We start from the raw sequence: 46,254 nt of genomic DNA, 5'->3' as shown, positions 1-46,254 counted from the left end.
TTTTTTTTTTTTGCAAGCAGAAGACGGCATACGAGATTTCTGCCTGTCTCGTGGGCTCGGAGATGTGTATAAGAGACAGATTTATATCTTTTCAAAATCTCACACATTAATATAAGAAAATGAAAATTAGGAGGATAAGAAATGAATAGAGACAAGATTATAGCAAACTCGGTTCACCAAGGTTCAAACTCTGATGGTACCATACTTGTAAACTCAATTACAGAGTCTGACCCGCAACATCGGTCATTGAGTTCAGATTCCGATGAAATCGGAGTTGCAGAAAAAATTGCAAAGGAAGTCTCAATGCATGGTGGAACCGTATATTATGTTGGTGGTTATGTAAGAGACCAATGGTTGGGAGTTGATAATAAAGACATTGATATTGAGGTGTTTGGAATTAAGCCTGAAGCATTGATTATTATTTGTAAAAAGTATGGAATAGTTGATGAAGTCGGAGCGTCATTTGGAGTTTTAAAAATCCATGGATATGATTTGGACATCTCAATGCCCAGAAGCGAGCAAAAAACTGGTAAAGGCCATAAAGAATTTGTAGTTTCTGTCAATCCATTTTTATCAATCAAAGACGCAGCCAGACGGAGAGATTTCACGATAAATTCAATCATGAAAAATGTTCTTACCGGAGAGTATTCAGATCCGTATCATGGCCTACATGATTTAAATCATTATCTTTTGCACCATATAGATGACAATACATTTATCGAAGATCCATTAAGAGTTTATCGTGCAGCGCAGTTTGCGGCAAGATTTCATCTTAAAATTAATGAAAAGACCTTACTTTTATGTAAGTCCATTAATACTTCTAGCTTGTCCGCAGAACGTGTATTTGAAGAAACAAATAAAGCCTTATTGAAATCTAATCATCCAAGCATATACTTTAATACCTTAAGAGAAATGGAACAGTTGGATAGTTTCTTTCCTATTCTAAAAAATATGATTAGTGTGAAACAAAACCCGACTTGGCATCCTGAGGGTGATGTTTGGAACCATACGATGGAGGTTATTGATAAAGCTACAAATTATCGGAAGGGCTCTTCATATCCGCTCGGTTTTATGTATGCTGCTCTTTTTCATGATATTGGAAAATTCTTTACTACGACCAGTGATCTTGAAGGGAATATACATGCTTACAATCATGAAATAGTTGGCGCTGATCATTTAACCGTAGCTCTAAGTAAACTTACTAACCATAAAAGATTAGAGACATATGTAAAGAACATGGTGCAACAGCATATGAAACCGCATACTCTGTATAAACATACCTCAATAAAATCTACAAACCGATTTTTTGATAATTGTATTTCTCCAAAAGATTCCATTATGTTATCTGTAGCTGACACAATAAATGAGAAGGAGCTATTCCGTTTTGAATCAGGTTGGTGGGATGAACGGCTGAGAATTTATGAGGAAATAAAAGCAAGACCAGAGGTAACCGGACAGGATTTAATTGATTTAGGGTATAAACCAGGGCCGGTTTTCAAAGATATCCTAGCTACATGCCATAATATACACTTAGCTGGCATTTGTAAAGATGATGTCTTGCGGCAGATTCCAAGTATCTTAAAAGGAGTACAGTCAAGAAAAAAGAGGGTGTAAGTCCCTCTTTTTTATATTTTTAATGTCATTTCGAATCACTTCAAAATATCATATACTTCTATTCCTCAGATTCATATTTTACAGGAACACTTCCCGCTCCGCCAGAATATACCCATTCAATATTTAACTCTTCATAACTATATTCACCATCAATTACATAATCCCATTTTAGCTCTGGGAATAACTTCTTCGCTGCTCTCATTACCAATGTATATTTATCTTCCCAGTAGCATTCCTCCATAAAACTAATACATTTATGTATCGTATCTCTATCACCTGTAATAGTATTAAAATTAGTTGAATATAGTTCTTCTTTTATAGCCCAACGAACTTTTTCTCCGTTTAAATCATTTATCTCCATCTTATCATTACTTGGATTAATTACATTTAATAGCTCATCGCAAAGATTATATGCTCCTAATTTATATGCGGATGCTACAGGATCAGTTGTATTTATACCTGATAACAGCTCTTTTTTCTTAATTTCTAATAGTCTTTTAATATCCATTAAATTACCTCCGTGTCTTCTCAATATATAATACAACAGCGAGGTAAATTAATCAATGCCGCTCTTGAACTATCATATTTTTCTCCAAAATCTTGATAATCTGCTACTATATCGTTTATTTCAAATTCCTCTAACTGGCAAAACCAGTAAAGAATTTAAACTAATTTAAATTAGATAAAAAAACGGAATTTCTGCTGTTTCAGACAGTAGACAAATGGGTATTAGGATACAAAAAAGATGAATTTGCTTTTGGCAGGTCAAGCATTTGCCGTCCCAAAGAACTGCTCTATTGTTTCTTTCCGGTGCCCATACAGCTCCTTCATGCCATGTGTATCCGTATGTATTCACATAGTTCCATGTATGTCCCAGATATCCAGAAACTGTGGTTATTCATAAATAACGTTTATTTTTCCTTGTGTCTTTTCATTAACTCCTTAAATTTTTCTTTTGTATCGAATTCTTTTCCAAGGTCTTCTTCTAGCATTACAGTATTCACTTGTATTTCACTCACAATATTTTTTTGTAATTCCCACAATTCAGAGTGTAGCTCAGAAATATTATTATTACATTCGTTTATTCCATCTATTGTATCAGATACTTTGGATCCTATTATACGTTCTATTCTCTGAATTCTCTCTGATAATGATTCTAATTCTATTAGAATGTCTTCTTTTGTATTGATTATGAATTCCAATCGATTTCCATATGTGTCGTTCATTCTTTTTAAATTGCTTTGTATTCTCTTATTACATTTTTCATAATATTTTACTAGCTGTTTTTTCTTATTTTCTAAATTGTTAAAATCAGCCTGCTTATCATCAATGATTTTATATATGTTTTGTATCAAAGCTTCTTTTTTATTCATACTATTCTCAGAAACTTACGCATTACACCACTCCTCATAATTGGTACCTAATAAATTAGTTTCAAAAAATCCGCCATGGATATTCAATTCAATTTCATTTTCAGTAATATATATGTTAATTTTTTCTTGAATAGAAGCTTTTAATTTAGAATATTCCAGGTTATATGAATTCTCAACTTTTTGAAGCTTAGTTTCAAATTCAAATCCTATTTCTTCAATATAATGTTTTTCTTTGGTTGTATCATTATTATTTATTTGCGCCTGTGATTCCATCATAAAATCAAGAGGTACAGTATGTACGACCGCTTTTTTCTTTTCATTTCTACTGACATGCTCGTTTGTTCTTCCAGAACATACTTGAAATGAAAGTATCGCTAAATTAATATTGCCATATGAATTTAAAGACGTCATACACGATTTAGTAAATATTTTATCTAATCTTTTCAGCATGATATATTCATTTTTTCTTTCATATAATTTATTAGATATGTTGTTTGACATATATGAAAGATATAATCCAACTATAAATAAAAAGGCTGCATATATAGTAGCTATAACAAAGGTATCAGCTTTATCTTCTAGTTTATGGTAATACAGAAAACACCCTATGGTTATGCCAATGGTTATTATTGACGTTACTATTCTATACTATTTTTCTGATAAGCTAAATATTCTAAATTTCATTTTCACCTCAATAAATATTAATTTTTTTCAGAATACCATAAGCAAGGATAAAAATATAGTATTAATTATTTATACACATATTTATATTCTTTTTTTAATAATTGGCTTTGTCTACAGTCCGAAACAGCATTTCTGCTGTTTATATATACTGTATTTAAATTCTTGTTATATTGTAATTATGCCTATAAATAATCTTAAGAGTTTGCCTGCAACCATATTTCCAAAGCTAACTTCTCCGAAATTTCAGTTTCTTTAAAAAAATCAATTATAGCATTTGGCTTCTCTTCAATGACTTGCTTTATCAAAATTCTTGCATTTTCATTTTCAAATAACATTTGATTCAGATTTTCAACTGACAATATCATATGAAATCTCCTCTTTGAACATTTATTTTTACTATTTTATCAAACATACGTTCTGACGTCAATAAAAAAAGCAGCTTCGCTGCTTTTAATAACTATTGAGGATGTTCTTTCTAAATTTTTGTTTTTTAAACCATAAAATGAAGATCCTTCTCCTTGCATCGCTCGATAGACAGATAGTCCGGAATAAGCTTTTTTGCCTTTTCAACAATTTCATTATCATAGTCTTCATCATATGTTAACTTAAGATTATGAGGATAAACGATTGTTGCTCCCTTACTTGTATCAAACACGCAATTAGAGGAATTGAAAGAAACTGATACAATTTCTCTATCACTGGAATCAGACAACTCAATATATTCGTCTTCATCCTTGTTGAATAGGTCTATATATTGATTGAGAGCTTTCATCGTTACAATACTATCTTTAAAGTGAAGAGCAACATTATATCGAATAGCATTCGTGTTGACGATATTCAAATCCAATATTGCTGTTTCAAATTTTTCTCCATTGTTTAACTCAAAAGAAATCGCTCTTAAGCAATCATAATTCAGGTTGATTTTCTTCGAGAATAAAACTACTTTACTAATTTCAGAATAGTATTTCTCTTCAAGTTTGTCTTTGAGATATTCTTCAACCTCGCTGGGTGACGGATAGTTAAATCTGAAATGATAGTGAAATCGACCTGGTCTGTTGATTAAATAATCATTTAAACTACGGATTTCGTTACAGGTAATAACAAATAACTTCTTACCTGTTGAAATTCCATCGAACAGACTTAACAAACCAGCCTGTGGATCCGCTTCATTATCTGACGTCCTAATGTTCCCAAAGGTTTTATCAAATTCATCAAAGAGAACTATTACTTCCTGATCAATCTGTTCGATAAAAGAGGCAATTCCAGGGATAAACCGGTCTACCAATATTAGTGGCAGACCCTTCTTCATTGCTTCAACCGACAGAAGCTTAGCAAATAAAGATTTTCCTATTCCTTTATTCCCGCTTAATATAACTCCCAAATTTCTGTTGACTTGTTTGAATGCCTTTAATACCTTTTCCACCTTTTTAAGATGAACTCCGTAGATCTTTCCTTCCTTTATTTCTATATTAGAATTCTTTTCCAAATAAAATCCCGTCATTTTGTCAAATCTCACAAAATAAGTACCTACCGGTAATTGATTATATGTTTCTAGAGTATCATCGTAGATTTTAAATATATTTCCTGTACTAATAGTTTTCATTCATAATTCTCCTTTTTTTCTTATTCGTAATTATTATGTACTGAAACTTATATGAATAAAAAAACAGGAATCGAATTTCCTGTTTTTATCATACACATGTGCTCTCCAGGTGATAATCTGTCAATCATTTGGATAGCCATCTTTATAGCTGATTTATTTTTACACTTCTATATACTACATATCAGTTTGTAAAGCATATAATTTATTGAACAACTCCATCTCACAAGGAAATTTTTCTCCATTGTCAAATGTTATAATATATGCATTATCTGGGATCCACCACTTTCTGTTATCTCTTATTATATAGGGTTTTTTTACAGCTCTGGGATGATCTTCTGATTTTAACTGTTCAGCAGTCATATTACATATGAAACGTCCACCAATATCAAAGAAATCAATTCCATCTTCCATCCCAAATTCATACTTTTTCGCCTCTACAATTTTCTCTATTATTTCAAATTTCATAATTTACTCCTTTTTAACTTTTAAGAGATTGCACTCAACTTATGTGTTATATAATGTTTGCTTTATTAAGCTAATCGAATTTCATATTCAGAATCCTCTGTCCGAAAACTTATAAGCTCTCCTAATCTGTTAATTTTATTAACCGCCGATGTCCGCAAAACTCCCATTTCATCATTTTGAAGATAAAGCCTATTATCCATATAGTACGCATTGACTTCTTCGCCAATAAACTTACTAATTTTCTGCGGACCATTCACAAGTACAGCCCTGCAGCGATCTCCTGTCATGATATTTTTTTCAAACTTCTTCTTATTGCTAATTCCCTCTACAAAACTTTTGAACATGTCCAACATAATTAATTCCTCCACTTATTTTAAGATAAAAATAGTATGATATTAAAAATGTTATATTAAAACAAAATTTATATTTTTTATTATTACTCATTTAAACAAAAAATGAGGCTTAGCCTCTTTATAACGAATTTATGTACCCTGCAAGATCTTTTAAATTGATAAAACATTTAGTACCATTAGATGATATTAAGTTTTCCACGGCCCTTAAACTCTTTAACATTTGTGCATCTTTTTCAGAACCATTATCAACATATAAATTACAAAATAAGGTTTTTTCTGGTCTTTTATTACTATCATCAGTTACTTCAGCAATTGAGTAAACTCCTTTTATATCATTTGTAATTGTATATAGTACAATATCCGCAATTTCCCTTTCGTGTACTTCTCTTAAACGATCTGATTCAGATCTCTAACAATTGGATTATAAAAATCACAAACCAACTTCGGAATTAAATCATTCCGCCAATCATACCCTGAACACGTTCCACCTAAAAAAACTTTCATAAAATTTTCTCCTTTTCTATCTTTATCATAAATAATATGCAATTTTTCATTTTGTATAGAACAAAAAAACATAAACTCTATAGATCATTTCAATATTTTCCAATTGTTTTAATGTCATATCTTAAGCAAATCTCTTTTAATTTCTCTTGATCATATTCTGCTTTCATATTTTCTAAAGAAAAAGGAATCGGAATATCAGTTTTTATTGTAGCTAGTACTTTTGATAGCATAGCTGCTTTTTTCCCAACTAACTCAATTTCAGATTCGTTTAGTAAAGCTTTCATCGGTGATCTTTTAATCCCTAACGACTCCTTCCAATACTTTTGGATTTCATTTAATTCAGCTTTACTGTGTCCTTCGATTGCCTCATACAACTTTTCCACTGTTTTGTATTCATTTAATAAAGGAATTGCTGCTTTTGAAACTCCTTTTACTCCAGGGATGTTATCCGACATATCGCCAACGATGGCTTTTAAGTCTGGAATCTGTTTCGGCAAGACACCTTCCAGTTCCTTTACGTACTCTTCAGTGTATTCAAATACTCGATATGGAATGTTCATCGCCTTTATATCAACACCATCTCTTTCATAAATATTATGTTTGAGTTCTTTATATTTGTCTTCTGATAATGGCATCCAAACATTGATATTCTTTTCTACTAGCTGAAGATAGTCATGGTCTTTGGTCATCAATTTAACAGATACCTTATCGCAGTATTTTTTCGCAATGCTTCCTGCCCAGACATCTGCTTCATATGTATTATCATATACTACAGTAAAGTCAAGCTCAGATAAAATGTTCTCAATTGTATGGAACTGTTCAATTAGTGGAGATGGTGCTGCTGCCCTCTGTCCTTTGTAATCTTTATACATTTCTCTACGGAAAGTATCTCTTGTTTGGTCAAAACACACGCAAAGATAATTCGGTTTTTGATTTTTTAATAGCCGGATTATTATACCAAGCATGCCGTATACAGCATTCGTATATTCTCCATTTTTCGAGTGAAGTATTTTGTAATAGTATTTTTCTCTTTCCTCATCTGTTTTAGCAGTTTTGATTTCAATGGGAAGGTTCGCGTAATAACAGGTAACAAGCATTGATGAACCGTCTATAATTAATAACTCTTTCATGTATATCTCCTTTCATTCAATTGATTGTTCCTTCCTAGTATGGGCTTAAGTTTATAGAAACAAAAAAGAGCCCTACTTAGCTCTTTCATTGTAAAAATCTATAACCCAAGTTTTGTTTGACTTTTCATAATCTTCCAATATCATATTATATAAGGGAATCCAAGAAATAGATTCATCAATGACAACAGAATCTCCTGAAATTACATTATGCTTTCCATACAAGGCTTTATCGACCGCATTCAGTAGTTCTACATTGATATCTACATTGTATTCTTCTGCGACGTTTAAAATCAATGCCTTAAGCCTTCCAGAATTAGAAACTGGTTTATCAAGGTAAATATTTGCTCTCCGAATTTCCAAATTGTCTAATTTACAGAGAATCAAACGGATTGCTTTTTCCGTTTTATCAATGATTCTATAGTTACCTTTTAAACCGGCTAAATCTCTTAATGTTCCGTCCATACACCGAATAAGTAAAGAAGCAGACAGCATAGTCTCCATTGGTATAATTGCATTAAATCCATCAATGTATACTTCCGAACCAGCTAAGTGGTCTTTGTTACTTATTTTTCTCTTACGATTCTCAATATCCTCGTCTTTGGCTATAGCACGTGCAAGTACCAGACGCTGGCGTTCCTGCAGCATATAGTGATTTGATACAAATAGAGACGCTTGCTTAATCTTATAACCACGATTTAACAAATATGGCACATCCTCCTTAGTCTGATAGAGTTTTTCAAGCTTTTCTCCCAAGAAAAAAATAGTATCTTCATTATTGTATCCGCGTCTTACAGTTTTGTATACTTGTGAATCCAAATCATTCATATTTATTTTCCTCCATTTTTTATTGTATCATAATTATGATCTTGCAAACGAAGCTTATTGCTTTTTATGTCGTCTTTATCATTCCTGTTATCCCAATATTTATTATAATGGAGGGAATTAAATTCAAGGGATATATTTTGCTAATGGCCATGAGCCTATGATAAATCCGTCTACTATAAAGCAAGCTGCACTGAAGCTTCGGATGAACGGCTTCTCAAAGACAAATCGGAGTCCATTGATATGAGAACTCCAGTTTTTCATCTTTATTCTAAAAATCGTTGACTATTCTTGTTATAAAAAAGACACAATCCGTGTAAAAGATTGTGTCTTCTTTTATCAAACCTTTAGTTAGAATCAGTAGTAGCGGCAACCTCTACCTGTTTGTCATTTACATTACTGTAACGTTCCAGGGCATATTTTACCTCGTCCGCATTAAGCCCGCTCTGCTCTATAAGATTAAGTATAGATTCATTTTCACAAAACCGCAGCTCTTTCTCTAATATTTCTTTTCTCTCTTCTAATTCTTCTTTTGCTTTTTCTATTTTCTGGAGATTTTCTAAAACCTCATTCAGTTCCTCTCTCAGTCTAACTGATTTCGCTTTTCTTACTCCTCTTGGCATTTTACTCACTCCTTTGATTTATGTTTTCTATTTACATTTTAATTATATTCCATAATTTTTACTTTTATACAAAATGAAATTTTTTTTAATCAAATTCCTTTCTATTAATTGTATCAATCAAGTTTACAGCATATGTTATATCCAATGTTTCTTTCATCAAGAAAAAGGCCGGCCCTTAAAACTCTATATATAGCATTCCATATTTTCCTCGTCATAACATGAGGAAGGAGTTTCACTTTTTGTTACGTCCAATTCATTTTCGCATCTTAAATTTTATTACAGTGTGCATATATTACCATAAAACAAATAAAATCAATCATATTATTCTAAAATACTTTAATAAAGAAGGAGTTATTATGAACTATCTAAAAAAGAAACAAATTGATGGAGGAGCTACTATTCTCTTATCTGCTGATTACAAAAAAATGAAAAATCAAGTCCTTGATGAGATTAAATCGTTTGAAGAGAGCACTATCCCATGTTGTGTGATTAATTACAATGAGCTATGCGATAATGATAATGGGCAGATCGAACGGACTTCCGACTTAAATCCATTTATTAATATCAATATAAAAGACTCTTTCACGGAAGATTATATTGCATATATTCCTGATCTTATTTCATGTTTAATAACGATTGAATATGATAGATCATTAAGTGCCCATGAAAAAGAAGTCATTCAAGCTATTTGTTCTCAATTGGATTTAAGTAAAGAAGATCTACCTTTATTTGATATATTCAAGCGGATACAGGAACAGCTTGAGTTTCCTGACCAATTACAAAGAGTATATAATAAAATTGATTCAACCGTAGAGACCATCAAAAATAAGAAGGATTTTTATTGTGAGGTTTCGGATCCAGCCATCCTATTTTATAATTTTGTATATCTAATCCTATCAATAAAAAATGTTTATGCTGGGAATCGTGTATGGATATATACAGACTTATTAGACCATGTTTCAAAACATAGAGACGTTATGGCCTTAATTCACAAACTGTTATCTATTGTAGATACAGATATGTTTACTATTAATTATATGATTTCGAGAGAAGATCCTGTAATTGGGCTTGTTAATCTTAATATCCGATTTGTTAGGCGCCTTGATGCTCCAGAAGCTTTCAACCAATATATGAAGCAATTAAAAGTGCATCACCTTCGCTGGAAATATGTCAAAACCATTGCTATTTAAAAAGGAGGCAGACATCTGCCTCCTTTTTATTCATGGAAAAAACGTTCATAGATTTCAATCACCTTTTTATATTTCTTATAGATCTCAGGATCCGACTTTATGATTTCTGCATTGCTGACGCTAATCTCATTTTTATAAGGGTCGAAGTAAATTATTAGTTTTCCTATTTCAAATAGTTTAAAAATACTATCATCATCACAAATTATTTTACCTTCTTTTAATCCGATTTTATTTATTTCGTGTATAAACAAATAGAGTTTATACTCAGGTTTATCTAACATTTTTATTATTTCTTCCTTTAATGCATCTATAAATAATCCTGTAAGTTTCAACTTTTTCAAGTTGTTTACTTCTATTTTTTTTCTACCTGATGTCATGACATATGGCTTTGATACACTTAAATCAATCATATTTATTTCTATCTTTGTTATAGTACCATTTTCATTGATATCAATTTTCTTTATTTCTTCAACTACATATGGTTTTCTTATTAATGCAGTAAAGCCAATTATATGATTATGTAACTTAATTGCTCGATTAATTTTACTAATGATTTCCGCTAATGGGTTTTCTAAACGAGCAATTCTTATTTCACGAATTGCTTCATTTGGTTCTTTTAATATAACCGGCCCAGGAATTTTCCCAGTATATATATTCATTATTTCAATTGCCCTTGGTGTTATAACTCCAGTGTTTTTACAGACGTTCATAATTCCTTCTTTATATTTCTTTAAAATCATGTCACGCCTTTCCTTATATTCAGTGTATGGAATCACTTCGAGAGGAGTATCACGATAGGCATATTGCGAACCATCAATTAATACCAAACGCCTCATCGGACCATTAACGAATTCACCTACTAGACGACTTTCCGTTACATCTGCCAAAACATCAAATGGACTAATACCGAACGCTTCATAAGTTTCTTTTTTCCAAGGTTTGATATAAGCATCCTCTACAGATTTCCAATTAGTTTTATCATCACGTAAGCCACTTATAAATTCTGTAGCACTGGTTCTAAGACCTGGGTGGGTAGTCTTTAAAATCTTATAAATTATTTTGGGATTTAACTTACTTAGTTTATACTCTTGTTCTCCATTAAGAATTATTTCTGGGTTAAGCTTCTCCATATGCACAGACTCAGAGCCTAAATTGAGATGATAGGCCCTTTCCACATCATTTAAAACAAACTTTATATCATACTCTTTTCCATTTTTATTCCCAAAATTTATAATAGCATCCTCAAAAAATCTCATACAACCATCAAGCGCAGTTCTAATTTTATTAACAGATTCCCTCTGTTTGTCTACATCATACTGTAATTCGGTATTTTCAATCAGTGCATCAAGCGCATCATACTTAAACGGATCAATTGCTCCATTCGATAGTATCAAATGTTCATTCAAAAACAAATACGTTCGAAAGCCTTCTGAAAGCTTATACCTTTTTCTATTTTCTGGGTCAAATTTAATTGATACACTTTTTTGATTATCATCTTCATTAAATGACACCTTACATTCAGGAAATGCTTTCTTTACATAATGAATTGTGTTTTGCAGCGAAAAACTGCCAAAATATTTTTTACTCATAAATCCTCCTTATATATTATTGCATAAATTTTAAAATCCGAATTCTTCAGATTTTCCACTTAAAGCTAGCGTACTTTTATTTGAAACAAACTTTATTCTACTCATAAATTCTTTTATTTCTTCCAGAGTTAAGTAAAACTTAATAGAAACCACAGTATCTGAATTATTAACTAAAATAAATGCTTTATATTGTCCTTCTTCCTTAATCAAACAGTATTTATTTTTATTTATATCCTCATCTTCAATAATGTTTTCTTTCGATAAGGATTGAATAAACTTACTATAATTTTCTTTAGAAGTAAAATTTCCTTCACATATAAGAACACTTTCCTTCTTTATCAAAAATGGAATTTCTTCTATTTGTTCATACTCTGATGGAATAGATATTGTTATAATATCTCTAGACTCTATTTCATATGAACTAGAGACATAATCTCTATCTTCTGTTAAGTCAGCACAAGCAACCAATAATAAAGATAAGAACAAGATGTAAAAACTTATTATTATTTTTTCCATAGTCATTCCTTTCTAATTTATTATGTTAGTTTACACTACGTATTCTTTAAATAAGGCCAATGTATATTATTTATAAGATATTAAAAAAGAGCCAATGGCTCTAATTTATTTTTTAATTCCTTCTGTAATTGATTTTGTCATGGAATTCATAATCTTAATGAAAGACTCCGCGATAATTTTTTTGACTTGTTTTTCAGAAGTTGATTTTTTCTTCTGATTATATATGTTATAATATTTTATCATCATCTTCTCCTTTATTATTTCCACTTAAATAATACTCAACCGAATATTTCTCTCTCAACACAATCCTTTCTGTTGACTCAGGTGGTAATCCGAATAATTTACATATTGTTGCAAATTCTTCTTTATTCCAATCTTCTGGTTCTATTATTAATGGTTCTTTTTCTTCTTTTGATTTCCACATATAATATTCCTCGCTTTTCTTATAACAATTATGATTAATTTAAACAAATAAAAAAGAAGCACTAGGTGACTTCTCTTTGAACACCGCTAGTTGGATTTGAACCAACGAATTTCGGAATCAAAGTCCGATACCTTATAACACGACAAATTCTGTTTTACAGAAGTTTGAACTAACTGAAGTTAGTTACGGTAGCGGTATATGGAGGTACCGTGCAAATACAACTACGTTGAGATCTAAATCCAGTACAACTTTTTGAATCTAATGTAATCAGATTACAAAGCAGCGCTCTGCACGGCTAATTATGGCAATTTAGTGAAGGTACATGTGGCTGATAAGGCTTAAACTCATGACAACCGTATTAAATGTCAGGTGTAAACTCGATTTTTCGAAGCTTAAACTTAAGTAAAACTAATTTACTTTGCCAACTGACTTTTATAATTATTTGTTATACTCAGCTGGAACATTTATAACTCCATCCTTCTTTTAGCAATAATAGTATGATGGTTTTATAATAAAAATAACTGATGATTTTTTCTATTAAATTCTTTCACGCTTACTCCAACCTTATATTGAACTACCACTACTTATAGAAGTCAGAGTATTCTTGTATTCTTAGATAAAAAAAGAGACTTTCGTCTCTTTTCTATATGTATAAAATTTTCAGTTTTACTTATCCTTCCGATAGAATCTCCATTCCTCTGCACCAGCACCCGTTAATACAATAGCTAACATAGATTTTAGAGACGTGATCAATTCACTTACCTCTTCCGGTTCTAGCCCAGTGTCCTCATATCTGGATAACTTTTCGACGCAAGCTGTTGCTTCAAATTTTCCACGGCACCAGTCACCAGTTAATTTATCGGCAGACGTACCCTCTGCTCCATGTGGATATTCCTCACTCGTCGTCAACCTGTTCATTGATTTATTCCTCCTGGTCAAATCTTAATATGACGATATCATTATTTTTTAATCTCTTTATTTCTCATACCTTTACTATTCTCCATATCTCACAAAAATTCCTAATTGGGAATATCTGTTGCGAGTAAAAGTTTCCTCAAATTCTTATCATAGTGATATACATTATTGGATAATCTCTCACTTAAAGCTACCTGTTCCATATTAATGTCTGTAACCATCTGTGCGAGCTCATTTGGATTTCCCATAGAAGTCGATACGGCTATCGCCTCATGAATGCTTGATGGCAGAATATATAGATCCGACTCTAACTGCTCTGCAAGCATATGAAGCTTATCTTCATATAATATGGATATGGCACCATTGATACCGCAATCATTAGAAATAACCCACATAGTTTGTTCTGGTGGCATCTCACTAATCATCATATCTGCAATTTCAGCAGGCATAATATCTTTCATAAACATAGTACGTAGAATATCATTCATTGATTTTACCGTTGGCGGGAAAATCCTTCTTGTATTCGCTTCAGCAAGTTTGAACATTTGCTTTTCTGACAAACTAAGTCTTTCAGCAAGTGAATTATGAATAACTATACTATGAATACCCTCCGCATCAGTCTTTACTACCCAGCGATAGATAATTGATAAATCCAAAAAGGATCTGTTTGGTGTATCCTGTAACATATCTTTATTCTGTTCTGTATTCACAAGTTGAAATACGATGCTATCCTTTGCGGTATTGAAATCAATAACAGGAACAACTTCTAGAGATTCTTTCATAGCGTGTTCCATTTTGGAAGCTGCTGTCCGTAACACCTCAAGAAGATCATTTGTCTTCTGATAATGGACAAACATGTCATCAATATAAATTGTCGGTGTTACTGTGAAATCATCTTCTCCAACAAGGCTCATTCCATCTAAAGTCACATTGACCTTTTTTATCGGACATATCATCAACTTCATCTCTTTATACTGATTAGGCATATAATCCATAAATTTCTCTGTTACTACTTCTTTAAAAACATCATAATTCATCATTGCACTAATCCTCCTAATTTTTAAAAATACACTTACGGCTACAATAGCATACTAAATCTTCCTTGCTCATACTTAACAATTCTCATTTATTAAGCATTTACTTTTTCATCGCTTAATCTCTTCATTATTTCTGCAAATGAAGTTTTGGTTTCCTTTGTCTTGGTATGACATTTTCTACATTCGGTATACCTTGACTGACGGTCCTTTTCGAAATGTGTTACTGGTACAGCAAAATTACTACCACACGAACTACAATACATATGTATTTTCCTCCTTTTTTTAACTTACAGATTGAACCGGTCTAATAATGGCTCAATTTTATCCTTTAAAGTCGGATAATGCTTATTTAGTGTCTCTCTGGCATTTAATGGCTTATCGGGTTTTGTAAACCTGGCACATTCCCAATCAATAATCATCTGGATATAATCTGCCTCCGTCTTTGCCTTCAATTCATGATGCCGGCTGTATCTTCTGTGAATCGTGTGCACTGTCTTAGGATCCAGAAAAAGCTTAAGAAAGATTTTATCTAAATCGTGCAAATAGCCTCTTAATGTATTATGACCAAGCAGTTGTTTCTCCGTCCTTAAAAAAGCAATACGATGTTCCCATGTATACTTAATTGATTCATAATTTTTCATATTCTCTCCTTTTCTTTTTAATAATTTTAGTATGGTATGAAACATTTATTATTAACGAGAGATATCCGGAGAAATATCCTTCTTTCTCTTTTTGCTGCAGCCTAATTTAATCTCTTGGTTTGTAGATCCGTGTTCACCGGTTTCAAACCTCACCAAAGGTGAACTTGTAAACTCAGTTTCACTGAGTTCGGACTCAAAAGAAGTCGAGTTTACCTCTAATATTTGTTTATCAATGTTAACTTTGTTAATATCATCATTTTCTTCCAATCGGTATTTTCCATTTAAGCATAATTCCATAATTTCTTTTATATCTCTACTTGGCATTGAATTTTTATCGTAAATAATGCATTGATTTCTATTCATAATAGTAACTTCATCGAATACTTCATTGTCTGATAAGTTTTTTATAGTTTCAGGCAATGAACATACTATATTATCATGATGATTTTTATCAACATATCTTGGGATCAAATTCATTTCTTCTTGTGATTTTCCTCTTTTTAGAGTATTTTTCCATGAAGTCTCTTTATCTGTGGCAATAATGAGTAAATCCACCTCATAGCCTTTATTTTTCAATAAAGTGGAGGTTTTCAAAGGAATATTTATATCCCTCAATGTTCCTTCTATAATGAGATTATATTTCTCTTTTGATAAATCATTAATTAATCTTTCCACCACTTGACTAACAAATGATTGTGTGTATTTAGGATAATTTACTCCATATATTTTTTTGATCTCTTTCAAATTCGGATGATAGTTTCTTATGATATCTCCATCAATCACAATCATATTTGGATAATCTTTCATTGCAGCTTCTGTTAATGTAGTTTTCCCTGCACCAGGTTGACCACCGATTAATATTGCTAATGGCTGAATATTCTTATTTACTGGCTTCATATTTCCTTTTAAAATTTTATTTACTTTATTGTATGTCTTTATATATTCTAATTTTGAGTAAAGTTTTTCCATAAGTGTTATCCCTCCTGCGCTATTATTGGAAATTTGAAGATATAACCATATAATGTTTTTTGGATAACACAAATAAAAAAAGAGGCTTCAGCCTCTTTTTTCTAATTCTTCTACACTCTTATGAAATTCACTATATTTTTTTTGAGCTTTTTCAAACGCTTCATCACTATTATAATCTTCTGTTAGCAATGATGTGGCAAAATCCCAAATTTCTTTTGCTAATTTCATTCCATTTTTATTAGACGAATTTGACGCCCTTGCACTCAATAGGGAGAGATTTTCACGCATCAGCTCAATTCGGAAGATATAACGTTCATATTTGTCCATTCGTTCCTCCTTTTTTCATTAGTGTATCATACTTATTTATAATTCTCAATCTTCCGAATTATCATAACTGGTCTGTTTTACAGAAATATTAGATTATTATCTAAATATTGTTATAATTTTAAGCAAAAATATTCTGCATTCATATAAACTTCTCCATATCTTTATTTTTTTCTTTTATTTTAATTACTAATGAAAATTCATCCAACCTAGTCACCATTAGCATACCTGTTACAAATGACGTATCCATGATTTTTACAGTTTTTTGTAATCCTCTATTTTTTAAGTACTCATTAATACTCTTTTCAATTTTTATTACTCTTTCTTTTTTCGATTTTCTTGCAGTACAGAAATCAAAAAAAATAAAAAGTAAGAAAATTATAGAAGTTAAAATAGATGGTGCTGCTTCAAAGAATCCAAACGAGATCCACTCACTGTAACAAAGAGTAAACATAAATAACTCTAACCATATAGAAATAGAAACAAAAGCAAAGATAAAGTTTCGTTTTCTCACAGCATTTTGCTTATCAATAATTTCGTTTACTTTAAATGCAAGAATTCCACCAAGCTCAACATTTTCTTTTGTAATATTATTCTTATTTTCATCTAGTAATATCATCTTTACTCTCACGTTTTACCTCCAACCTTATTTTTGACCATTTTGTTTTATCATTTTTTACACGGTAGTTATTCTTCTCTCAGTTAATCTTTAACTATTTTAATTATGAGTTTTTTTCATGGAAGGCAATAATAAAAAAAGAGAGGAAATCCTCTCTTTTAATTTGCATCAATGAACTTTCCATCTTTGAACTTATATTCCGATTTATTTCCTTCTTCGTCAATACCATCAAAAGATTCACCATTGTATCTCATTGTAATTGTGCGTTTGTTTTCCATATCCACGAATTCTGTAGGAATAATAAATTCTGAAATAACAGATGTCATGTAAGGATACTCATTTTCTGGCTTTTTAATCCATAAATCCCATACAATCTGGAACATATTTCCATATACTGCACTGTTTCTAAGTGCTCTTTCTGTAACACGTGATTCTCTCACATATCCTGAAACTGTACCCACTCCAGAAACCTGTGACCCAGAAGTATATCCCTCAATTAATGTATCTGAGTACCCGCCAACAGCGAACACTCCTCTATACTGCATATCATCAGAAATCGGAAATCCAGGATACATGGATGTATGAGTTCTATCGTCCATTGTGTCAATTGGGACACCGTCAAAGGCCGCATAAAGAGATTTAATGACTGAATCAATATGTACGTTGTCTATATAGACTTCTGTACCTGCAGGCAAACCAATTGTATACGCATCAAGATTTAAATACTTCACGTCTGTAGTCTTCCAGTTTTCAACTGGATAATCTCCGGTTCCAAAAACAGTCTTTAGCTTAAAATTCTCTCCTGGTACATCTAATTGCATTGTTAGTGTATTTCTATCAAATTTTCCAAATTTTCCTTCTACACCACCGGCTTCATTTTTGCTGTTGTTTCCTTCTGCCATTACACTTTTATCGGAAATGTCTGACGTCTCTACTTCAACACAGCCCGTCAAAGAAACGCTTAGCATTCCTATCATTAACAATATTCCAAAAATTTTCTTCATAAATATTATTCTCCTTTTTCTTTCCCTTATTTTTTCAAGCCAATTTCTATTCCATTCATTAAATGAAACATGATCATATCCAAATTCAATTCTCTGGTGAGCGAAAAGCTCCGGACAACCACATCTTTTACATCGTTTCATACCCTTTAAGTATCATAATGATCCTATTCCGGAATATAATTTTTCCAATATTTAATTCCTGATCTTTTAATATCTCTTTTTGATATTAATCTTGAATTTGCAACAAACCAATTTTTATGAAAGTTTTTCAAATCTGATATTTTTACATCTCGATAATCATATTTTGTACAATAATACCAAGTTTTTTCTGTCGTATCTCCTATCCTTTTTTTACATCGATAATATCTATGTCTATTAACCATATGATATTTATCAAAAGGATACCAAAGAGCTTTTAATATCCATAATGGAAGTCCACAAGAAATTATTTGAAAAGTCTCATTATAACCATCAATTAAAAGTAATATTGTAACAACTGCCTGCCAACATAATATTCCTATTAAAATTCCATAAATTAAATTCATTTTTCATTCTCCTCTCATTCTTAACTTTAAATAATATGTCCATGAAATATTCAAAACAAAAAAGGTGAGACACAAGGCCTCACTTTTCATATTTCTGTAATTGTCGTAAAAACAATTGTCTCTAATCTTGTCCTTGTATGAATAAAGGCACCAATATAAGCGTTCAATTTATTCCTCAGAATTTTATGTTCTGATTCCAACTTTATCGGGTTCTTCCTCATAAATTTATCTACCTCTGTTCTCAATTCTGCAAATAACTTATTCGAGACATCAGATCTGGATAATCCAAAAGATGCAATTGACGGGTTTGGTAACCATGATTTTGTACTGGAATCAACGGTAATACTGATGATAACAATTCCGCCATTTGATAATTTTTTTCTGTCTTTTAATGCTCTTCCACCAATATCTCTGGCACCTAATAAATCAATCATAATTTCACCATGTGGAGCCGGACCTGATATCTTAGACAGTTTCGGAGTCAAAGTCAATATATCGCCGTCACTAAGCATAATCGTCTTATTATCCTTAAGCCTAAGACTATCAATTGTTTCTTTCGCAGCATATCGCTGCCTATAATCACCATGTACTGGAATTGCATATTTGGGTTGTAATAAGGAATAGATTAATTTAATTTCCTCCTGGCAAGCATGACCTGATACATGTGTATCCTGAAAAATCACTCTTGCATGTCTTTCTGAGAGCCGGCTAATCACATTTGCTACCGCCCTTTCATTTCCAGGAATTGGCGTTGCACTAAGAACAATTACGTCGTTCGAGGTGATATCAATATATTTATGGATTCCTGTACTCATTCTGGACAGAGAAGCCATTGATTCTCCCTGGGATCCAGTAGCCACAATAACTACCTTTTCATCAGGATACTTGTATGCCTCTTCAATATCAATTAAAGTCTCTTCAGGAATCTTTATGTATCCTATCTTAGAAGCAATCGAAATTGTATTTTTCATACTACGGCCATCAATTACAACCCTTCTTTTATAATTAGCTGCTGTATTAATGATCTGTTGCACCCGATCAACATTAGAAGAATAGGTTCCTATAATTAATCGATTTGAATCATGTTTCGCAAAGATTGTGTCAAATGTTTCGCCAACGGTTCTTTCTGACATTGTTGTTCCCGATTTAGTTGCATTTGTAGAATCAGACAAAACAGCTAGAACTCCTTCTCTACCGAGTTCGGCCATTCTGCTTAAATTGATTTGATCACCATAAACAGGAGTATAGTCAATTTTGAAATCACCCGTATGGAAAATCTTACCGGCCGGAGTTGTAATAGCAAGTGCCGCCGCATCCTGTATCGAATGGTTTGTTTTTATGAACTCAACCTTAAAGCCGCCAAGGATAATACTTTTTCCAAATTCTATAATCTTTGTCTTTGCAGATGGAAGTCCTTCTCTCATTAATCGGTCCTTAATTAGTTCAATTGTTAGCCTTGTTCCGTAGATTGTTGCTGGTATATCATTGATGATATATGGGATTGCTCCGATGTGATCCTCGTGACCATGCGTAATTACAAAGCCTTTGATTTTTGTTATATTATTTTTTAAATATGTCACATCAGGGATAATCCTATCAATTCCGGGCATATCATCTGTTGGGAATGCCATACCACAATCAATTACAATAATATCCTTCCCAGTTTCTATGGCAGTCATATTCATCCCAATTTGAGATAGTCCGCCAAGCGGGATAATTTTGACGGACGACTCTGTTTTCTTTCTTACAAATTTTCGTCTATCTGTTTTAATTTCTTTTTCCATTTTAATTTCTCCATTATGTATTATTTATCTATAGTATGTCTTATTTGGTCGAGAACAAATTATACTTATTTATTTTATAATTAAAATTTGTCAACATAATAACTATGAATGTTGGTAATATAAAATAGATAAGGAGAGAATATGTTAATATCTGTTACAGAAGGAAAAAAGGATTTTACTATAAGTTTTGATATTGAAAGTATTGTTATTTCATTAAATTCTCAAAAAAAAGATTATGAAAAAGAATGTTATCTTCCTTATGGTACTTTTTATGAAGATGAAAAGTGCTACACCAAAAAGGAATACGACGAAAATATTGATAAAATGATCGAATATGTAACACATATCACTTCCGAAGATCTAGAAAGCATTATTAAAGGGTGGACACGAAAGAAAAATGGCACTTTTAATAGGCGAAGAACTAAAGAATTGTTTGACTGTGAGAATTGCCGTTATATCTGTGAGTGGCACTATACATGGATCTATGACCAGATTAAAGTTATACCTATTAGTGACACACAATTAAATATTATATTATATGAAAAAGTTGATACACCGGCATAAGCATATAAAACCAAAAAGAAAAAACAGGCTACTACCAATAGTCTGTTTTTTATATTTACTTAATTAAGTTCTTGTTTATAAAAAAGGTTGGCATATGTAAACCCGATTTCTTTAAGTTCGAGTTCAACTTAGTTGGAGTAGTCAGCCTTTATATATTAATGAGAATCTCTCAAATTATTTTCGAATTTATTTAATCTCTATATATTCTTCTGTATATCTACATTTATTAATCTTAAATCCCACACATCCATAAAACTTCCCATATATTCCGCTTCTTACTTCTATCTTGTTTCCACACTTTGGACAAGTACGAATTTTTTTCCCTTCTTTAGGTACTTTATCTTTTTTAAAATTATTCGGATCTTTTATATATTTAAAATATTCCTCTTGTGTCATTGTTTTTAAAAGTGCATGTTCCTTTGCGCATTTATTAAACGCATAAATAGAGAATATGTTATGTTCTAAGCTATATTCTACAGCTAATACAGGTATCGGAGTTTTACATCCATCTCCAAGATCAGCAATTGCTTTATTATTTAAAACCTTGGATTTTTCATCAGACAGAGCTAAATTTTCTTGAGAAATGTTATTATAGATAAAATCGTTATGTCCATCATTCTTAGATTTACCAAAATTGTTATTTTCTTTGTATTCAACAAAGAGATACGGATTATTCTCTTCATCACATACAATACTATCTACATCCGCAGCAGGTACATCATATGCATAACTTCGATGTCGCTTGGATATTACTTGTTTATCTATATCAAAAGTTACATTTAATTCAAACCATTCCGAGTACTCTTGATGCGCTTTTTCTCTATACTTCGAAGATGTGTTTTCTCTAATTTCATATAAAAAATCAATAAACCTTAACTCATTGACTTTCATTGGATCTTTACCATATTTTTTAATTGCTACGTCATTTTTAGGATAAATAATAAATCTTGTAATATGACATTTATTTTCAACAAACTCATAGTCATAAAGGATTATAAAATAATATTCTTTATTTTTTCTAGCATTACAGTACTTTATTATTCGTTCATCAGGCTCAATACCAGCGCCTACTTTCTTATATTCAATCATTGCTATTGATTTTCCGTGGTTGTACTCGGTTACTAGAAAAGAGTTTGTTTGAGGTAGTCCGTTTTCTTCGAGTAGTATATCAAGCTTTTTGTCTCTCCAGCCAGTCCTCTCTTCTCGAACATTTTTGAACTTTGTTTCCAATTTTTATTCTCCTACATTCAATAAAATTGTTACAATCATAGAATGGGAGAAAATAAACAAGAATAAAGGTAATTAACAGGTAAAAGGTAATGCTTGTTTTCATATGAATTATTATATCATTGAAATCCTGGTACTTAGGGTCAGAGACAGATATTAGTAAACCAACAGATAATGTTTTCTTATGGGATTAATAAAAAAACTCCAGGTTTTCTGGAGTTTTTCTAATTAATGGTTCCCTTTTTTATATATATTTTCCATCTCATTCATTAGTTCACGATTGAGGCTTCTAAATATTTCCTGATCTTCTGCCTTAATTGCACAATTAGTTTCCTCTAAAAAATCATTGGCCTTTTCTATGATAATATTGATGTTTTTAAATGCTTGAGAAGGAAAACGTTCTTTTAAACCATCCAGGGTATATTTTACATTATTTATAGTATCCTGTAACTTTAACATCTCTTCTACTGCTTTTTCTTTTTCTCCATCTACTTTTTCATAATAAGTCGATGCAAAAATCTGACTATCAATTTCATCTTGAGACATGGTACTTGGCACTATTGTTGCACTGGTCATATTTCCGGTTATTAGTTCTTTTGCAGAAACACTTAAAATTCCATTCGCATCAATTGCAAATATAACTTCTACTTTCGCCTTACCGGCACGCATAGGAGGTATATTATCTAAAGTTACACAGCCGAGCTCTTTATTATCTCTTGCAAATTTTCTTTCTCCCTGGAAAACCCAGACATCGATACTAGTTTGTCCATCAGAGACTGTTGTTACCATATGACTTTTTCTGGTTGGGATAGATGTGTTCCTTTCAATAATTCTGGTTGCAATACCGCCATTGGTTCCAATAGATAAAGATAACGGTGTTACATCTAGTAGCAAAAGCTCAAATCCAGCTGAATTTCCGGAAAGCTTATCTCCCTGAATTGCAGCTCCAAGTGCTACGCATTCATCTGGGTTTAACTCTTTATTTGGATTTTTTTTTGTTAGCTCTTTAACTTTATCTTGTGCAGAAATCATTCTGGTGGATCCTCCAACCAATAATACCTTATTAAGACTGGATACATTTATACTTGCATCTGATAATGCATTCTTTACCGACGTGGATGTTTTATTAATCAGTTCTTCTGTCAGGCTAAAGAATTTTGCTCTGGTCAAATCCATATCTAGATTTTTAGGGCCAGAATTATCTGCTGCAATAAACGGCAAGTTAATATTTGTTACCTTAGCTGTAGATAACTCCTTTTTAGCAGTTTCAGCAGCTTCTTTGATTCTTTGCAATGCCACAATATCTTCTGATAAATCAATTCTGTCAGATTTCTTAAACTCAGAGACAATCCAGTTTACAATTTCCTGGTCAAAATCATTTCCTCCAAGATATGTATCACCACAGGTTGCTAATACCTCCATAATTTCATCTTCAATTTTAATAATAGAAACGTCAAAGGTACCACCTCCTAAGTCATATACCATGATTGTCTGTTCTTTACTATTTTCCAAGCCATATGCAACTGCCGCTGCCGTTGGTTCGTTAATAACACGTTTTACATTTAAGCCGGCAAGCTGCCCTGCCTCTTTCGTTGCCTGTCTCTGTGCATCATTAAAATAAGCAGGAACAGTAATGACTGCTTCTGAAACTTTTTCACCCAAGTAACTTTCAGCATCATTTTTTAATTTTTTCAATATGAACGCTGAAATGGTTTGAGGAGTATATGTCTTCCCATCTATATTAATCGTATAATTTGTTCCCATTTTTCTTTTTATGGAAGATACCGTTCTGTCTGAATTTGAAACAGCCTGCCTCTTTGCCGCTTCTCCAACCAGTATCTCTCCATTTTTTGAAAAAGAGACAATGGAAGGTGTTGTCCTTTGTCCCTCGGCATTTGTAATAACAACTGGTCTCCCGCCTTCAACCACCGCTACACAGCTATTTGTAGTTCCCAAATCTATTCCGATAACTTTTCCCATAATTATATTAACTTATCCTTTCAAATACGAATATTCATTTTTATGACACTATTTATATATATTATGGGTTTAAATATTTGTTCTGTCAACTTAATAATCAAAAAAAAGATGCAATACGCATCTTTATTGTATCAATTTGAAATCATTTTTTTTGTTTTTTGTTTCTTCTTCAATATGTAATTCAATACCGACAAATCGAAGCTGTCCTTCGCATTTGTAATTTTTAAGTATTTGTTCAGTATTGTTCTTTTCATAGTTTTGTTTTTTTATCATATTTTATCTCCTGAACCCATAAAATTACCAGTAAGTCAACCAGCTACAAAACAAAAGTCACTTAGGCAAAAGACTCCTAAATATTTATCATATTATACTCCACCCAATTTATTAAATTTATCCTTTATAATATGTAAGTTTTCTACGTAATTAAATTAAATAATAGCCAAAGTGCAAACTCGTTTTAAAGAGGCCTAAATCCGGTAAAACCGGATTTACTTCAAGCACTCTGACTATTATTTTCAATGACTTTCTTCTGGATCATTTCTTTCAAATCGCTCATATTCAACCCTTGTTCTTTCAACAATACTGCAATTTCTTTATATTCTTCCTGTGCTACCTGTTCTTTAAGCGTTTTCTCTTTTTTCTTTAACGTAATAATACAATTCTCATACTGTCTAATAGCATCTTGCACATCCTGTAATTCAAACTGTAATTTTTCTAATATGTTTTTTCTTTGTCCTCTTGGCATTTTCTACCTCCGGTGATATTTAATTACAATCAACAGTAGTATTAACTATTTTCTGAAAACTATACTATATGAAAGAGAAGAAACTTATGAGTTAAACCATATATTGCAATTCTGGAGGTGATAACGTATCATTACGCATACAAGAAGAAATGCTTAAGCTTTCTGAAGATGAGAATTTCATATTGAAAGGATCCATTTTAACAGTCAATTAGTATGATTCAAATAAAAAAACGAAGAACTTACACTCTTCGTTTGTTCCCATCATTTAGTCAAATGGCAATTCATTTTCCTTTTCAATTCTTTTTCTTGTTTTTATAGGAACTTTAATATTATGAGTTTTTAATAAATCAACCAAGATATCTATTTCTGCTTTTAACTCTTTATTTTCTTTTTCTATTTCATTATATAAGAATTCGTTGTAGGTCTCTAATATCTGTTTTTTCTTTTTATACATTAATGCCTCCTTGCAAAACTGGTTTCACCGGAGTTTGAATTTGATGAATTAAGTACTCCTGATAAATCAGTCGTTAGAACCGAATATACTTATATTTTTTAACATAAATACAAAAATAATTTACTGCAGTGATTTATACACCACCTTGACGATTTGCAACTTAATTATAATATATCTGTGTTTATTATACCACATTATCTTTGATTAAAGAAATATGGAGTTTATTTTTATCCTTCATGTCAGAGGACATACACCACTTAGTTAAACGTATATTATTTCACCATGCATGTGGTGGAGTCAGTTGGTACTAGGAGGTACTCATATGATAAATAAATCATTTTCCTTATCTATATCTATTATAATAGATTTCTTGGTTTTGTAAGTTGGTAAAGATGTGTTTTTGTATTGGACTACCGGCGCAGGTTAAGTTATAAAATTTGATCCACAAAAAAAGAGCTTTGTAGCTCTTTCATTAATCTTATGAAACAATCCTCATGGTTCGCATCATTTAAAATGTGTTTTAATTCTCATACTATACAAAATGCCAGAAAATTTCGTATCCCTAATCAAGATTATTTAAATCAGGCATGAAGATAACTGGATTGTCACTGGACTCACCATTAATAATTTTTATCAATTTTTTTAAATGAAGAATCTTCTAAATATTTTGAAATAATATCAAATTCTTCATTTGCTGGTCTCAAAACTTTTTTATATTGAGTATCTTTTCCGCCGTCATTTACATTCCATATATTTAAATAAATCATATCTGGATTATCATCAAGAAAGCGGCCATTATAAACCTTATTTGTTTCGATAAAAAAGTTTCTACGTGTTTTAACTTTTTCAGCAAGATATGTATATGGTACTAAATCTTTCATTTTATAACTGCAAGTAAGATTATAGTAAAACTGAGTTTTTGGAATACTGTTTATAATATCTGGAAATAGTTTACCTATACAATTAACATATAGTTTATATCCATAACCTTTTCGTTTCAATATTTCTTCGATGAAATCAACTACATCTACTATATCATCATCATTAGTAAATGTATTCGAAGTAAACGTCTCAAGAATTGTGTCTCTAAACTCTCTTATAACATTTTCCATCTCATCTATATTAAAAATACCTGCAACAGGTCCATATAATTCAATAATAATAGCTTCTTTTTGGGAAAACTGCTCTACTTCATTCTCCAACTCGCTATTATTTAAAAAAATTTCAAAACGCCCAAACTCATTAAACCTTTCGCTGAAAGGTGAAGGAGGTATCATTGATTCTTTAATAATTGGTTTTCCTCTTAATACTTTTACTTTTTTTTCATATGTATGTCTCTCAATTTTTGTTTTAGATTCTAACATTTTATTCCTCCTTACATAAATTTAAATTGTTCTTCAAAAATTGTTGCAATATTTTCTATTTTTTGTTCGTATAGTGTTTTGTCTGATTTCATTATATTAGCAATCAGCCAAGGATAGGATTCATCCGCTATCGTAACTCGTTTTAAAAATTCATCCTTACAAACTTCTTTTATAAACTCATCTGGATCTTTGTATGGATTCAGGTTAATGATACTTGTATTAATCATACATGATTCCAACATTGGAATTGCTCGTTTTGCCGCATTTAAGCCTGGTTCATCGGAATCATAGGTTAATATAATTTTCTTTTTATATTTACTTAATTTTATGATTTGATTTAAAGTTAGAGACGTCCCAAGACTCGCTATGGCGTTATCAAAGCCAGCCTGATGCATACTGATTACATCCATATATCCCTCACAAAGAAGAAAATAATCAAACTTTGAATATCTGGCAATATTAAGCCCAAATAGATTAGCCGACTTATCATAAGCAATTGTTTCTTTAGAATTAATATATTTAGGCTTTTTATTGTCCATGACTCTGCCACCAAAACCAATAACAATATTATTTTCATTCTTGATCGGAAAAATAATACGATTATAGAATTTATCATACCGGTCGTTTGCCAAAAAAACTTTATTGGTTTTCTTTTGATCAGCAACAAGCCCACTAGCCATAATATCCAACTCATCAAATCCTTGTTTCTTTAGTTCATCATAAATGTGTATTTTAGGATCAGAATAACCAATTGAGAACATTTGAAGAGTATTTTCTTCTAGTTTCCGTTCTTTAACATATCTTAAAGCGCTTTCATTTTGATATAACATCTTTTGGTAAAAATCTTTTGCCGCTTTATTAATAATAGTAATAATCTTTTGTTTTTTATAAAAATCTTTATTACAAACATCTTTGTCTAGTGCTATTCCAGTAACCAACGCCAACATACTGACAGCATCTGAAAAAGTTTTTTTATAGAAATTCACTACAAAGTCAAAAACATCTCCAGAACAGCCACATTCATAACAACCATATGTTTGACTTTTCTCGTCTATAATGAAAGTAGAAACCAAAGAGTTATGGAATGGACAAATACCTGTGTAGATATCTCCTTTTTTTGTAAGTTTAACTTTATTAGAAACATATTCTTTAATGTTTATTTTTCCTTTTATTTTATTAAGGTCTTCTTCTGAACAATACATTTTTTCTCCTTCTGTTATCTAGTCAATAATAGTATGCGTTTTTTATTATTAAACTACCCAGTATCTACAGCCTCATTTCTTACTGCTGATTCGGTTTCGCTGAATTTCGAGTCGTATAATATTTAGTTTTCTTCTTTTCATATATTATTCATAATTAGTTGGTACATAAAAAAAGGCCTCACGGCCTTTATTAAACTTTGATTCTTTTATCTATGACTTTTAGAGCAGCTCCGTTTTTACCAAATGCAGTAACAATACGATTTTCATGTTTTGTAATTACATAAATGTTATCTGTACAATCCGCAAGGTCCGAGTTACTTGTAAAAATAAGAGTCTGTAGATTTAAGTTCTTAAACATAGAAAGAGCTTTTATCTTATTGACAGGATCCATATTTTTGAAAGCTTCATCAAGAACGATCAATCTAAATCCACCATTCGTATAGGCTTTGCATGATAATGCTGCTGCCAGGCACATGTAGTAAGGTGTTTCTTTCTGACCTCCAGAGAAACTACCTTTTTCAGAAGAGAATGATTTCCATACTTTTGTTTCTATGTTTGTAATCAAGACATCACAATCAAGATAATTTCTATAGTCAGCCAGATCTGAAAATGTATTTGGATCTTTTGAATTAATCATCCTATCAAAACACTCTTCCAGACGACTGATTGTCTTTTCGCTTGGTTTTTTTTCTCTAGCGAACTCCATGATTGCATCATAAAGGTCTTTGCGTCTTATTGCTGCTCCCAGATAGATTTTAAATTTGTTTCCACTTATTTCGTAATTACATAAGATTGCATTGATCTTCTCTACTTCTGTTTCTGCAAAAGTAAAGCTATCTGCAATGCCTTTAAATACACCGGCTTTACTATCAGTCAAGGATTCCTTCAACTTGCCGATTTCTTCTTTAACCTCGCCAAAGGCTTTACCCTCTAAATGGATTAAACGCTTCACATAGTAATTATAGATGTCTGCTTCGACACCAACCTTCAGATCCTTGTGGAATTTCAAATTGTATTCTGTCTGTGAAAGCTTTAATTTACTTGCTGAACTTTTTCCTTTACTTAAAGCTATTGATTGTTTCATAGAGATTTCATCTACTGTTTTTGCCTCTAGAGAGTTGTAAAAATCAATAATCTTTCCTTCATCAAAATCATCCACATTTGAAATTAAAGAAATCTGTTTTTCAATCTCCTTTTTAACCTGTTCTAACGATTCAAGCTCACTTTTTAACCTTGATCCATCTGTAAGTTGAGATTCATAAGATCTGTCATATCCTTGTATTTTTGACTTAACCTCTTTTATCTGCAGGTTAATTCCCTCTAGAATCCCTATATTACCAGGATCTAGTGATAGTGAATCGATTTCTTCTTTTAGACAAGATATTGCTTTTATTTTTAGTTTGTACTCTTCTGCAACTTCCGTGTTTATCGGTAAGAAAGATTTTATTCCTGCAATCAGTGTATTAACACTGCGTTTTCTAATGTTGACTTTATTCAGATTATCTGCCATATCTCGTTCATTAGCTGAAAGGGTTTTGACTTTATCTTCAGCTACTTTGATATTTTCTTTTCCGGCTTTCTTCCCAATTAAAAGAATTTCAGTCAATACTGACTTTGCACCTTTGTGGCTTGAAACACGATTTTTATTCATTCCATTTTTCATAAGCGCATAATCATATGCATTATATTCTTCTATCGTTTCGCAGAGGATGTAGTGTCCATAATAGGCATTGATTATTTTATTTGCAGTGTCTGTATCTGCAATTATCTGCGATGCAACTGTATCTGGGTTTGGTAAGATGGGCTTAAGCCTTGAAGAAAGAATAATATCTGTGTCCGCCTTTAAGGACATTTTACTCTGTATACTGGTTGCAATAGCTTCGTTTTCTGGTTTTACGACAATATGTGCTCTACGATTCCCAATTAACATTTCAATTGCCGGCTGCCAGGACGGCTCCTTAATTGATTTTAAACCCTCATAAAGAAGGTATGCCCGATCATCAATACCATGTATTGAAAAATACTGGTTGATTGCTTTTACAAGTTCTTTGGAAGCTGTAATTTTTCCACTGATACCAGCTGATGAACTTACAGTGAATGTGCCCTTCTTTAAAGCTGTCAAATCCATATTCGCATCATTTAACTCTTTTTTCAAAGACCTTTGATTTTCTCTATATTCATCAATATTTTCATCCAGCTTATCGATGTACTTGTCCGCAAGTTCCATTAATTCAGTTATTTCCTCGTCTGTACTCTCAATTGAGTATGTATTCTTTGAACCAATCAATTTTGAAAGCGTATTCATAGACGATATCATATTATTAATCCGGTCAAAATCTGACTTTAGAGTAATCAATTCTCGATTCATGACAGCTAGTTCTTTTCTTTTTCCAGTCAAAATATCAGATGACTTATACTCACCTGCTTTCTCACTCAAATCAGCTAATTTTTCTTCCAATAACTGTTTTTCCCTTTTGGTATCTCCAATTGCTGCATCGAGAGCCTCAGTCTGGTTGATTATCTCCAATATTCTTGATTCTATAAATTTATTTTTTGAGATTGCCAGTAGCGCATAATCATTTTCATTTTGCTTTAGCTCGTACCAATTTTTTTTAATCTTGCGTAATGCCTCTGCTTCTACCGATAAATCCTCATACAATTTTTCTCGGTCATCAAGCAGCTTATAATTGTTTTTAATTGCTTCAATGCTTGACACCTTATCATCTTCTGGTAAAATGTTTCTTCTTACAAATTCAGATGGCGTGCAATCAAGCTTTGCTCTTAACACACTATTGATTAAACCCTTATATACATCAGTCTTGATATGTTGCATCTTTCTTAGCCGAAAGAATTCCTCAAATGCCGTCTTCTTATTTGGATAGTCAATCTGTCCTGGAATTTTACACTTATCAAAGTCAATCTTAAAATCAGGGCTGTCTACAGACATATTAATCACACTAAAATATTGCTGTGTGATAGAAGCATCCGAAGCATAAGATTTTGAGCGAAGATATACACCATTTATAAATCTCGCGTTGTAGCTCTGATCATAAAACTGTGCAAGAATTAATCCAGTCACTCTACCAGTTCGTTTTGCCACTCCTGAAACGACATAGTGCAGAGCTCCACTAATGGTCCTACGTTCTCCTTCATCCTTAACCGCCACATTAAAATCATTGGCATTCGCTCCATCCAAAATAACAGAAATTGCATCAAGCAGAGTCGTCTTTCCACTTGCATTCATTCCTGTGATCAATGTAGATAGTTCAGAAATATCAAATTGATTATCTGTAAATGCATGCCAATTTTTTAATAGTATTTTTTCAAGAATTACCTTACCCATTATACTTCCTCCTTTTCCGGAATTGTCTCATCTTCCAACTTATCCTCTTCTGTTCCAAAATAGGTCTTTTCATGCGTTCTAAAATATTGCATAAAAGCCTCTCTATTCATAGCCAACTTAATTGATGGGAGAATTTGGAATTCAGAATGTTCATCTTTGATTTCTTTATCAATGAGTTCAATAAGGTTGTAGCGTTCTAAACTATCTAATGCTTTTTGAAATGTTGTAATCTTATTATTTGGAATCAAATTTAAATCATAATTTGTTAATTCTATTTTCAATTCTCTTACATTCGTTTTTACAACATCCGTGCCAATAAGCTCCTCATATACTTTCCTGTCAAAAATCTTAATAAGGGCCATATATATCTTTGTTTCATTTGTTGTCATCTTATATTTGGGCGGGACAATCCCTTCATTTCCCTTATAGGCTAAGGCAATCACGCTTAAATCCCTATCGATAACAGCTTCATATCCCATAAAGTCTAAATATTCATTGATTTCCACCAGATTATCCTGTACTGTCAAATAGTATTCAATGTCTCTGTTTCTATCTCTCATAAGAAAGGATCGCTTAAGAAGTGCATTAATAGCATCCTTTATCTCAGCAAGATTTTTATTCTTCTCTATTTTCATATTCCTTTTCCTTTCTTCTCAACTCAAAATATGGGATCTTAAATAGTCCTTTATTCACAGACTTATCACTGATAGCTTCAATTTCATATTCAAATGCTGGATTGGCACAGTTTGCTAAAATCAAAAATACATTAGCATAATCCCTCTCATTTACTACAGGAAAATCATTTGAAGATATTCTTGTGCTATCTTTCATTAACGTATTTAAATATTCCGTGATTTCTTGTGTAGACGATTTCATCTTCATCTTCTCATTTGCAGCAACAAGGATATTTATTTTATCAACCATAGTTAATTCTTTGATTTCTACATTATCCTCTTTTTTGTATTCAGCGGCCTTTCTTTTATCTCTGAATGATTCCCTGTCAAATAAGTTGTTATCAAATATATCAAAACACCGAAAGAATTCATCCGGAAGTTCCACTTCTCCCTCCTGTGCATCATGTATGATTTTAATAATCAATTCACAGATACTCTTATTTGCGGTTCCATCGCTCGCATATAAAGTTAATGTATTTGCAATTTTCTGGTAACACTCATTTTCGGACTCTTTCATTCCATCGACCAGTTCTTTATATTCATCTACGAAAAATGCTTTGATAGCATAAAGTATATCGAGCACATGTTCTTTTGCTTCACGGACTGGATATAATTCATAGTCAGAACATGATTCCACTAGCTTTTTCATTACTTCTTCGTTCTCTTTTATTGATTCTATACTATTACAGATGCTATTGCTGTATCGATAATAATTGAATTCATCTTTTATAATTGCTTTATAATTTCTAAATTCCTTTCCTTCTCTGACCGCCTGCATAATCTTAATAACTTCCTCTGCACTTTTTACATTTGCACGCTGTCCCTTGACGAAATCTTCAAAAGCACTTTTAAACACTTGCATATATTCTTTTAATTTATTTACATCTTCGTAGGAAGCCAAAAGAATATCTTGATATGTAGATGTTGCTCCATCCTGAATCGTAGATAATCTACGGTAAATATCGGATATGTATTTTCCATATGAAAAATCTTTTTTTACTTCATGGATTTCAACAATAGCATTATATAAAATCCTGCCATCTTTTGTTAATCGTATAAAGTCGCTAATTAAATGAGGACGTTGAAATAACTCAATCCAACCAGCATCTACTAAAGCCTGTAATTCTAATCTGGCATTATATTCAATTCCATAAGTTGATTCTATTTCTGCAATGATTACATCTTTAATAATATACCCATTATTCTCCTTACATTGTTCGTTAATTAACGCTAAACAATTAAAATGGAAGTTTCCTCTCGATCGCCCAAATAATGAAAACATTTTTGATTGTTCTTCATTAAAAAAATTATAGTCTTTCATATTTTTATCCTTTCTCATTTTGTCATTAATATATTTTAATATGTTATTTAATTCACTCAAATAAAAAAGGCCGTTATGGCCTTAAATAAATACTTGTGTTTTATTCCGATTTTCCTTCAATGTGGACAGCAAAATTTAAGTCTTCTAGCATTGCATTCCAAGAACCTTTATGCTTTAACGTTTCTAAGTGTTCTGTAGAATATCCTTTTGATTTAAAGTAAAATTCAGACAATGTAGAATCATTCTCAGTAGAGATTTTTTCTTTACAAATTTTTTCGTATTCTCTAATATATTTGAATTTATCAATGCTTTCACTTTCTTTACCAAATACAGTTCGCAGATCCGCATTAAATGTATTACCATATGACGGAATATAAGGAACAATACATGCACCATTCCAAAACAAAGCAACAAACAAGGATTGATCATTTTCTCCTACTTCAATACCAAAAAAAGGAATTCCATTTGCTAAGACATTAAATCCCAGTAAGGAAACATCTGATATAGAAGTAATTTTTGATTCACACTCCTTAATTGTCGCAAAATCGACATCAATTATAACATCAGAAGTACTCATGATATTCTGAGCTAACTTTATCGGATTCATTGTATAATCAAAGATAGCTCTTTCTGTTGTATCATAGAATTCGTTTAATTTAATTCTAAACTTTTCCGGCTCCATTTTGGGCAAAGTTAATTTTCCAAATCGGATCATAGAGCGTTTTTTATTACAAAAATCGCTATCCGTTGTAATTTCTGGTTCATTAAGAATTTTAAATTCAAGAACATCATCTTCTTCCGAAGGTGGCAATGTTAAAGTAATAGATTCAAGAACTTCGTACCCGTCATCCTTATCATCTTCTTTAGTTTTGCTGGATCCCGGGCATGTTTCGTCAGTTTCATCGTCATCGTCGCACTCTTCATCATCAGCCTCATAGTCAGAATCATAGTCCTCCTCTTCATCAAAGTCGGAATCAGCCTCATCATCTAAATCGGCAACAGAAGATATTTCTTCTGGCTCATCCATTTCATCCGACTCTTCAATCATGGATTCAATATCTTCCTTAATAAAACTCCATGAAAGAGTATTTGTAACTTCAACAGCCTCATCTTCAGTAGATGCGTATCCATTTTTCAAACAATAAGCAACGCCTGGCTGAATAAATTCCAGTTCTTCTTCTGATATTTTTGAACATTTTATATCTTCCAACCTTTTCCCAATTAACCGTTCACACTCATCTACCATTTTCCCTGGGTTTTCTGCGGCGGTATAAGCCTCACTACCAAATGCTGTGTAAAAATCTGAATTTATGGTATTCCCTGACTCCGGAATTAGAACTCTTAGATCTCTTCCATTCCAATACATTATAGCAAAAAATGGTTTTTCTAATTCTCCTCCCAGGAAAAATCCATAAATAGGGACTTTATTTGATAATACATTTATTCCTAATAACGATGGCGTCCCATCAGCAGGTTTAATCACTTCTGAAATAGGGTCATCACTAATAAAATTCATCTCGCTGTAAAATCCTTTACAGTCTTCTGTAGCTCGCCTCTTAAAGATTTGCTTTATAAATTCCTCTTTTTCAAGTGCATCAGTTATATAATCTTCCGATTCTCCAATTCCTGCATTCATATTATAATAGTCCGTTAAATATTTTTTGAATTCATTAACAGAAATCGCAGGAGCTTTTCTTTTATCAGCAGGATCAATGCCTTTCACTTTGAAATTATTACAAAATCTCATATTTTTCTCCTTTTTATCTTATTTTAATCATTATTAGTATGTTTGAATTTTATATAAATAAAATGGTTGGATTTGCAATTTAGAACAAAGAAAAACCACCAGGAAACCTGGTGGTGTAATTTTCGAAAATTTAGCAATATAATATTATTTAGATTCAGAGTCGTTAAAAATCTTTTGTAATTCCTCTGAACTTAAATTTTTCTCAGCAATCAGATCAACAACTTCTTGTCTTTTTACATTTTCTAATTCTGTTTCCATTTCTTGAATTTTTCTTTTAATTTCCTTTTTCTTTGCTGTTTCTGCAGCAATAGACTCCTCCACTTTTGATAAATTCTTTCCCAACTTCTCTAATTCTTTGTTAATCTTTTCCTTTTTTATTTCATAGTTTACTTGTCTTGCCATAATTATACTCCTTTCTGTATTTTGTTTATAATTTATAATACTATCATATAAGAGAAATTTCAAGCAAAAAATAAAAAGCCGCAATTATGCAGCTTTTTCCCGGGTATATTATTTTACTATTAATTTAATTATACTATTTATAAATGTGTAAAGCAAAATGGCTGATTATCCGAAACAGAGCTGGGATAGCTTTCTTTACACTGGTTTAGTCTACTTTATCTAGACCAAACATCTGTTTCTTTTTTTTGGCTCCAAACTTTTGATGATTACATCCAAAACAGCATATGTCTCAGGTGTAGACATTCTTTATTATTTTTCTAGATATTTTTTGGAGCGATTAATATATAAATTCATTTTTTATATACTAATTCCCATAACCACTATGTGGGCTAACTTTCATTAGCCGCCAGGACCGTTAATCTACTATAATATTAATCTAATATTTTTGAGGATTTATCCTCATATCTATTATGATATATTTTTTAAAAAAGTTTACCTATTTTTATTTTTTTTAAACTTTCGCTCTTTCCTATTATTTTAGCATATAAATTCTATCATGGATACCAAACCAGCTTTTGAATTTAAGATTGGCTCTTTTAACAAATTCATTGTCTATAATTTCACATGTTTCAACAAACTTGTCGTTAGCACAGGAAGCTCCCATTTCTCCAATATATATCATTTTTAATTCAGGATTGACCTCTCTTATCTTTATCAAGGACTCCTTTCCAGCGTCTGATCCATATGGAATCCATGAACAGATAATAAAGTCAACTTCGTTTCCATATTTTTCTATGGCAGTGATCAAGAACTTAATTCTATCATCTGATCTCTCATTATCTCCTGATTTTTAATACTTAATAATATGTTATGAATATTTGAAATTGTCTCTGGATATTTTTCAGGTACAATGTGTTTTTTGAAATTATCTCTAATTAGCTTCATCTCTTTTGTATAATTTGATTGCTCCTCTTTTGTCAGTTCTCTAATCATATCAAAATTCATACCGTATACCTTTCTTTTTGCTATCGATTGACTTATAATATAACAGATTTGATTTCATCTGTAAAACGATATTTAGTGCTACAATTTAGGATTCGTAAGAGGTGTGTGCTTTTATTTTATTATGATGACCATGACAAATATGTTGTTACCACGGGTATAAATCCCATCTTTTGATAAAATTTATTTGCTTCTAATCCGTAATAGCAATCCAAGCTCAATTTTTTATATGACTCTTTTAATTTATCTATAACGAATTTACCATAACCATTGCTTCTCCATGCCTCTTTTACATAAAGCTGATCAATACAAACACCTTCAGTTTCCTCATTCACAATCATCTCCTGAGTTTTTGTATCATCACTCCGGTATCTTACATATCCAATTACCTCAGCTTTATCAACCAAAAGTTCAATTTTATACTTTGGATTATTTAACCTTCCTATTGCATCTTCTTTAGTCTTTTTGTCGCAGACCTCATCATAAATTCCCAGTAAGGCTGCCTGCTCATAATGAATATTGATAAGATCTAAATACATATTTATGTACTCCATTATAAGTGACTTATCACTTGCATTATCTATTCTAACTAATCTCATATTTATGCTCCTTTGCGTTATTTTCTTTTATTATGTTAGGAAATTAAAACGAATAAGACGCTTATCTAATTAGTCCAGAAAATCAGATAGGAAAAAGTTCAAAATCAAATATAATAATTATAGTTTTTTAAGTTTGTGCCCAATAAAAAAAGAGCATTAAATGCTCTCTCTTTTCAGTTTTTCTTTTTCTCTCTTTACATTGATATCTTTATACTTTTTCAGCAATTTCTCTGTAATAATTTTTCTCCTTCCGTCTTCCATAAAAAGAATTGTGCATAAATACTTTACATACGATTCAAATGGTCCTCTTTGCAATGAATGATATTCTCTACAATTATTTTCCATTGCTTTTTTTAATATGGAAATTGATATACTTTTCTTATACTCGGTTAAGAAAATAATTGCGTTCATAAACAGATCTTTCTTCACATCAGTTTTTCCATCACAAGCCTTATAGAAAATGTTGTAAATGTCCCTAGCTTCTTTTAAACGTGACCTGGCGGCCTCTACGTCAGAATTATAGCATATAAACTTATATTTCCCTTCTCTGACCATTCTTTTTGTGAGTCCATTGGAACTGTTATGATAAATTCCAGAAGTGGCAGCAATTTTTGTCCCTGCAGAGATTCCGGCAAGAGATGAATCTTCTAATAAAAATTCAAGTTTTCCGTAATCTTCATTTCCCATTGAAGACCATGAATGCACGTAATCGATGAACTTCCACCCGGACTGTGTGTTGTTTATCAACCTGGCAACCTCAACATCGGCGTCAGGATCAATAACATAGTAAATCGGGAGTCCCAGATTACGAGCCGCAACATAACGATGTTGTCCATCAATAATATGACCATGTTTATTTACAACAATTGGAATTCTCCGAAGTCCGCATTTCTTAATGCTTTTTTCTATTGTTTTCACTCGTTCATTTGTCAAATTGCGATTTCCAAGAGCAAATTTAATGATGTTATAATTTTTTGTCATATAAACAGGCTGAACAATATTGCTTGGATCTTTAAGCTCTTGATTATCAATCGTTTTTCCTGATACAGAGTCAAACATTTTTTTTGTCTCTACTTTCATCTCTGCCAAGAGACACTCGTCTGATTTGTTTAAAATTTCAGAAAGCATGTGTATCTTAATTTCAGAGAGACCATAATCTTTTTTTAGTAAACAAATAATTTCCTCAGTAACATTTATAAAGTTATCATCCAAACTAAATTCATTCGTATTTTTCTCACTTTTGTTTAGCTCCTGTAAAAATATTTCATGGAACAATTCTGGATCTCTTCTTATATTTTCATTCACATTATTTTTAGAAGTTTTTTCCACTCTTATCGTTTGAGTAATCATAATTGTTATCCTCCAATTGTCTTTATTACACATAATATGTGAACTAAACTCCCTGGATAATTGACTAAAGTACTCCTGATAACCCTATCGTTGAATAGCAAAAAAAAACAGGACCGAATCCTGTTTTTAATTCATATATATATTTAGGAATTAAGCCACTTTTCGGTTTTTTCTATCATACTCCCACGCAGCCAAATAGCCATCATAGTCATTGATTAGATTTTTATAAAGTAGCTCGCATCTCTTAATTTCGTCGTTAGATAAATAAAAATCTTTACTTTTAGATAATTTTATTATTTCATCATATTCATATTCAAATATGTCATTAATTTCAAAAGCTTTACAGAAAGTCTTTAATATTACTTTTTTTAGTTCAATGTTCAAATATCCTTTTATCTTTACATTTTCACAAAATGGTATAGTATCTAATGTTTCATCTCGAAATAGAATAAGTTTATAACCGGCTTCTATGTACTTTGGGAGGTTTTTTAAATCGTTTCTTATGTTTGTTTTATTCCCATGCGGGCTACCGTCCACATTAAATACTATTTGAAACTTCGGTACAAAAATATCACAATTGGTTCTGCTTTCTCTTAGTACATTGCAATTAAAATAAACTCGTCCAATAATATCCTTTTTTCTGGTGGTCATAATATACTCTTTTAACGAGAGGAGTAAAACTGAAGATATTGCCTGTTGTTCTGAGATATCGAAATTCGTCAGGTCATTTTTTTGAGCAATATCAATTTTATTTAAATTCGCTGCATAATGCATTCTTACCGTTTGTCTGCTTCTATTTATATAAGATAAACTTGGAATTGGATATTTTGTATCAATCTGAATTCTGTCACTATATTCCTCCAAAGAATGAAATTCTTTTTCCATGTTTCATATCTCTCCTTCTTTCTTTATACTACAGAAATATAATGTTTAAAATAACAAAGCGATAAAATCAATACGTAAAAAGAGCCTTTTAGGCTCTTTTCCAATTTCTTCTTCTACTTTTACATCTTATTATTAATCTTTTCTTCCAAAAACAGCTTTCTTAAGCCACAAATATTATTCGAAGATTTCTGAATTTTTTCATCATTACGGTTTTCTGATATAAAATCACAAAAATCTTTTTGCATTGGAGTCAACTTATCTTCTGGAATATCATATCCAGCTAAAATTCTGTCCTTGATTCCTCTTAAATATTTCCACTCCCGGTAATAAGATAATTTAACCTTTACCATAAATTCATTCTGATCTTCTAGAACAAAACCTTCAATATTATTTCCTTTGTATTTAAAATCAGATGCAGTTACCATTTCATACCAACTAACGAATTCATTCCAATCGTGGATTATGTAAGCTAACTTTTTGACTTTCAATTTAAATCTCTCAGCTATAACAGTAAGTGCAGAATAATTCATCTTCTCAAAGTCTAATTTGTTTTCCACGATATCCAATAAATAGATTTCGCTTTCTGAGTAATCAATAATATGCGGATCGTTCTCTACATCGACTACTTCAAACAGAAAAGTCACATCATGAGCCCTTATAAATTCAGCCATTTCTTCTCTGACCTCTTCAGTTGTTTTTCTCATAAATAATTCTTTAAACCCTTGAGCCGCGATCCCTGATGGATCTGACTTCGTGGTAATAAACAAATCTTCTTTTTCTTTATTAAACCCAATAATTCCCAAATATCCATTCTCTTTTACATAGCCCGTTACTGGGAATTTAAATGTCTTTTTGAGTTCAGATAAGGAAGTATATTCTGTCTCTTCAACAGCAAAAAACTTATCATATCCCTTAGCGACAATGCTGTTGTCTTTTGTATTTATGTATAAGCCACGAGCTGTTACAGTCCTCTCATTCCATCTCTTTTTATTAAATGCATCTCTTGTAAAGTTGAATGATGAGATATTTCCAAACTTCTTTTCCTTTATATCTTCGTCTTTCCGAAAAGCATTGACAACAGCCGCCACAGTATCAATAGTGTCCGGCTTCCGAAAGACATTATTTTTTGTTTCAACTGTATGGATGCCATCCCGATCCACTTGTACACATCTTAAATATCCACCAAGCTCTACCTGGCCCTCCAAGTTGTAATTTCTCTCTGTAGAGTGTACTGGAAGGTCCCTGTTTCTGTGTCCGTGAATTTGATAGAAATCCGATGGCATTTTCCTATCAAATGTATTTTCGATTGTTTCTACATCCTGATACCCACCGACACCTTCAATCAACTGTTTTGTGGAAATGAATAACAAATTCCCTGGGACTGTACTGATTCCGGCATGTGATACAACAAACGTTTTATCATTATATCTATAAAATGCACACTGCGTTAACTTTCTGCAAAAACTTCTACATTGTTTTCTCTTAACACCATCTTTTTCTAATTGTTTTTTCGTATGATCCTCAAATTCTTTTGAGAGTGAAATTTCTCCATTTGACCACATTCTCAGCCATCTTTCATGGTTTCCCTCTATAAGTAGAATGTTTCTCTTATCAGCAATAGACATAATAAAATTTAAAACTTCTGCATTTTCAATTCCTCTGTCGATGTAATCGCCTGTAAATATATAATATTCATCTTCCTTTAATCCATTTTTCAAGTACTCCATGAGTACCGTATAGCATCCATGAATATCTCCTATATGGTGAATCTTTTTATATGACGAAAAGTCCAATGGATGTATCAGCACCTTATCAAATTCATCCGGCTTTAACAGTTGCACTCCAGATGGAAGTTCCAGATTCAGCTGCAGCCGGTTATACATCTTATCAATGACCGACTCTGGAACTCTGGATAACGAATTTCTTTTTTCATTTCTTTCTTTTGCAATTTTAAGAGGAACATTGCTAAAATCCACACAATAAATCCGATATCGGTATTTATCTGCCAGTACTTTATACTTTAAAATTTCTTTACTCGTCGTATTCGTCGCATCAACAATGATAAATTCTCCTCGTCCCATTCTAGCTTCCAACATCTCTGTTAACGTTCTCCATACTTTTTCGTTTTCATAATCATAGAGGAACCTTTCTCCGTTACCGTTTAAGCTCGGAGCCTGAAACAGGGTTCTAATATGGTCGGAACTTAGTGTGTATTCCTCTAAGTTATTTTGCTTAATCCAAGTTGATTTTCCACTTCCAGGAACTCCTCTTAATACCAGTAATTTTCTCATTTTCTCTTCTCCTTATTTTCATAGTTTAAAATAATATGTAGGAAATTTTGATACATTAATAGTAAGAAGACAAAATAAAAAGAGCTAGATAAGCTCTTTTATGCATCTTCTGTGTCATTTTGATTCTGCCTTCTTGCTTGTATCGTTTTGATCCTATTTACCAAACTATTTGGTATTTGAATAATTGTGATTAGCGTTGTACTATTAAATAAATATGCTTTGTCTCCATATAAGCGGATATTATTCGCCACTTTTTCTTCCAAATACAACTTATCTACCCATTTTTTTATCTGTCCAGTACAATCTTTGTGTTTAATTCCCTCTTTTAATACCTTCTCCGCCATCCTCTCAATAGCTTTATCATTGATTCCACAACGTTCTTTTGCCCTTTTTTCTGCATGCTTCGTTATTCTTGCCATATGTATATTCACTTTTTTTGAAATTTCCTTTCTTCGATTTACAAATAGTATGTAAAGATAACTCACAGAACAAACAGAATCTGCTATTTATGAAGTGTATGAATGATTCCAGTAGACTGTCATTGATAAATCCGGTTTCCTTGGAGTTAAAACCTCATCTAATACGATGTTACAGCTCTTTAATCCGTTTCTGTCTATCACTTAATTTTACATATAGACAAATTTCATTTTTATCAATTTTAAACTTATCTAAAAGCTTACAAATTAATTTAACGCATCTCGGAGCATCTATTTTTTGATTTAAGTATATGCCTGATCTTTCTAGTTGCTTAACAAAATGTATCTGCTGTTCATCTCTTGACATATATGCTATACGAGTTCTCCTACGTTTTTCATCATTTAAAAACGTTTCAAATGTTTCGCTATTTCGTCTCATCAAGATTACGCATAAATGATCAATTAATTCAACCCAGGTGGAAACTTCATATTCTTTATTTCCCATAATAAACTGAGCTGGTTGTGTAAACACAAATGTATCTAATGAATCCTCATAAATATTACACTGGATGTTCTTGTTTTCTTTCATTTTTGACTTCATAAATTATTCTCCATTCTTTTGTTAGGTTTTATATCTAACAACTTTTTCTTTCTTATATTCAGTATGAGAGAAATCTTTAAAGTCGTTAAAATTAACTAAATATTTTTCGTATAAAATAAATACGATCTATCTATGTAAATACCAGTTATTTCAGGCAGAACACTAGAACATATATTTGCCGCAATAAAAAACTGTAGCTATCATGGCCACAGTTTATATTTTGGTACTACAATCATCTCTTACAGTTATTTTCTTTTATCCGCGAATACTAAATAGCATCCCATAGTTCCTCCTGATCTCTCCTTATAAAAGGTTCATTTCCTATGCATAATTCCCACTTTCTAAATCACTTATCACTTTTACAAGGTCAGTGACAGTATATACATCTTTAATTACTTCTCCGTAATCAGTGGACAGCTGTATTTCATCACTGGCAACCTGTTTCATGTGAAGATAACTATTTGAGCTCCCTCTGTAATAATAGCTACATGCGATTTTCATATTTCACCTTCTTTCTCTATTGAAACTCCGTTCTCATGCAAGATCGAGCGACATGTCGTAGATTCTATTCATAACTCCATTATACTAACTTAAAACCTATTAGCTCATTATGGATTATTCTTCTTTCCTTCCCATCTTCATCAATATAGATGTAACCTACATAAGGCGTTTCCCTTACAATTGTTGCCTCAAATTCATACCCATATGTTGTAATAAATGTAACCCTTTTTCCTTTATAATCCAAAATCAATTTATTATTAGTACTTTCTTTTATTCTATTCCTCTTCATTCCAAGTCCACATTCTTTCTGCTTTTTCAATAGGCTATATATGGGCATTAATCCTCGCCATAGAAATACTCTTTTGTAATTTTACAATCAAATCCACTCGCGACTAATTTATTCAATGTTCCTGTTAAATCATTGCTTTCATTATTCGACAAACAATAGTGTCCACCTATGCTAGTTGTTCTTTTTTTTTCATATCTGTGTGCAAATATACACCAATATGGATTTTTGCTATTCCAACGCATGAGTTCAAAGAAATATCTTTCTCTTTCATTTACTTCCACATCTGAAAGTATCTCTGAAATGAATTCTGTTAAATTACTTTTTATTTCTTGCATTTATTCCTCCTCTATTCATTATTTATTTTTAGTATGTAATGAATTATAAAAACATAGCAACCAGTTTACAATTTCTCACATATTAAGAATTAAGAACCAGAAAGAGAAACTTATATTAAGAAATGAGGTCTAAATGTACAAACAAATTATTATTGCAAGAAAAGATTTGCATATGAGTCCAGGTAAGATAGCTGCACAAGTTAGTCATGCGAGTATGGCATTTTTAACAAAGCAGATAAGAAAACAGTCTTTACCATACAGAGATAAACATTCCTTAGCTTTATTACCAGAAGAAAAAACAATAATGTACAAAGCCATTATAGAATTGGACAAAGATTTATATGAACAATGGATCTGTGGTGAATATGCAAAAACGGTTCTTCAAGCAAAGAATAAGTCAAAATTACTGAAAGCAGTTGAGCTCGCCAATAACATCGGATTAAAAGAGAACGAAGATTTCTTTTTAATTTACGACAATTGCCATACAGAGTTGACTCCAGAAGAAAATGGTAAGACATTAACCTGTATCGGATTCAAACCAATGGACAGTGAAATTATTAACCAGTTAGGTAATAAATACCACCTATATACGTCACATAGGTAGTGTAATAAATTTTGTGTCTCTGGAAATAAATGGCTTCTTTCTGGGAATGAATTAGATAAATAATTCATTTTCAGAAGGGAGCTTTTTCTACGGCAATCGCTAAAGAGCAGTTACAGCAAATCATCGCAGACAACGATATTAAAAGTGTCGGTGATATCTACTCCTTATTTAAGGACAGCTTCAAAGACATGTTGCAGGAATTAATGGAAGAAGAACTTAATGCATCACTTGGTTATGAGAAAAATAAAAAAAAGGTTACTGATACTGATAATAAGCGCAATGGATATTCTCCAAAAACGGTGAAAAGTAAATTTGGGCATCAAAAAAAGAGCCGCCAAGCTCTTTTTTATTAATATAAAAAATTAATCGATAGTATCTACTTCAACAGGTATCCACATTTTTGGATTATAATTAAGTGTATACTTGTACTTCGAAATATCATTAACATTTATATCTTCCACCACATAGGTAACATTATCACTTAATCCAATAAAGTGCTTTTTATAACTACCATCTTCATTTTCTACAATGACTTCAAGCTGGTTATCTGATGTATCTGCCGTAATGGACATTTTTCCAGTCATTTGAAACAGTACATCTCCTTCAATGCAGTTAATAACGGTGAGCTGCCGCACAACATTGAAGTTATCTGCTTCTTGTGATAAGTTATAAGAAACTTTTTCTGCTTGCGTGCATCCAGTTAACAAACTAATCATTAATACTACAAATAATAATCCTTTTTTCATTTGATCGTTCTCCTTTAAACTTCAGTTTAATGTTGCAACTTGCATTTTTCTGTATCCCAAAAATTACAACAGGTCACATTTTTTCTACAATGTTCGTCACATTCAAGTACTTCAAAACATTCAAATAATCTTTTACGCGATATTTCTATCCATTCAAGACCTGTTAGATTCTCAAGTTTTATTTCAGCTCCCGTCAGAGTATTTTGAGAGTAATATAATCTCCACATACTTCCTTTTCTAACGCGACAACCATTTTCCTGTGTTGGAAATCCGTTGTCATCTACTAAATCTACATGGAAATCTTTAATGCAATTAAATTCCATATTCTACCTCCATCAAATACTAATTTTGCTGTTCTATGCTTTTTCTTCATAAACCCGAACTATAGTTATACTCGTCACTGTGTTTTGCCGTATGTTGTTTTCTTTACAAAACTCTAAGAACAGTTTTGTTAATTCATCAACATTATAAGAATTAATTGTGAATTGTGTTTCGTCTAATCCACCATTATTAAAATTAACACTTACGTCCATAGATCGGTAAGGCTGACTGGTGTCAGTATTTATTTGCCAGCCGTTTTTACTAATACATTGCTTTATTGTCATGCGCTTCCTCCGCCAATCTCAGTTTAGTTGTATTCGATTAAAAAATTATCAAGTATAAAATCATTAAGAATGGAGTTGAACAATAACAGATATACAGTAATTTATAATCAAATAATTCAAATGTTTCAAATTCAGAAAATAGTATATTATATAATTCATATGCAATAGTTACATGAAAGTATAAAAACGTAATTAAAAGTAGGATTTAAAAGAGAAGGAGTTGTGTATGGAATTAATACTAAAAAAGATAGATGAAATAAATAAATTTATGCGTGTTGA

The 46,254-nt window shown here is 31.7% G+C and carries 51 protein-coding genes, 1 tRNA gene and 2 pseudogenes; 5 read left to right on the top strand and 49 right to left on the bottom strand.

Going from position 1 to position 46,254, the window contains the following annotated elements:
• Positions 1 to 141: 141 nt before the first annotated feature.
• Positions 142 to 1,614 (top strand): CCA tRNA nucleotidyltransferase, encoded by a 1,473-nt coding sequence (locus CRO04_RS22865; protein ID WP_097006564.1) that lies wholly within the window; start codon positions 142 to 144, stop codon positions 1,612 to 1,614.
• A gap of 58 nt (positions 1,615 to 1,672) precedes the next feature.
• Here CRO04_RS22865 and CRO04_RS22860 read toward each other — a convergent pair whose 3' ends face one another.
• The 10 genes from CRO04_RS22860 to CRO04_RS22815 form a co-directional block, all read right to left on the bottom strand.
• The gene (locus CRO04_RS22860; protein ID WP_097006563.1) at positions 1,673 to 2,122 is read right to left on the bottom strand and encodes a hypothetical protein; all 450 of its coding nucleotides are present in this window, start codon (positions 2,120 to 2,122) and stop codon (positions 1,673 to 1,675) included.
• 403 nt (positions 2,123 to 2,525) lie between these two features.
• Entirely contained in the window at positions 2,526 to 2,987 is a 462-nt protein-coding gene (locus tag CRO04_RS22855; protein ID WP_097006562.1) for a hypothetical protein, read from the bottom strand.
• Between the two features lie 15 nt (positions 2,988 to 3,002).
• A complete protein-coding gene (locus tag CRO04_RS22850) occupies positions 3,003 to 3,437 on the bottom strand; it encodes a hypothetical protein (protein WP_141401029.1) in 435 nt (144 codons plus the stop codon).
• 428 nt (positions 3,438 to 3,865) lie between these two features.
• Positions 3,866 to 4,036 carry a hypothetical protein gene (locus tag CRO04_RS26440; protein ID WP_166432661.1) on the bottom strand — a complete coding sequence of 57 codons (171 nt, stop codon included), beginning with the start codon at positions 4,034 to 4,036 and terminating at the stop codon, positions 3,866 to 3,868.
• Positions 4,037 to 4,161: 125 nt separating this feature from the next.
• Positions 4,162 to 5,274 (bottom strand): AAA family ATPase, encoded by a 1,113-nt coding sequence (locus CRO04_RS22845; protein WP_097006560.1) that lies wholly within the window; start codon positions 5,272 to 5,274, stop codon positions 4,162 to 4,164.
• A 174-nt stretch (positions 5,275 to 5,448) separates the two neighbouring features.
• A complete protein-coding gene (locus CRO04_RS22840; RefSeq protein WP_097006559.1) occupies positions 5,449 to 5,739 on the bottom strand; it encodes a hypothetical protein in 291 nt (96 codons plus the stop codon).
• 65 nt (positions 5,740 to 5,804) lie between these two features.
• Entirely contained in the window at positions 5,805 to 6,092 is a 288-nt protein-coding gene (locus CRO04_RS22835; protein WP_097006558.1) for a hypothetical protein, read from the bottom strand.
• Positions 6,093 to 6,685: 593 nt separating this feature from the next.
• Positions 6,686 to 7,732, bottom strand: coding sequence for a 5'-3' exonuclease H3TH domain-containing protein (locus tag CRO04_RS22825; RefSeq protein WP_097006557.1), 1,047 nt, complete (start codon positions 7,730 to 7,732; stop codon positions 6,686 to 6,688).
• Positions 7,733 to 7,798: 66 nt separating this feature from the next.
• Complete coding sequence (locus tag CRO04_RS22820; RefSeq protein WP_097006556.1) at positions 7,799 to 8,551, bottom strand: DUF434 domain-containing protein; 753 nt, start codon at positions 8,549 to 8,551, stop codon at positions 7,799 to 7,801.
• A 344-nt stretch (positions 8,552 to 8,895) separates the two neighbouring features.
• Complete coding sequence (locus tag CRO04_RS22815; RefSeq protein ID WP_097006555.1) at positions 8,896 to 9,171, bottom strand: hypothetical protein; 276 nt, start codon at positions 9,169 to 9,171, stop codon at positions 8,896 to 8,898.
• Positions 9,172 to 9,527: 356 nt separating this feature from the next.
• On the opposite strand from CRO04_RS22815, the gene CRO04_RS22810 reads away from it, so the two are divergent.
• Positions 9,528 to 10,361 carry a hypothetical protein gene (locus CRO04_RS22810; RefSeq protein ID WP_097006554.1) on the top strand — a complete coding sequence of 278 codons (834 nt, stop codon included), beginning with the start codon at positions 9,528 to 9,530 and terminating at the stop codon, positions 10,359 to 10,361.
• A 26-nt stretch (positions 10,362 to 10,387) separates the two neighbouring features.
• Here the strand turns inward: CRO04_RS22810 and CRO04_RS22805 are convergent, their stop codons facing one another.
• From CRO04_RS22805 to CRO04_RS22750, 13 genes are all read right to left on the bottom strand, one after another.
• On the bottom strand, positions 10,388 to 11,950 hold the full coding sequence (locus CRO04_RS22805) for a hypothetical protein (protein ID WP_097006553.1): 1,563 nt from the start codon (positions 11,948 to 11,950) through the stop codon (positions 10,388 to 10,390).
• A 30-nt stretch (positions 11,951 to 11,980) separates the two neighbouring features.
• Positions 11,981 to 12,466, bottom strand: a complete 486-nt coding sequence (locus CRO04_RS22800) for a hypothetical protein (RefSeq protein ID WP_097006552.1) — start codon at positions 12,464 to 12,466, stop codon at positions 11,981 to 11,983.
• A gap of 226 nt (positions 12,467 to 12,692) precedes the next feature.
• Positions 12,693 to 12,890, bottom strand: coding sequence for a hypothetical protein (locus tag CRO04_RS22795; RefSeq protein ID WP_097006551.1), 198 nt, complete (start codon positions 12,888 to 12,890; stop codon positions 12,693 to 12,695).
• A gap of 81 nt (positions 12,891 to 12,971) precedes the next feature.
• A tRNA-Gln gene (locus CRO04_RS26435) sits at positions 12,972 to 13,086 on the bottom strand.
• Positions 13,087 to 13,556: 470 nt separating this feature from the next.
• Complete coding sequence (locus CRO04_RS22790; RefSeq protein WP_097006550.1) at positions 13,557 to 13,808, bottom strand: hypothetical protein; 252 nt, start codon at positions 13,806 to 13,808, stop codon at positions 13,557 to 13,559.
• 101 nt (positions 13,809 to 13,909) lie between these two features.
• A complete protein-coding gene (locus CRO04_RS22785) occupies positions 13,910 to 14,845 on the bottom strand; it encodes a DUF5688 family protein (RefSeq protein ID WP_097006549.1) in 936 nt (311 codons plus the stop codon).
• A gap of 284 nt (positions 14,846 to 15,129) precedes the next feature.
• Positions 15,130 to 15,483 carry a hypothetical protein gene (locus CRO04_RS22780; RefSeq protein ID WP_097006548.1) on the bottom strand — a complete coding sequence of 118 codons (354 nt, stop codon included), beginning with the start codon at positions 15,481 to 15,483 and terminating at the stop codon, positions 15,130 to 15,132.
• Between the two features lie 51 nt (positions 15,484 to 15,534).
• Positions 15,535 to 16,452 carry a zeta toxin family protein gene (locus CRO04_RS22775; protein WP_097006547.1) on the bottom strand — a complete coding sequence of 306 codons (918 nt, stop codon included), beginning with the start codon at positions 16,450 to 16,452 and terminating at the stop codon, positions 15,535 to 15,537.
• 87 nt (positions 16,453 to 16,539) lie between these two features.
• Positions 16,540 to 16,779 (bottom strand): hypothetical protein, encoded by a 240-nt coding sequence (locus CRO04_RS22770; protein WP_097006546.1) that lies wholly within the window; start codon positions 16,777 to 16,779, stop codon positions 16,540 to 16,542.
• 139 nt (positions 16,780 to 16,918) lie between these two features.
• Positions 16,919 to 17,407, bottom strand: coding sequence for a hypothetical protein (locus tag CRO04_RS22765; RefSeq protein ID WP_097006545.1), 489 nt, complete (start codon positions 17,405 to 17,407; stop codon positions 16,919 to 16,921).
• A 146-nt stretch (positions 17,408 to 17,553) separates the two neighbouring features.
• Positions 17,554 to 18,540, bottom strand: a complete 987-nt coding sequence (locus CRO04_RS22760) for a hypothetical protein (RefSeq protein ID WP_141401028.1) — start codon at positions 18,538 to 18,540, stop codon at positions 17,554 to 17,556.
• A gap of 23 nt (positions 18,541 to 18,563) precedes the next feature.
• On the bottom strand, positions 18,564 to 18,944 hold the full coding sequence (locus CRO04_RS22755) for a hypothetical protein (RefSeq protein WP_097006543.1): 381 nt from the start codon (positions 18,942 to 18,944) through the stop codon (positions 18,564 to 18,566).
• Between the two features lie 86 nt (positions 18,945 to 19,030).
• Positions 19,031 to 20,728, bottom strand: a complete 1,698-nt coding sequence (locus CRO04_RS22750; RefSeq protein WP_097006542.1) for a ribonuclease J — start codon at positions 20,726 to 20,728, stop codon at positions 19,031 to 19,033.
• 141 nt (positions 20,729 to 20,869) lie between these two features.
• Here CRO04_RS22750 and CRO04_RS22745 point away from each other — a divergent pair, with 141 nt between their 5' ends.
• Positions 20,870 to 21,292, top strand: coding sequence for a hypothetical protein (locus CRO04_RS22745; RefSeq protein ID WP_097006541.1), 423 nt, complete (start codon positions 20,870 to 20,872; stop codon positions 21,290 to 21,292).
• Positions 21,293 to 21,478: 186 nt separating this feature from the next.
• On the opposite strand, the gene CRO04_RS22740 is transcribed toward CRO04_RS22745, so the two are convergent.
• From CRO04_RS22740 to CRO04_RS22635, 23 genes and pseudogenes are all read right to left on the bottom strand, one after another.
• On the bottom strand, positions 21,479 to 22,522 hold the full coding sequence (locus CRO04_RS22740) for a topoisomerase DNA-binding C4 zinc finger domain-containing protein (RefSeq protein WP_097006540.1): 1,044 nt from the start codon (positions 22,520 to 22,522) through the stop codon (positions 21,479 to 21,481).
• Between the two features lie 303 nt (positions 22,523 to 22,825).
• Positions 22,826 to 24,499: pseudogene (gene dnaK, locus CRO04_RS22735) on the bottom strand (molecular chaperone DnaK); the annotation flags it as partial.
• 123 nt (positions 24,500 to 24,622) lie between these two features.
• Entirely contained in the window at positions 24,623 to 24,772 is a 150-nt protein-coding gene (locus CRO04_RS26430) for a hypothetical protein (RefSeq protein WP_166432660.1), read from the bottom strand.
• A gap of 220 nt (positions 24,773 to 24,992) precedes the next feature.
• On the bottom strand, positions 24,993 to 25,244 hold the full coding sequence (locus CRO04_RS22730; protein ID WP_097006538.1) for a hypothetical protein: 252 nt from the start codon (positions 25,242 to 25,244) through the stop codon (positions 24,993 to 24,995).
• Between the two features lie 265 nt (positions 25,245 to 25,509).
• On the bottom strand, positions 25,510 to 25,698 hold the full coding sequence (locus CRO04_RS22725; RefSeq protein ID WP_097006537.1) for a hypothetical protein: 189 nt from the start codon (positions 25,696 to 25,698) through the stop codon (positions 25,510 to 25,512).
• A 620-nt stretch (positions 25,699 to 26,318) separates the two neighbouring features.
• Positions 26,319 to 27,062 (bottom strand): hypothetical protein, encoded by a 744-nt coding sequence (locus CRO04_RS22720; RefSeq protein WP_097006536.1) that lies wholly within the window; start codon positions 27,060 to 27,062, stop codon positions 26,319 to 26,321.
• Between the two features lie 11 nt (positions 27,063 to 27,073).
• Complete coding sequence (gene dnaG, locus CRO04_RS22715) at positions 27,074 to 28,264, bottom strand: DNA primase (protein ID WP_097006535.1); 1,191 nt, start codon at positions 28,262 to 28,264, stop codon at positions 27,074 to 27,076.
• A 190-nt stretch (positions 28,265 to 28,454) separates the two neighbouring features.
• Entirely contained in the window at positions 28,455 to 31,607 is a 3,153-nt protein-coding gene (locus tag CRO04_RS22710) for an SbcC/MukB-like Walker B domain-containing protein (RefSeq protein ID WP_097006534.1), read from the bottom strand.
• A complete protein-coding gene (locus tag CRO04_RS22705; protein WP_097006533.1) occupies positions 31,607 to 32,242 on the bottom strand; it encodes a DUF4194 domain-containing protein in 636 nt (211 codons plus the stop codon). The genes CRO04_RS22710 and CRO04_RS22705 overlap by 1 nt, the downstream gene beginning before the upstream one ends.
• A complete protein-coding gene (locus tag CRO04_RS22700) occupies positions 32,223 to 33,602 on the bottom strand; it encodes a Wadjet anti-phage system protein JetA family protein (RefSeq protein WP_097006532.1) in 1,380 nt (459 codons plus the stop codon). The genes CRO04_RS22705 and CRO04_RS22700 overlap by 20 nt, the downstream gene beginning before the upstream one ends.
• 100 nt (positions 33,603 to 33,702) lie before the next feature.
• The gene (locus tag CRO04_RS22695; protein WP_097006531.1) at positions 33,703 to 35,349 is read right to left on the bottom strand and encodes a hypothetical protein; all 1,647 of its coding nucleotides are present in this window, start codon (positions 35,347 to 35,349) and stop codon (positions 33,703 to 33,705) included.
• A gap of 144 nt (positions 35,350 to 35,493) precedes the next feature.
• On the bottom strand, positions 35,494 to 35,751 hold the full coding sequence (locus CRO04_RS22690) for a hypothetical protein (RefSeq protein ID WP_097006530.1): 258 nt from the start codon (positions 35,749 to 35,751) through the stop codon (positions 35,494 to 35,496).
• 532 nt (positions 35,752 to 36,283) lie between these two features.
• Positions 36,284 to 36,559, bottom strand: coding sequence for a hypothetical protein (locus CRO04_RS22685; protein WP_097006529.1), 276 nt, complete (start codon positions 36,557 to 36,559; stop codon positions 36,284 to 36,286).
• On the bottom strand, positions 36,556 to 36,756 hold the full coding sequence (locus CRO04_RS22680; protein WP_097006528.1) for a hypothetical protein: 201 nt from the start codon (positions 36,754 to 36,756) through the stop codon (positions 36,556 to 36,558). The genes CRO04_RS22685 and CRO04_RS22680 overlap by 4 nt, the downstream gene beginning before the upstream one ends.
• Positions 36,757 to 36,875: 119 nt before the next feature.
• Positions 36,876 to 37,352, bottom strand: coding sequence for a GNAT family N-acetyltransferase (locus CRO04_RS22675; protein ID WP_097006527.1), 477 nt, complete (start codon positions 37,350 to 37,352; stop codon positions 36,876 to 36,878).
• A gap of 156 nt (positions 37,353 to 37,508) precedes the next feature.
• Positions 37,509 to 38,702, bottom strand: coding sequence for a ParB N-terminal domain-containing protein (locus tag CRO04_RS22670; RefSeq protein WP_166432659.1), 1,194 nt, complete (start codon positions 38,700 to 38,702; stop codon positions 37,509 to 37,511).
• Between the two features lie 150 nt (positions 38,703 to 38,852).
• Positions 38,853 to 39,587, bottom strand: coding sequence for a hypothetical protein (locus CRO04_RS22665; protein WP_097006525.1), 735 nt, complete (start codon positions 39,585 to 39,587; stop codon positions 38,853 to 38,855).
• A 119-nt stretch (positions 39,588 to 39,706) separates the two neighbouring features.
• Complete coding sequence (locus CRO04_RS22660) at positions 39,707 to 41,878, bottom strand: RNA ligase (RefSeq protein WP_097006524.1); 2,172 nt, start codon at positions 41,876 to 41,878, stop codon at positions 39,707 to 39,709.
• 98 nt (positions 41,879 to 41,976) lie between these two features.
• Positions 41,977 to 42,297 (bottom strand): hypothetical protein, encoded by a 321-nt coding sequence (locus CRO04_RS22655; protein WP_097006523.1) that lies wholly within the window; start codon positions 42,295 to 42,297, stop codon positions 41,977 to 41,979.
• Between the two features lie 169 nt (positions 42,298 to 42,466).
• On the bottom strand, positions 42,467 to 42,895 hold the full coding sequence (locus CRO04_RS22650; protein ID WP_097006522.1) for a hypothetical protein: 429 nt from the start codon (positions 42,893 to 42,895) through the stop codon (positions 42,467 to 42,469).
• A gap of 321 nt (positions 42,896 to 43,216) precedes the next feature.
• Complete coding sequence (locus CRO04_RS22645; RefSeq protein ID WP_097006521.1) at positions 43,217 to 43,396, bottom strand: hypothetical protein; 180 nt, start codon at positions 43,394 to 43,396, stop codon at positions 43,217 to 43,219.
• A 79-nt stretch (positions 43,397 to 43,475) separates the two neighbouring features.
• Positions 43,476 to 43,733: a hypothetical protein gene (locus tag CRO04_RS22640; protein ID WP_097006520.1), complete on the bottom strand. Its 258-nt coding sequence runs from the start codon at positions 43,731 to 43,733 to the stop codon at positions 43,476 to 43,478.
• Positions 43,733 to 44,020, bottom strand: coding sequence for a hypothetical protein (locus tag CRO04_RS22635; protein WP_097006519.1), 288 nt, complete (start codon positions 44,018 to 44,020; stop codon positions 43,733 to 43,735). Before CRO04_RS22635 ends, CRO04_RS22640 begins: the two co-directional genes overlap by 1 nt.
• 133 nt (positions 44,021 to 44,153) lie before the next feature.
• On the opposite strand from CRO04_RS22635, the gene CRO04_RS22630 reads away from it, so the two are divergent.
• Together CRO04_RS22630 and CRO04_RS22625 are read left to right on the top strand one after the other, a co-directional pair.
• Complete coding sequence (locus tag CRO04_RS22630; RefSeq protein ID WP_097006518.1) at positions 44,154 to 44,624, top strand: aminoacyl-tRNA hydrolase; 471 nt, start codon at positions 44,154 to 44,156, stop codon at positions 44,622 to 44,624.
• Positions 44,625 to 44,686: 62 nt separating this feature from the next.
• Positions 44,687 to 44,941, top strand: a pseudogene (locus CRO04_RS22625) (transposase); the annotation flags it as partial.
• A 45-nt stretch (positions 44,942 to 44,986) separates the two neighbouring features.
• Here CRO04_RS22625 and CRO04_RS22620 read toward each other — a convergent pair.
• The 3 genes from CRO04_RS22620 to CRO04_RS22610 are packed head-to-tail and all read right to left on the bottom strand — an operon-like array spanning position 44,987 to position 45,975.
• Positions 44,987 to 45,370, bottom strand: a complete 384-nt coding sequence (locus tag CRO04_RS22620) for a hypothetical protein (protein WP_097006517.1) — start codon at positions 45,368 to 45,370, stop codon at positions 44,987 to 44,989.
• A 26-nt stretch (positions 45,371 to 45,396) separates the two neighbouring features.
• Entirely contained in the window at positions 45,397 to 45,693 is a 297-nt protein-coding gene (locus tag CRO04_RS22615; RefSeq protein ID WP_097006516.1) for a hypothetical protein, read from the bottom strand.
• Between the two features lie 33 nt (positions 45,694 to 45,726).
• A complete protein-coding gene (locus CRO04_RS22610) occupies positions 45,727 to 45,975 on the bottom strand; it encodes a hypothetical protein (RefSeq protein ID WP_097006515.1) in 249 nt (82 codons plus the stop codon).
• Positions 45,976 to 46,254: the final 279 nt, after the last annotated feature.

Source organism: Lacrimispora amygdalina (assembly GCF_900205965.1).
Classification (GTDB): domain Bacteria; phylum Bacillota; class Clostridia; order Lachnospirales; family Lachnospiraceae; genus Lacrimispora; species Lacrimispora amygdalina_A.
This window is presented reverse-complemented; position numbering and strand designations above follow the sequence as displayed.

Excerpts from the sequence above, each read along its gene's own strand:
- CRO04_RS22640 (WP_097006520.1), bottom strand. The coding sequence starts at position 43,733 with ATGCCCATATATAGCCTATTGAAAAAGCAGAAAGAATGTGGACTTGGA.
- CRO04_RS22800 (WP_097006552.1), bottom strand. The coding sequence starts at position 12,466 with ATGGAAAAAATAATAATAAGTTTTTACATCTTGTTCTTATCTTTATTA.
- CRO04_RS22850 (WP_141401029.1), bottom strand. The coding sequence starts at position 3,437 with ATGCTGAAAAGATTAGATAAAATATTTACTAAATCGTGTATGACGTCT.
- CRO04_RS22860 (WP_097006563.1), bottom strand. The coding sequence starts at position 2,122 with ATGGATATTAAAAGACTATTAGAAATTAAGAAAAAAGAGCTGTTATCA.
- CRO04_RS22810 (WP_097006554.1), top strand. The coding sequence starts at position 9,528 with ATGAACTATCTAAAAAAGAAACAAATTGATGGAGGAGCTACTATTCTC.
- CRO04_RS22865 (WP_097006564.1), top strand. The coding sequence starts at position 142 with ATGAATAGAGACAAGATTATAGCAAACTCGGTTCACCAAGGTTCAAAC.
- CRO04_RS22745 (WP_097006541.1), top strand. The coding sequence starts at position 20,870 with ATGTTAATATCTGTTACAGAAGGAAAAAAGGATTTTACTATAAGTTTT.
- CRO04_RS22755 (WP_097006543.1), bottom strand. The coding sequence starts at position 18,944 with ATGAATTTAATTTATGGAATTTTAATAGGAATATTATGTTGGCAGGCA.
- CRO04_RS22700 (WP_097006532.1), bottom strand. The coding sequence starts at position 33,602 with ATGAAAGACTATAATTTTTTTAATGAAGAACAATCAAAAATGTTTTCA.
- CRO04_RS22630 (WP_097006518.1), top strand. The coding sequence starts at position 44,154 with ATGTACAAACAAATTATTATTGCAAGAAAAGATTTGCATATGAGTCCA.
- CRO04_RS22820 (WP_097006556.1), bottom strand. The coding sequence starts at position 8,551 with ATGAATGATTTGGATTCACAAGTATACAAAACTGTAAGACGCGGATAC.
- CRO04_RS22750 (WP_097006542.1), bottom strand. The coding sequence starts at position 20,728 with ATGGAAAAAGAAATTAAAACAGATAGACGAAAATTTGTAAGAAAGAAA.
- CRO04_RS22840 (WP_097006559.1), bottom strand. The coding sequence starts at position 5,739 with ATGAAATTTGAAATAATAGAGAAAATTGTAGAGGCGAAAAAGTATGAA.
- CRO04_RS22705 (WP_097006533.1), bottom strand. The coding sequence starts at position 32,242 with ATGAAAATAGAGAAGAATAAAAATCTTGCTGAGATAAAGGATGCTATT.
- CRO04_RS22710 (WP_097006534.1), bottom strand. The coding sequence starts at position 31,607 with ATGGGTAAGGTAATTCTTGAAAAAATACTATTAAAAAATTGGCATGCA.
- CRO04_RS22770 (WP_097006546.1), bottom strand. The coding sequence starts at position 16,779 with ATGGACAAATATGAACGTTATATCTTCCGAATTGAGCTGATGCGTGAA.
- CRO04_RS22665 (WP_097006525.1), bottom strand. The coding sequence starts at position 39,587 with ATGGAAAAAGAATTTCATTCTTTGGAGGAATATAGTGACAGAATTCAG.
- CRO04_RS22650 (WP_097006522.1), bottom strand. The coding sequence starts at position 42,895 with ATGAAGTCAAAAATGAAAGAAAACAAGAACATCCAGTGTAATATTTAT.
- CRO04_RS22675 (WP_097006527.1), bottom strand. The coding sequence starts at position 37,352 with ATGAGATTAGTTAGAATAGATAATGCAAGTGATAAGTCACTTATAATG.
- CRO04_RS22785 (WP_097006549.1), bottom strand. The coding sequence starts at position 14,845 with ATGATGAATTATGATGTTTTTAAAGAAGTAGTAACAGAGAAATTTATG.
- CRO04_RS22620 (WP_097006517.1), bottom strand. The coding sequence starts at position 45,370 with ATGAAAAAAGGATTATTATTTGTAGTATTAATGATTAGTTTGTTAACT.
- CRO04_RS22645 (WP_097006521.1), bottom strand. The coding sequence starts at position 43,396 with ATGAAAATCGCATGTAGCTATTATTACAGAGGGAGCTCAAATAGTTAT.
- CRO04_RS22660 (WP_097006524.1), bottom strand. The coding sequence starts at position 41,878 with ATGAGAAAATTACTGGTATTAAGAGGAGTTCCTGGAAGTGGAAAATCA.
- CRO04_RS22790 (WP_097006550.1), bottom strand. The coding sequence starts at position 13,808 with ATGAACAGGTTGACGACGAGTGAGGAATATCCACATGGAGCAGAGGGT.
- dnaG (WP_097006535.1), bottom strand. The coding sequence starts at position 28,264 with ATGTATTGTTCAGAAGAAGACCTTAATAAAATAAAAGGAAAAATAAAC.
- CRO04_RS22805 (WP_097006553.1), bottom strand. The coding sequence starts at position 11,950 with ATGAGTAAAAAATATTTTGGCAGTTTTTCGCTGCAAAACACAATTCAT.
- CRO04_RS22680 (WP_097006528.1), bottom strand. The coding sequence starts at position 36,756 with ATGAATTTTGATATGATTAGAGAACTGACAAAAGAGGAGCAATCAAAT.
- CRO04_RS22855 (WP_097006562.1), bottom strand. The coding sequence starts at position 2,987 with ATGAATAAAAAAGAAGCTTTGATACAAAACATATATAAAATCATTGAT.
- CRO04_RS26440 (WP_166432661.1), bottom strand. The coding sequence starts at position 4,036 with ATGATATTGTCAGTTGAAAATCTGAATCAAATGTTATTTGAAAATGAA.
- CRO04_RS22670 (WP_166432659.1), bottom strand. The coding sequence starts at position 38,702 with ATGATTACTCAAACGATAAGAGTGGAAAAAACTTCTAAAAATAATGTG.
- CRO04_RS22690 (WP_097006530.1), bottom strand. The coding sequence starts at position 35,751 with ATGGCAAGACAAGTAAACTATGAAATAAAAAAGGAAAAGATTAACAAA.
- CRO04_RS22780 (WP_097006548.1), bottom strand. The coding sequence starts at position 15,483 with ATGAAAAATTATGAATCAATTAAGTATACATGGGAACATCGTATTGCT.
- CRO04_RS22610 (WP_097006515.1), bottom strand. The coding sequence starts at position 45,975 with ATGACAATAAAGCAATGTATTAGTAAAAACGGCTGGCAAATAAATACT.
- CRO04_RS22760 (WP_141401028.1), bottom strand. The coding sequence starts at position 18,540 with ATGAAACGATGTAAAAGATGTGGTTGTCCGGAGCTTTTCGCTCACCAG.
- CRO04_RS22775 (WP_097006547.1), bottom strand. The coding sequence starts at position 16,452 with ATGGAAAAACTTTACTCAAAATTAGAATATATAAAGACATACAATAAA.
- CRO04_RS22815 (WP_097006555.1), bottom strand. The coding sequence starts at position 9,171 with ATGCCAAGAGGAGTAAGAAAAGCGAAATCAGTTAGACTGAGAGAGGAA.
- CRO04_RS22725 (WP_097006537.1), bottom strand. The coding sequence starts at position 25,698 with ATGTATAAAAAGAAAAAACAGATATTAGAGACCTACAACGAATTCTTA.
- CRO04_RS22845 (WP_097006560.1), bottom strand. The coding sequence starts at position 5,274 with ATGAAAACTATTAGTACAGGAAATATATTTAAAATCTACGATGATACT.
- CRO04_RS22795 (WP_097006551.1), bottom strand. The coding sequence starts at position 12,890 with ATGTGGAAATCAAAAGAAGAAAAAGAACCATTAATAATAGAACCAGAA.
- CRO04_RS22730 (WP_097006538.1), bottom strand. The coding sequence starts at position 25,244 with ATGCCAAGAGGACAAAGAAAAAACATATTAGAAAAATTACAGTTTGAA.
- CRO04_RS22615 (WP_097006516.1), bottom strand. The coding sequence starts at position 45,693 with ATGGAATTTAATTGCATTAAAGATTTCCATGTAGATTTAGTAGATGAC.
- CRO04_RS22720 (WP_097006536.1), bottom strand. The coding sequence starts at position 27,062 with ATGTTAGAATCTAAAACAAAAATTGAGAGACATACATATGAAAAAAAA.
- CRO04_RS22835 (WP_097006558.1), bottom strand. The coding sequence starts at position 6,092 with ATGTTGGACATGTTCAAAAGTTTTGTAGAGGGAATTAGCAATAAGAAG.
- CRO04_RS22655 (WP_097006523.1), bottom strand. The coding sequence starts at position 42,297 with ATGGCAAGAATAACGAAGCATGCAGAAAAAAGGGCAAAAGAACGTTGT.
- CRO04_RS26430 (WP_166432660.1), bottom strand. The coding sequence starts at position 24,772 with ATGATAAAAAAACAAAACTATGAAAAGAACAATACTGAACAAATACTT.
- CRO04_RS22635 (WP_097006519.1), bottom strand. The coding sequence starts at position 44,020 with ATGCAAGAAATAAAAAGTAATTTAACAGAATTCATTTCAGAGATACTT.
- CRO04_RS22695 (WP_097006531.1), bottom strand. The coding sequence starts at position 35,349 with ATGAGATTTTGTAATAATTTCAAAGTGAAAGGCATTGATCCTGCTGAT.